49 protein-coding genes, 1 tRNA gene and 1 pseudogene (1 of these 51 running past the window's edge) are annotated in these 50,524 nt (G+C 66.6%); 43 read left to right on the top strand and 8 right to left on the bottom strand.

The window, feature by feature from the left end; translation table 11 throughout:
- Nucleotides 1-348: 348 nt before the first annotated feature.
- From VFW04_06555 to VFW04_06535, 5 genes are all read left to right on the top strand, one after another.
- Nucleotides 349-1,833: an amino acid permease gene (locus tag VFW04_06555; GenBank protein ID HEX5178970.1), complete on the top strand. Its 1,485-nt coding sequence runs from the start codon at nucleotides 349-351 to the stop codon at nucleotides 1,831-1,833.
- A 106-nt stretch (nucleotides 1,834-1,939) separates the two neighbouring features.
- Nucleotides 1,940-4,438, top strand: coding sequence for a sodium-translocating pyrophosphatase (locus VFW04_06550; GenBank protein HEX5178969.1), 2,499 nt, complete (start codon nucleotides 1,940-1,942; stop codon nucleotides 4,436-4,438).
- A gap of 61 nt (nucleotides 4,439-4,499) precedes the next feature.
- Entirely contained in the window at nucleotides 4,500-6,083 is a 1,584-nt protein-coding gene (locus VFW04_06545) for an amino acid permease (protein HEX5178968.1), read from the top strand.
- A complete protein-coding gene (locus tag VFW04_06540; GenBank protein HEX5178967.1) occupies nucleotides 6,080-7,378 on the top strand; it encodes a dicarboxylate/amino acid:cation symporter in 1,299 nt (432 codons plus the stop codon). The genes VFW04_06545 and VFW04_06540 overlap by 4 nt, the downstream gene beginning before the upstream one ends.
- 52 nt (nucleotides 7,379-7,430) lie before the next feature.
- Nucleotides 7,431-8,909 (top strand): APC family permease, encoded by a 1,479-nt coding sequence (locus VFW04_06535; protein HEX5178966.1) that lies wholly within the window; start codon nucleotides 7,431-7,433, stop codon nucleotides 8,907-8,909.
- 23 nt (nucleotides 8,910-8,932) lie between these two features.
- On the opposite strand, the gene VFW04_06530 is transcribed toward VFW04_06535, so the two are convergent.
- The 6 genes from VFW04_06530 to VFW04_06505 all read right to left on the bottom strand — a co-directional run bounded on the left by VFW04_06530 (nucleotide 8,933) and on the right by VFW04_06505 (nucleotide 17,661).
- Nucleotides 8,933-11,248, bottom strand: coding sequence for a TonB-dependent receptor (locus tag VFW04_06530; protein ID HEX5178965.1), 2,316 nt, complete (start codon nucleotides 11,246-11,248; stop codon nucleotides 8,933-8,935).
- Between the two features lie 225 nt (nucleotides 11,249-11,473).
- A complete protein-coding gene (locus VFW04_06525; GenBank protein HEX5178964.1) occupies nucleotides 11,474-12,400 on the bottom strand; it encodes a BadF/BadG/BcrA/BcrD ATPase family protein in 927 nt (308 codons plus the stop codon).
- The gene (locus tag VFW04_06520; protein HEX5178963.1) at nucleotides 12,397-13,914 is read right to left on the bottom strand and encodes a sodium:solute symporter; all 1,518 of its coding nucleotides are present in this window, start codon (nucleotides 13,912-13,914) and stop codon (nucleotides 12,397-12,399) included. The genes VFW04_06525 and VFW04_06520 overlap by 4 nt, the downstream gene beginning before the upstream one ends.
- Before the next feature lie 166 nt (nucleotides 13,915-14,080).
- Nucleotides 14,081-14,437 (bottom strand): iron-sulfur cluster insertion protein ErpA, encoded by a 357-nt coding sequence (gene erpA / locus VFW04_06515; protein HEX5178962.1) that lies wholly within the window; start codon nucleotides 14,435-14,437, stop codon nucleotides 14,081-14,083.
- A 99-nt stretch (nucleotides 14,438-14,536) separates the two neighbouring features.
- Nucleotides 14,537-16,414 carry a sodium:solute symporter family protein gene (locus VFW04_06510; GenBank protein HEX5178961.1) on the bottom strand — a complete coding sequence of 626 codons (1,878 nt, stop codon included), beginning with the start codon at nucleotides 16,412-16,414 and terminating at the stop codon, nucleotides 14,537-14,539.
- Nucleotides 16,411-17,661, bottom strand: coding sequence for a serine hydrolase domain-containing protein (locus VFW04_06505; GenBank protein HEX5178960.1), 1,251 nt, complete (start codon nucleotides 17,659-17,661; stop codon nucleotides 16,411-16,413). Before VFW04_06505 ends, VFW04_06510 begins: the two co-directional genes overlap by 4 nt.
- Nucleotides 17,662-17,751: 90 nt before the next feature.
- Here VFW04_06505 and VFW04_06500 point away from each other — a divergent pair, with 90 nt between their 5' ends.
- From VFW04_06500 to VFW04_06395, 22 genes and pseudogenes are all read left to right on the top strand, one after another.
- Entirely contained in the window at nucleotides 17,752-18,978 is a 1,227-nt protein-coding gene (locus VFW04_06500) for a DUF1343 domain-containing protein (protein HEX5178959.1), read from the top strand.
- A 123-nt stretch (nucleotides 18,979-19,101) separates the two neighbouring features.
- Nucleotides 19,102-19,437: a hypothetical protein gene (locus tag VFW04_06495; protein HEX5178958.1), complete on the top strand. Its 336-nt coding sequence runs from the start codon at nucleotides 19,102-19,104 to the stop codon at nucleotides 19,435-19,437.
- Nucleotides 19,438-19,583: 146 nt separating this feature from the next.
- Nucleotides 19,584-20,297, top strand: coding sequence for a CDP-alcohol phosphatidyltransferase family protein (locus VFW04_06490; protein ID HEX5178957.1), 714 nt, complete (start codon nucleotides 19,584-19,586; stop codon nucleotides 20,295-20,297).
- A 66-nt stretch (nucleotides 20,298-20,363) separates the two neighbouring features.
- The gene (locus VFW04_06485; GenBank protein HEX5178956.1) at nucleotides 20,364-21,635 is read left to right on the top strand and encodes an inositol-3-phosphate synthase; all 1,272 of its coding nucleotides are present in this window, start codon (nucleotides 20,364-20,366) and stop codon (nucleotides 21,633-21,635) included.
- Nucleotides 21,632-22,060: a hypothetical protein gene (locus VFW04_06480; protein HEX5178955.1), complete on the top strand. Its 429-nt coding sequence runs from the start codon at nucleotides 21,632-21,634 to the stop codon at nucleotides 22,058-22,060. Before VFW04_06485 ends, VFW04_06480 begins: the two co-directional genes overlap by 4 nt.
- Before the next feature lie 5 nt (nucleotides 22,061-22,065).
- Nucleotides 22,066-22,359: a hypothetical protein gene (locus VFW04_06475; GenBank protein ID HEX5178954.1), complete on the top strand. Its 294-nt coding sequence runs from the start codon at nucleotides 22,066-22,068 to the stop codon at nucleotides 22,357-22,359.
- On the top strand, nucleotides 22,359-23,507 hold the full coding sequence (locus VFW04_06470) for a thiamine pyrophosphate-dependent dehydrogenase E1 component subunit alpha (GenBank protein ID HEX5178953.1): 1,149 nt from the start codon (nucleotides 22,359-22,361) through the stop codon (nucleotides 23,505-23,507). The genes VFW04_06475 and VFW04_06470 overlap by 1 nt, the downstream gene beginning before the upstream one ends.
- Nucleotides 23,500-24,477, top strand: coding sequence for an alpha-ketoacid dehydrogenase subunit beta (locus VFW04_06465; protein ID HEX5178952.1), 978 nt, complete (start codon nucleotides 23,500-23,502; stop codon nucleotides 24,475-24,477). The genes VFW04_06470 and VFW04_06465 overlap by 8 nt, the downstream gene beginning before the upstream one ends.
- Nucleotide 24,478: 1 nt before the next feature.
- A complete protein-coding gene (locus VFW04_06460; GenBank protein HEX5178951.1) occupies nucleotides 24,479-24,763 on the top strand; it encodes a hypothetical protein in 285 nt (94 codons plus the stop codon).
- Nucleotides 24,764-24,767: 4 nt separating this feature from the next.
- Nucleotides 24,768-26,132: a dihydrolipoamide acetyltransferase family protein gene (locus VFW04_06455; GenBank protein HEX5178950.1), complete on the top strand. Its 1,365-nt coding sequence runs from the start codon at nucleotides 24,768-24,770 to the stop codon at nucleotides 26,130-26,132.
- A 2-nt stretch (nucleotides 26,133-26,134) separates the two neighbouring features.
- Nucleotides 26,135-26,395: a hypothetical protein gene (locus VFW04_06450; protein HEX5178949.1), complete on the top strand. Its 261-nt coding sequence runs from the start codon at nucleotides 26,135-26,137 to the stop codon at nucleotides 26,393-26,395.
- A gap of 3 nt (nucleotides 26,396-26,398) precedes the next feature.
- Complete coding sequence (locus tag VFW04_06445) at nucleotides 26,399-26,665, top strand: hypothetical protein (protein HEX5178948.1); 267 nt, start codon at nucleotides 26,399-26,401, stop codon at nucleotides 26,663-26,665.
- Entirely contained in the window at nucleotides 26,662-27,534 is an 873-nt protein-coding gene (locus VFW04_06440; protein HEX5178947.1) for a PHP domain-containing protein, read from the top strand. The genes VFW04_06445 and VFW04_06440 overlap by 4 nt, the downstream gene beginning before the upstream one ends.
- The gene (locus VFW04_06435; protein ID HEX5178946.1) at nucleotides 27,531-27,977 is read left to right on the top strand and encodes a peroxiredoxin; all 447 of its coding nucleotides are present in this window, start codon (nucleotides 27,531-27,533) and stop codon (nucleotides 27,975-27,977) included. Before VFW04_06440 ends, VFW04_06435 begins: the two co-directional genes overlap by 4 nt.
- On the top strand, nucleotides 27,978-28,706 hold the full coding sequence (locus VFW04_06430) for an SDR family oxidoreductase (GenBank protein ID HEX5178945.1): 729 nt from the start codon (nucleotides 27,978-27,980) through the stop codon (nucleotides 28,704-28,706).
- A gap of 81 nt (nucleotides 28,707-28,787) precedes the next feature.
- A pseudogene (locus VFW04_06425) lies at nucleotides 28,788-29,777 on the top strand (FAD-dependent oxidoreductase).
- 2 nt (nucleotides 29,778-29,779) lie between these two features.
- The gene (locus VFW04_06420; GenBank protein HEX5178944.1) at nucleotides 29,780-30,424 is read left to right on the top strand and encodes an MBL fold metallo-hydrolase; all 645 of its coding nucleotides are present in this window, start codon (nucleotides 29,780-29,782) and stop codon (nucleotides 30,422-30,424) included.
- Nucleotides 30,421-30,915, top strand: a complete 495-nt coding sequence (locus VFW04_06415) for a DUF4149 domain-containing protein (GenBank protein HEX5178943.1) — start codon at nucleotides 30,421-30,423, stop codon at nucleotides 30,913-30,915. The genes VFW04_06420 and VFW04_06415 overlap by 4 nt, the downstream gene beginning before the upstream one ends.
- A 60-nt stretch (nucleotides 30,916-30,975) precedes the next feature.
- The gene (locus VFW04_06410; GenBank protein ID HEX5178942.1) at nucleotides 30,976-31,803 is read left to right on the top strand and encodes a hypothetical protein; all 828 of its coding nucleotides are present in this window, start codon (nucleotides 30,976-30,978) and stop codon (nucleotides 31,801-31,803) included.
- A 76-nt stretch (nucleotides 31,804-31,879) separates the two neighbouring features.
- Nucleotides 31,880-33,283 carry an aspartate ammonia-lyase gene (locus VFW04_06405; protein HEX5178941.1) on the top strand — a complete coding sequence of 468 codons (1,404 nt, stop codon included), beginning with the start codon at nucleotides 31,880-31,882 and terminating at the stop codon, nucleotides 33,281-33,283.
- Between the two features lie 56 nt (nucleotides 33,284-33,339).
- Entirely contained in the window at nucleotides 33,340-33,795 is a 456-nt protein-coding gene (locus VFW04_06400; GenBank protein HEX5178940.1) for an Rrf2 family transcriptional regulator, read from the top strand.
- A 43-nt stretch (nucleotides 33,796-33,838) separates the two neighbouring features.
- Nucleotides 33,839-34,393: a hypothetical protein gene (locus tag VFW04_06395; protein ID HEX5178939.1), complete on the top strand. Its 555-nt coding sequence runs from the start codon at nucleotides 33,839-33,841 to the stop codon at nucleotides 34,391-34,393.
- A gap of 38 nt (nucleotides 34,394-34,431) precedes the next feature.
- Here VFW04_06395 and VFW04_06390 read toward each other — a convergent pair.
- Nucleotides 34,432-34,515 (bottom strand) — tRNA-Leu (locus tag VFW04_06390).
- Nucleotides 34,516-34,661: 146 nt separating this feature from the next.
- Between VFW04_06390 and VFW04_06385 the strand changes: the two genes are divergently transcribed.
- A complete protein-coding gene (locus VFW04_06385) occupies nucleotides 34,662-36,227 on the top strand; it encodes a hypothetical protein (protein HEX5178938.1) in 1,566 nt (521 codons plus the stop codon).
- On the opposite strand, the gene VFW04_06380 is transcribed toward VFW04_06385, so the two are convergent.
- Nucleotides 36,218-37,438, bottom strand: a complete 1,221-nt coding sequence (locus VFW04_06380; GenBank protein ID HEX5178937.1) for an ABC transporter permease — start codon at nucleotides 37,436-37,438, stop codon at nucleotides 36,218-36,220. The genes VFW04_06385 and VFW04_06380 overlap by 10 nt on opposite strands.
- A 142-nt stretch (nucleotides 37,439-37,580) precedes the next feature.
- On the opposite strand from VFW04_06380, the gene smpB reads away from it, so the two are divergent.
- The 15 genes from smpB to VFW04_06305 all read left to right on the top strand — a co-directional run.
- Entirely contained in the window at nucleotides 37,581-38,051 is a 471-nt protein-coding gene (smpB, locus tag VFW04_06375; protein HEX5178936.1) for an SsrA-binding protein SmpB, read from the top strand.
- Complete coding sequence (locus VFW04_06370; GenBank protein HEX5178935.1) at nucleotides 38,048-38,863, top strand: N-acetylmuramoyl-L-alanine amidase; 816 nt, start codon at nucleotides 38,048-38,050, stop codon at nucleotides 38,861-38,863. Before smpB ends, VFW04_06370 begins: the two co-directional genes overlap by 4 nt.
- A gap of 16 nt (nucleotides 38,864-38,879) precedes the next feature.
- Nucleotides 38,880-39,827 carry a dihydroorotate dehydrogenase gene (locus VFW04_06365; protein HEX5178934.1) on the top strand — a complete coding sequence of 316 codons (948 nt, stop codon included), beginning with the start codon at nucleotides 38,880-38,882 and terminating at the stop codon, nucleotides 39,825-39,827.
- Nucleotides 39,824-40,537, top strand: a complete 714-nt coding sequence (gene pyrF / locus VFW04_06360; GenBank protein ID HEX5178933.1) for an orotidine-5'-phosphate decarboxylase — start codon at nucleotides 39,824-39,826, stop codon at nucleotides 40,535-40,537. Before VFW04_06365 ends, pyrF begins: the two co-directional genes overlap by 4 nt.
- Before the next feature lie 54 nt (nucleotides 40,538-40,591).
- Nucleotides 40,592-40,708 (top strand): 50S ribosomal protein L36, encoded by a 117-nt coding sequence (gene rpmJ / locus VFW04_06355; protein HEX5178932.1) that lies wholly within the window; start codon nucleotides 40,592-40,594, stop codon nucleotides 40,706-40,708.
- A gap of 3 nt (nucleotides 40,709-40,711) precedes the next feature.
- On the top strand, nucleotides 40,712-41,089 hold the full coding sequence (gene rpsM, locus VFW04_06350; GenBank protein HEX5178931.1) for a 30S ribosomal protein S13: 378 nt from the start codon (nucleotides 40,712-40,714) through the stop codon (nucleotides 41,087-41,089).
- A 70-nt stretch (nucleotides 41,090-41,159) separates the two neighbouring features.
- A complete protein-coding gene (rpsK, locus tag VFW04_06345; GenBank protein HEX5178930.1) occupies nucleotides 41,160-41,552 on the top strand; it encodes a 30S ribosomal protein S11 in 393 nt (130 codons plus the stop codon).
- Between the two features lie 3 nt (nucleotides 41,553-41,555).
- Entirely contained in the window at nucleotides 41,556-42,188 is a 633-nt protein-coding gene (gene rpsD / locus VFW04_06340) for a 30S ribosomal protein S4 (protein HEX5178929.1), read from the top strand.
- 93 nt (nucleotides 42,189-42,281) lie between these two features.
- Nucleotides 42,282-43,358 (top strand): DNA-directed RNA polymerase subunit alpha, encoded by a 1,077-nt coding sequence (locus VFW04_06335; protein ID HEX5178928.1) that lies wholly within the window; start codon nucleotides 42,282-42,284, stop codon nucleotides 43,356-43,358.
- 6 nt (nucleotides 43,359-43,364) lie between these two features.
- Nucleotides 43,365-43,721, top strand: coding sequence for a 50S ribosomal protein L17 (gene rplQ / locus VFW04_06330; protein HEX5178927.1), 357 nt, complete (start codon nucleotides 43,365-43,367; stop codon nucleotides 43,719-43,721).
- A gap of 2 nt (nucleotides 43,722-43,723) precedes the next feature.
- Entirely contained in the window at nucleotides 43,724-43,933 is a 210-nt protein-coding gene (gene rpmB / locus VFW04_06325; protein ID HEX5178926.1) for a 50S ribosomal protein L28, read from the top strand.
- 461 nt (nucleotides 43,934-44,394) lie between these two features.
- Nucleotides 44,395-45,360 (top strand): GDP-mannose 4,6-dehydratase, encoded by a 966-nt coding sequence (locus VFW04_06320; protein HEX5178925.1) that lies wholly within the window; start codon nucleotides 44,395-44,397, stop codon nucleotides 45,358-45,360.
- Nucleotide 45,361: 1 nt separating this feature from the next.
- Nucleotides 45,362-46,324, top strand: coding sequence for a GDP-mannose 4,6-dehydratase (locus VFW04_06315; protein HEX5178924.1), 963 nt, complete (start codon nucleotides 45,362-45,364; stop codon nucleotides 46,322-46,324).
- Nucleotides 46,308-49,556, top strand: a complete 3,249-nt coding sequence (carB, locus tag VFW04_06310) for a carbamoyl-phosphate synthase large subunit (protein ID HEX5178923.1) — start codon at nucleotides 46,308-46,310, stop codon at nucleotides 49,554-49,556. The genes VFW04_06315 and carB overlap by 17 nt, the downstream gene beginning before the upstream one ends.
- 125 nt (nucleotides 49,557-49,681) lie before the next feature.
- A protein-coding gene (locus tag VFW04_06305; GenBank protein HEX5178922.1) for a DegT/DnrJ/EryC1/StrS family aminotransferase crosses the window boundary here: on the top strand, nucleotides 49,682-50,524 show its 5' portion. The gene runs 270 nt beyond the window's last position; 843 of the gene's 1,113 nt are visible here — the first part of the coding sequence; the start codon lies at nucleotides 49,682-49,684; its stop codon lies off the right edge, out of view.

Raw genomic sequence — 50,524 nt, 5'->3', positions numbered from 1 at the left:
TTGTCCGTGTTGTCCGCCTTCCGGCTCCGTCCGCGTTGTTCGCTTTCCGGCTTTGTCCGTGTTGTCCGCCTTCCGGCTCCGTCCGCGTTGTTCGCTTTCCGGCTTTGTCCGTGTTGTCCGCCTTTAGGTTTTGGCCGCGTTGTCCGCTTTAGAGGTCCGCTCCGGTCCGGCGTTGTCCGTGTTGTCCGCCTTTAGTTTTGTCCGCCTTACCGCTGGCTTGTAAATCTGCCGTTTGTTAGCTTCCTGCGGCTATCACTTTGGGCGCCTATCGCTTCGGTTCGTGGCGCTCATGGGGCGCGTCCGGCTTTGCCTGCCAGCCGGAGTTTGCCATTCCAATTGAGGAGCTGAATGACCACCGTCGTGGCCGATCGACCAGCGACCACCGAGACACCGCACGAGTTCGTCAAAGCGCTCACGCTCATGGACGCCACGATGCTCGTCGCGGGCGCGATGATCGGATCGGGCATTTTCATCGTCTCGGCGGATATCGCGCGGTCGGTCGGATCGCCGTTCTGGCTGTTGGTCGTCTGGATCGTCACGGGCGTCATGACGCTACTGGGCGCGCTGGCGTACGGCGAGCTGGCGGCGATGTTCCCGAAGGCCGGCGGGCAGTATTTGTTTTTGCGCGAGGCGATGGGCCCGCTCATGGGATTTCTCTATGGGTGGACGCTGTTCGTCGTGATTCAGACGGGAACGATCGCGGCGGTGTTGGTCGCGTTCGCGCGGTTCCTGGGCGAACTCGTCCCGTCGATATCGCCTGACCTGTACACGTGGTTTCCGCATCACTCGTTCGCGACGGCGGGCGGACCGATCGACGTCGGGCTCAGCCCGCAGCGTCTGGTCGCGCTGGTCATCGTGTGGTTTCTCACCTGGATCAACCTGCGCGGCGTGCGCGAGGGCAAGTTCATCCAGACGACGTTCACGATCGTGAAGACGGGGGCGCTGGCGCTGCTGGTGATCCTCTGCCTTACGTTAGGCAGGAATGCCACCGCCATGGCCGCCAACTTCAAGGGCGGCCATTTCTTCGGGCACGTCGACCTGGGGTCGGCGTTCGTGCTGGCGTTCGGTGCGGCGCTGGTCGGGTCGCTCTTCTCGAGCGACGCCTGGAACAACGTGACGTTTGCGGCGTCGGAGGTGCACAACCCGAAGCGCAACCTGCCGCTGGCCTTGGCGTTAGGCACCGGCCTCGTGACGCTGCTCTACGTGCTGACGAACGTCGGCTATCTGTTCACGCTGCCCATGGCCGGATCCGCGACCGCGACGACGGTGATGGGACAGGGGATCCAGTTCGCGACACAGGACCGCGTGGGCACGGCCGCCGCCACGGTGTTGTTCGGCGCGAGCGGCGGGACCGTGATGGCGATCGCGATCCTGATCAGTACGTTCGGCTGCAGCAACGGGCTCATTCTCGCCGGGCCGCGCGCGTACTATGCGATGGCGCGCGACGGCGTGTTCTTCAGGAAGGTCGGCGAACTGAATTTGCGGAGCGTGCCGGCGTCCGGTCTCGTGTACCAGGGGCTGTGGACGTCGCTCCTCTGCCTAACGGGCACGTACGGACAGCTGCTCAACTACGTGATCTTCGCCCAGCTCGTGTTCTACGCGCTCACCACGACGGGGCTGTTCATCCTGCGCCGGACGCGTCCCGACGCCGAGCGGCCGTACCGGGCCGTGGGGTATCCGTGGCTGCCGGGGTTGTACATCGTGCTGGCCGCGATCACGGCGATCATCCTGCTTATCGCCGACAAGACGCGCGCGCAGGCGCTGGCGGGTCTGGCGATCGTCATCGTCGGCGTGCCCGTGTTTCTGTTGTGGCGGCGCGCGGAATCGGCCTGAGCCGTTGCCTCGTGTCACCGAAGCATCGATCATTGTCGTGGCGGCTCACCCGGCCCCGCGCCGTTCGTCTCGTTGTATCGCTCGCACACTCTGGAGGCGTTTCCCGATGACCTGGTTGGCACCTGTCGTTCGACGCGCAGCGCGCGTGCTGTGGTATCCCCTGCTCGCGCTGGGCGCCCTGGCGCTTGCCGCACCCACGCTTGCCGCACAGGCAGCGCAGAGCGCCGGCGGCGAAGCGGACCTCCGTATTCCGGACTTGTCGACCGTGTCGTTCTTCGGCATCCCCGGGCACAAGCTGCTCATGGTCGGTCTCGTCTTCTGTGCGTTAGGCATGCTGTTCGGCCTCGTGATCTACAGCAAACTCAAGGGCCTCCCGGTCCACACGTCGATGCGCGAGGTCTCGGAGCTCATCTACGAGACCTGCAAGACATACCTGATCCAGCAGGGCAAGTTCCTGCTGCTGCTCGAGGTGTTCATCGGGATCGTCATCCTGCTCTACTTCGGCGTGCTGCAGCATTACGGCGCGGCGAAAGTGATCATCATCCTGCTGTTCAGCGTGTTGGGCATCGCCGGCAGCTACGGCGTCGCCTGGTTCGGCATTCGCGTGAATACGTTCGCGAACTCGCGCACGGCGTTCGCCAGCCTGCGCGGCAAGCCCTATCCGTGCTTCGCGATACCGTTGAGCGCGGGCATGAGCATCGGCATGCTGCTCATCAGCGTCGAGCTGGTGATGATGCTCTGCATTCTTCTCTTCATTCCGGGCGACTACGCCGGACCGTGCTTCATCGGATTCGCGATCGGCGAGTCGTTGGGCGCGGCCGCCCTGCGCATCGCGGGCGGCATCTTCACCAAGATCGCCGACATCGGGTCCGACTTGATGAAGATCGTGTTCAACATCAAGGAAGATGACGCGCGCAACCCCGGCGTGATCGCGGACTGCACCGGCGACAACGCCGGCGACTCCGTTGGGCCGAGCGCCGACGGCTTCGAGACGTACGGTGTGACGGGCGTCGCGCTGATCACGTTCATCGTGCTCGCGGTGAAAGAGCCGACGGTGCAGGTCCAGCTCCTGGTGTGGATCTTCGTGATGCGCGTCGTGATGATCGTCGCCAGCGGCGCGTCGTATCTCATCAATGGCTGGGTGGCGAAGGCGCGGTACGCGGCGGCCGACAACATGAACTTCGAGGCGCCGCTGACGTCGCTGGTGTGGTTGACGTCCATCGTCTCGATCGTGCTCACCTACGTGGTGTCGTATCTGCTGCTGCCGCGGTTGGGCGACGGCACGATGTGGTGGAAGATTTCGACGGTGATGACGTGCGGCACGCTGGCCGGCGCGTTGATCCCCGAGCTGGTGAAGGTGTTCACGTCGGTCGAGTCGATCCACACGCGCGAGATCGTGAGCTCCTCCAGGGAAGGCGGGGCGTCGCTCAACATTCTGTCCGGCCTGGTGGCGGGGAACTTCAGCGCCTACTGGTTGGGCATCGTGATCATGGGCCTCATGGCGATCGGCGCCTGGGTGGCGAGCTTCGGCATGGACGCGCTCATGGTGGCGCCGGCGGTGTTCGCGTTCGGCCTGGTCGCGTTTGGATTCCTCGGCATGGGTCCGGTGACGATCGCGGTCGACTCGTATGGTCCGGTGACCGACAACGCGCAGTCGATCTTCGAGTTGTCGCTGATCGAGCAGGAGCCGAACATCGCGGCCGAGCTGCAGCGCGAGTTTGGATTCACACCGCAGTTCGAGCGCTCGAAGGATCTGCTCGAGGAGAACGATGGCGCGGGCAACACGTTCAAGGCGACGGCCAAGCCGGTGCTCATCGGCACGGCGGTGGTCGGCGCGACCACGATGATTTTCTCGATCATCGTGGCGCTCACCAACGGCCTGACGGAAAATCTGGACAAGCTGTCGATGCTCCACCCGCCGTTTCTGCTCGGCCTGTTGACGGGCGGCGCGCTGATCTACTGGTTCACCGGCGCGTCCACACAGGCGGTGACCACCGGGGCGTACCGCGCGGTGGAGTTCATCAAGCGCAACATCCGGCTGGAGGGTGTGACCAAGGCGTCGGTGACGGACAGCAAGAAGGTGGTGGAGATCTGCACCGTGTACGCCCAACGGGGCATGCTCAACATCTTCCTCACCGTATTCTTCGCGGCGCTCGCGTTCGCGTTCGTGGAGCCGTATTTCTTCATCGGCTACCTGATCTCGATCGCCTTGTTCGGGTTGTATCAGGCGATCTTCATGGCGAACGCCGGCGGCGCCTGGGACAACGCGAAGAAAATCGTCGAGGTGGAGCTCAAGCTGAAGGGCACGGAGTTGCACGCGGCGACGGTGGTGGGCGACACGGTGGGCGATCCGTTCAAGGACACGTCGTCGGTTGCGCTCAACCCGGTGATCAAATTCACGACCTTGTTCGGGCTCCTGGCGGTGGAGTTGGCGGTGTCGTTGCGTGCGAGCCAGGGACCGGGATTGGTGCACGTGATTGCGGCCATCTTCTTCCTGATCTCGGTGTACTTCGTGTGGCGGTCGTTCTACGGGATGCGCATTCAGCGTGAGGAGCCCGCGGCCGCAGAAGTAGGCGGTGTGGCGGTGGGCGCGGTCAGCCGCTGACCGCGCCGCCGGACGGGAGGCGCGTGGCGCTGCGCGGCGACGAATCGCGGGGGGCGGTCTAGTGGCGTCGTCCCTCTTCCTGCGGAAGTCGCTCGCCGAGTGCGAGGCGGACGCCGAGCGGCGCGGCGGGCTCAAGCGATCGCTCAACAAGTGGCACCTCACGGCGTTAGGCGTGGGGGCCACGATCGGCGCCGGGATTTTCGCCACGACCGGCACCGCCATCGTCGGCGACCCGTCCCGTCCCGGGGCGGGTCCGGCGATCGTATTTTCGTTCCTGCTCACCGCGGTCGCGTGCGGATTCGCGGCGCTGTGCTACGCCGAGTTCGCGGCGATGGTGCCGATTTCGGGATCGGCGTACACGTACGCGTACGCTTCGATCGGCGAGTTCGTCGCCTGGATCATCGGCTGGGACCTCATCATCGAGTACGCGGTCGGCAACATCGGCGTCGCGATCGGGTGGGCGGGATATTTTCGCGAGCTGATCAACCACTTCGGCCTGGATCTGCCGGCGTGGCTGGCCACGGACTACCGGACGGCGCACGACGCGTTCCGGATGCTGTCGTCGATGCCTAACGACCCGGTGACGCGGTACATGGCCTCGGCGTGGACGAATGCGCCGCACCTGTTCGGGCTGCCGTTCATCGTCAATCTGCCCGCGGTCGCGGTCGTTGCGGTGATCACGGTGATTCTCGTGATCGGCATCAAGGAGTCGGCCGACACGAACAACGCGATGGTGCTGCTCAAGATCGGCATCATCCTCTTCTTCATCGCGGTCGGCCTTTTCCTGATCAAGCCGCACAACTGGACGGACAAGGCGAGCGGCGGCTTCGCGCCCAACGGATTCGCCGGCATCAGCGCGGCGGCGGCGATCATTTTCTTCAGCTACATCGGGTTCGACGCGGTCTCGACCGCGGCCGAGGAGGCGAAGAATCCCGCCAAGGACATGCCGTTCGGGATCGTGATGAGCCTCGTCGTGTGTACGGTGCTCTACATTGCGATTTCGATCGTGATGACGGGCGTGGCGCCCTGGAAGCTGTTAGGCACGCCCGAGCCGATGATCACCGCGCTGCAGTACGCGTCCGGGCCGCGGGGCTTGCTCAACGCGTCGCGCTTCATCATCGCGTTGGGCGCGGTGATCGCCATGGGCAGCGTGCTGCTGGTGTTCCAGCTCGGCCAGCCGCGCATTTTCTTCTCGATGGCGCGGGACGGCCTGCTGCCGCCGGTCATGGCGAAGGTGCATCCCAAATACAAGACGCCGTACGTCGGCACGATCCTGACCGGCGTGTTCGTGGCGACGTTCTCGGCGTTCGCGAACATTTCCGAGGTGGTCGATCTGACGAATATCGGAACGCTGTTCGCGTTCGTGCTCGTGTCGGCCGGCGTGGTTCTGCTGCGGCGTCTCGAGCCCGAGCGGCCGCGGCCGTTCCGCGTTCCCTGGGTGCCGATCACGCCTTTCATCTCGATCGCCGCGTGTGCGTACCTCATGTTCCAGCTGCCGGCCATTACGTGGGCGCGGTTCGTGGCGTGGCTGATCCTCGGCCTCGTGTTCTACTTCTTCTATGGGTATCGCCACTCGGCGCTGCGCCGCAGATCGTTAGGCATGGCGGCGGCGCCGGCCGGCGAGTCCACGACCACGGGCGCGTGACCGCACCGGGCACGATCTGGCGCCGATTGCGCCGCGTCTCGCTGACGCAATGGATCGTGTTCTCGATGGTCGCGGGCACGCTGCTCGGCTGGTTCACGCCCGGGTTTGCCGTCCACCTGCAGATTCTGTCGACCATTTTCCTGCGGATGATCAAGGCGCTCATCGCGCCCTTGATCTTCGGCATGCTGGTGGTCGGCATCGCAGGGCACGGCGACGATCTCAAGCGCGTCGGCCGCTTGGCGCTACGGTCGATCGTGTACTTCGAAGTCGTGACGACGCTGGCGCTCGTCGTCGGCCTCGTGTGCGTGAACGTGATCCGGCCAGGAGAGGGCGTGCCGATCGCCGGGGCGTCGGCGTCGCAGGGTGCTGCGCTCGCGGCCACGCACGTGAGCGCGGACACGGTGCTCGTGCACGTGGTGCCGCAGAGCATCGCCGAGTCGGCTGCCAGGAACGAAGTGCTGCAGATCGTGTTCTTTGCGGTGTTGTTCGGCGTGGCCGTCACCAAGGTGCGCTCGGGCCCCAAGCAGACGATGCTGGCGTTCTGCGAAAGCCTGTCCGAAGTGATGTTCAAATTCACCGGGCTGGTGATGGCGTTCGCGCCGTTCGGCATCGGCGGCGCCATCGCGTACACGGTGGGCAAGAATGGGTTAGGCGTGCTGCGCGGCCTCGGGCTGCTGGTCGGGACGCTGTACATCGCGCTGATCGTGTTCGCGGCCGGCGTCTTGTGGCCGGTAGCTGCGCTGGCGCGGGTGCCGATCAGGCGGTTCATCCGGGCAATCAAGGAGCCGTGGCTCATCGCGTTCTCGACGGCGTCGTCAGAGGCGGCGCTTCCGTTAGCCATGGAAGAGATGGAACGGTTCGGCGTGCCGCGGCGCATCGTCGCCTTCGTGATGCCGACGGGCTACTCGTTCAATCTCGATGGAAGCACGTTGTATCTCGCGGTGGCGTCGGTGTTCGTCGCCCAGGCCGCCGGCGTGCACATGGGCCTGGGCGGTCAGCTGCTCATGATGCTGACGCTGATGCTGACGAGCAAAGGCGTGGCCGGTGTGCCGCGGGCGGGGCTCGTGATTCTGTCCGGGGCGCTCACGCAATTCGGATTGCCGTTGCAAGGCGTCGCAGTGATCGTGGGCGTGGACGCGCTGATGGACATGGCGCGCACATCGATCAACGTGGTGGGGAACTGTCTCGCGTCCGCGGTGATGGCCAAATGGGAAGGCGAGGGAGAGCTTGGGGTACGCCGCGCGGGCGTGGCGAACCAGGGCGCGGGATCCGGGCTGGCCGGCGGCGAGGCATGAGGTGCCGCGGCACCCGGCGCGCCGGCGCCGCTCTCGTTAGGCAGCGCGATCGATGACGGCCGCAGCGCCTGTCGACACCCAGGCGGCGCACGCGCGGCCGCCGCGCGTGCTCGGCCTGCGCGACGTCGTGCTGTTCAACATGGTGGCCGTGATCGGCCTGCGGTGGCTCGCCACCGCGGCGAAGGCCGGACCGGGAACGCTCGCGCTCTGGATCCTCGCCGCCGCACTGTTCTTCATTCCGCAGGGACTCGCCGTGCTCGCCCTGTCGGCCCGATTCCCGAGCGAGGGCGGCATCTATACCTGGACGCGCGAGACGTTAGGCGAAGGTCATGGCTTTCTCTGCGGGTGGTGCTACTGGATCAACAACGTCCTGTACTATCCGAATCTCCTCATCTCGACGGCGGTGATCGCGACGTGGGTCATCGGCAAAGGTGAGAGCGGGCTGGCGGACAATCGTGCGTACGTCCTGACGGCGACGCTGCTCGCGCTGTGGGTGGCGGTCGGCGTGAACGTGATCGGCACGGGCCGCGGCAAATGGCTGCAGAATTTCGGTGCGCTGGGCACGTACATTCCGGCGACGATCCTCGTCATCGTCGGCGTGGCGGCGGCGATCACGAGCCCTCCGGCGAATCCCATCACGCGAGCGTCGCTGACGCCGCATCTCGACAATCTCGCGTCGCTGAATTTGTGGGCGTCGATCGCATTTGCGTTCACCGGGTTGGAGCTGTCGTCGGCCATGGGCGACGAGGTGCACGATCCGGCGCGCACGATGCCGCGCGCGGTTCTCATATCGGCGCCCCTCATTGCTGCCGCGTACGTGCTCGGCTCCGCGGCAATGCTGTGGCTGGTGCCCAGCGATCAGGTGAATCTGACGGCGGGCTTCATCCAGGGGATCGCGATCGGCGCCGGCCGCATCGGAACCGGGCTCGCGTGGGTCAGCGTGCTGTGCGCGGCGCTCTACACGATCGGGAACATTGGCGGCGTGGGCGCCTGGCTCGCCGGTCCTGCGCGCGTGGCGTTCGTGATCGGGCTCGACCGCTATTTCCCGCCGGCGTTCGGCAAACTGCATCCCAAGTACGGGACGCCCTACGTCGCGATGGTGGTGGCGGCCGTGCTGGCGAGCATTCTGTTAGGCGTCTCGCTTCTGGGCAAAGGCACGACGGTCGAGCGCGCCTACCTGATCCTGCTCGACACGCAGATTCTCCTCTACTTCATCCCTTACCTCTACCTGTTCGTGAGCTTCCTGATGCAGTTCGCCGGTGGGCGGCCGGCGACGGCGCCGACGGCGGACGGCAGGAAGCGCGTGGGCAGCCGCGTTCCGGGCGGGCGGCCGACTGCCCTCGTCTGCGGCGTGAGCGGATTGCTCATGACGGCATTCGCGATGGTCCTCGCCGGGATTCCGCCCGAGGGCGGCGTGCAGGCCGTATTGTTCCTCGCCAAGGTGTTAGGCGGCGCCGGCGTGTTCGTGCTGATCGGCGGGCTGCTGTACTGGCGCGGGCGGCGGGCCGCACGCGGCGTGAGGTTGCGTTAGGCGACGACCCGTCGCCCGACGCATCAGAACTTCGCGCCCACCGACAGCACGATGCGCCGCGGCAATCCCGGCGTGAAGAAGTTGGCCAGCGCACCCTCATCGCTGCCGGCGTTGGGCGCCGCCTGTCCGGGCGGCGGGCCGAGGCTGTTTTCGGCGATGGCGCCGAACGTCTGGTATCGGCGATCGAAGAGATTGTCGATCTCGAGTTGGATGGTGTAGCGCTGGTATTGCCCGTTCAAATTGAACCCGGATACGGCGTACCCCGGTACCGGTGCGTGCCGGTTGGCCTCGTCGCCGCGCAAGAACTGGCTCGAATACGCGCGAAGGTCGAGCTGCGCGTCGAAGGCGAGGGCACCAATCGTTCGCGTCATGCCGACGCCCACTCGACCGCGGTGCCTGGGCGACGATGGAATCTGGTCGCCCGGGCGTGCGGGGACGGGATTCGTGTCGGCGGTGGCAATCTGCACAGTGCTCTGATATGTCGATGCGACGTAGCTGTACGATCCAAACAGGCGTCCGCCGGCGGGCAGCGCGGTTTGCGCCGAGATCTCGACGCCGGCGCGGCGCGACTTCGGGATGTTCACGAAGTAGACCTGCGTCAGGTTCGGCGCCGCGAAGACGATATCGTTGTCGACCACGGTCCAGAAGCCATCGACGTCGAACGACGTATGGTTGGGCAAGTCCAGGTCGAATCCGGCCTCGTAGTCGTGCGTGGTCACGGGCGCGAGCGCCGGGTCGGCGCCTAACGCAGACGGGAGCGAGCATGGCGCGACCGGACTGGCGCAGGCCAGCTCGAGCGGGGCCGGCGCGCGGAAGGCGCTCTTGTAGGCCACGAATCCGCGCAACGCGGCCGAGGCCTTCCAGGTAAGTCCCAGGAACGGCGACAGGCGGTCGTACGTGTTGGTGCCATCGTTCGCCGCCTTGAGCTCGTCTCGAAATGGAATGCGCACATAGTCCAGCCGCAGCGCGGCCGTTGCCGACAGCCGCGGCGTGATGTCGAGGACCGCCTGGCTGTACGCGGCGGCGTCATCTTCGTGGACTACCGCGAGTGTTGCGACGGAATCGGGCTCGCCACCGCCCGTGTTGGTCAACCGGAATCGCACGTTCTGGCGTGCGTACTCGGCGCCAACGGTGAGCGCAATCGGCAGCGCGCCGAGCAGGAAAGGACGCGTCCATTCTCCCGTTGCGCCGAGCGACTTGTTGTCGATGAACGCATCGGTGCTCGGCGGCGGTACGTTCACGTTGAATTGCTCGATGTCGTTGCGGCGAAAGTAGAGGGTGCCTCGCAGCGTGCCGCCCCACGCGCCGCGGAATCCGCGGAGCGCGACGTGAATCAGGTCCGGATTGAAGAAATCGCCGGGGGTGTAGTTGAGCCGCGGATTCACGGCGATCCAGCTGTCGGGAAGGGAGCCAGCCTCTCTGATCCGATCGTGCGCATAGAGCAGGCTGAGTGCGATGTCGCTGGTGTCCGCGCCGCCGGCCGTCGAGCGGCGCCCGATGGTCACGAAAAGCTGTCGTGTTCGAGCGGCCGTCGCCTGGCGCCAGCCATCCTCGTTGGAGGCGGATCCCATTGCGAATGCATCGATACCGTTGATCATGCCGCCTGCCGTAATCGTGCCCACTCGTTCTCCGAACGAGCCTGTGCTGAGCTGGATGCCGGCCGACGGTGTCGGCGTGCCGCGCTGCGTGAAGAACAGCAGGGCGCCGCCTAACGAATTGCGCCCGAACAGCGCTTGCGATCCGCGCACGAGCTCCGAGTGGTCGATGGCCCCCATCGGGAGTAGATCGAAGTTGACCTCCTGCGCATCCGGTTCGTTGACGCGCACGCCATCGAGAAACACGCTCACGCCCTGCGGCGTGCCGACGATCGGCGAGATCTGAAACCCGCGCACTTCCAGCTCCGGCTGGAGTCTCGTTCCCTGATCGTCGTACAGCGTGACTCCAGGGAGCTGCTGCAGCGATCGAAACGCGGCATCAGGGCCCTGGGAGACGTGCTGCAGGTCCATCGATTCGACCTGCGATGGAATCCGCTCGTCGACATCGGTAAGTCGGGTGCCGGTGACGACGACGGTTGCCAGGCGCTTCGCCGTGCTATCGACTCTGACGGTGTCGCGCGCGGCGCGCGTCGTGTCGCGCGGTGCGCTCACGGGTTGCTGGGCGGCCACGGCTGTATGCCTAACGCAAAGCGCGGCGACGACACACAGCAGGACGCGCGTCACGACCCCCGCCACGCGGTTGGCGATGCCGCCTGCAGGTCCGCCCATACGTTCGGCGTGCATCCCGGCGCGGCGGCCAGTGCGACGCCCAGCGTTGCGCGGGTTGGCATCCAGCAGGCGCACGAATGCTTCCTGCGCAGCGTCTTCGGCGACGCCGCGATTTGCCGTGCGACGGCCGAGTGCGCGCCGGAGGCGCGGGTACCACGTATCGAACAATCTGTCGACGGTGTTCAGACGGGCGGCCTGTGTCGAGAGTGATGCAGCGACGTCCCTGATGCCGTATGCTCCAACAGGGGAGTGACGTTTGGAAGGGGGAAATCAGGACACGCGGCCGACTGCCGCGCGCGGTCAGGCGGTGGCGAGCGCCCGCAAGGCGGCACGCACGGCACCGCGCTCGGGTTTCACCTCATCGGCGCGGATCGAGGCGCCCGGTACCGCCGACTTGAGCCGATGCTCAACGCGCTTGCGCAGGAGCGCCCCGGGGGCGAGCAATCCGCCGCCTAACGCAACCGGCACGGCGGCGCGCTCGTCGGTGAACAGCACGCGCGACAGCGTGCGCACGTGCAGGGCGAGCTCCTCGCAGGCCAGCGCGAGCAGCGCGTTGGCGCGTCGGTCGCCCTGATCCGCCACGGCGACCACCACCGGCGCGAGCGCCGCTAGTTGTCCCGGTGAGGCGGATGCTGCCCACGCGATGAGGTCGGACGGGTCGTCGGTCTGCGCCGCGGTGAGCACTGCGCCGACGAGCGCGGTGTCTGGTTCGCGCCCATCGATGGCCGCGGTCACCACCGATAGTGCGCGACGACCGAGCCACGCGCCGCTGCCCTCGTCGCCGCAGACCGGACCCCAGCCTCCGCATCGCGACTCGTTGCCGGCCGGCCCTTTGCCGAACGCAATCGAGCCGGTCCCTGCCACGAGGAGAATACCCGGGCCGTCGCCGAACGCATCCTCGAGCGCCACGGCCGCATCGGGCTGCACGATCACCTCTTCGGCCAATGCGTGCGCCTCGAGCGCGCGGGCGAGCGCGTCGCGTGGGGCCGTGCGTCCCGCGCCCGCGACGCCGGCGCACAACACGCGGACGTTAGGCGCCTCGACCTCCACGAGCGCGAGGGCGTTCTGTGCCGTTTCGGCGATGATGGCGGCCGAACGCTCCTCCTGTCCCGGACGAATGGCACTCGCCGGGCCATCGGCCGTGCCTAACACTGTGCCCTCGTTGTCCGCCACGAGCGCGCGGGTCTTGGAGCCGCCGCCATCAACGCCGATTACGAGGGTCGTCATACGCGCCCAGAAGTGCCCGCGGGTGCGGGATGTGAGTACGAAGAGAGAATGCCGGCGGCCAGCGTGATCACGGTCCCGATGAACACGTACCAGGGCCACGCGATGCGCGCCAGCGGGCCGAGCGACTGCGCCACCGAAGGTATCGCATCGCCGATCTGCTTGGCGAACACCACGAACGCCATCGCGAAGATGCCCACCGACATCCCGATGATCGCGTCACGCTGCTCGGCGCGAGCCCAGAAGATACCGAGAAAAAACCCGCCGAGTAGTCCCCCGTACGTGAACGAGGCAATGCTCAGCGCGACGACCACGACCGGTGTGCCTTGCTCGCGAAACAGCAGCGCACCGACCGTGAGCACGACGCCCCACGCCAACGCGAAATATTTGCCGACGCGCAGCGTGCGCGCATCGTCGCTCGCGCGCTTGGTGAGCGGCAGATAAATGTCGTGGGTGGTCGATGCGGCAAGCGAATTGATCGCCGCCGAGTGCGTGCTCATGGTCGCCGCAATCACGGCGGCGAGAACGAGGCCCAACAAGCCCCGCGGCATGTACTGCACGATGAATGTCGGAAAAACTGCATCGGGCGTCGAGAACGTGCGTCCGCCATAGAGCTTCCACAGGCCGACGCCGATCACGAGGAACAATGCGAACTGGAAAAACACGGCGACGCCGCTGCCGATGATCGCCCGTTGGGCGTCGCGCAGGCTGCGCGCCGAGAGCAGCCGCTGCACGATCAATTGATCGGCGCCGTGCGAGGCCATGGAGAGAAACGCGCCGCCCACCAACCCGGCGAGCAGCGTGTTCGCGCGATCGATGCCGGTGTACGTGTCGATCAACTTCAGTTTGCCGGCCGCGCGCGCCGATCCGAGGATGTCGTGCCAACCGCCGGGGACCACGTGTCCGAGGAGTACGATTGCCGCAATGCCGCCGCCAACGTACACCGCCGCTTGCAGGAGCTCCGTCCACACCACGGCCTTCATGCCGCCGCGATACGTGTAAATGATGGTGAGCAATCCGAGCAGGAGCACCGCCGCCGGCATCGCTTGGCGCCGCGGCATCACCGAGCCGACGATGATCGCGATCGGGATCGCCGTGGCGAAAATGCGCACCGAGTCCGCGAGCGCGCGCGTGGCCATGAACACGATCGACGCGAAGCGGCGTGCGCCTAACCCAAACCGCTGCTCCAACAACCCGTACGCGGTGACGAGCTCGCCGTCGTAGTATCGCGGCAGCAGCGTGAACGCGATGACGATGCGGCCGAGAATGTAGCCGGCGACGATCTGCAGGAATCCGAAGTCGCCCAGATAGGAGAACGTCGGCGCGCCAATGAAGGTCAGCGCGCTCGTCTCGGTGGCAACGACCGAAAAGAGGACGACCCACCAGGCGATCGATCGATCGGCGACGAAGTAGTCTCTCGAATCGCGCTGTCGACGGCCCACCCAGATGCCGAGCGCCGTCGTTCCAGCGAGATAGGCAAGGAGAACGACGGCGTCGAGGGAGGAAAATCTGGTCAACGGGATCCGGTGGCGCGCGAATTAGGGATGGGAAATAGGAAATAGGGACGGAAGAACATCAACGTCTGCGAAGAGAGAGTTCAAGACCGTGGAACTCTCGCTTGCCGATCATTGATCGTTTTTCCGCCCCTATTACCGGTCCCAGTCCCGATGTCGCAGTGCCGGACTATGCGGTGAACGAACTCCCGCAGCCGCACCCGCCGGTGGCATTCGGATTCTTGAAGGTAAATCCCGAGCCCTGCATGGACGACACGTAATCGATCGTGATGCCGTTCAAGTACTGCGCCGAGAACGGGTCGACAAAGACCTTGAACCCATCTTGCTCGACAACGAGATCGTCTTCCGCGGACTGCTCTTCGATGAGCAGGCCATAGCGGAAGCCGCTGCAGCCGCCGGGCTGAACGCTCACCCGGAGCCCGCCCTGCTCGCTGGACACGCCTTCCTGCTCCATGAAGCGCTTGACCTCGACGGTCGCGCCCGGAGTGACGGTGATCGTGACTGCGGGTTGCTGAGTGGTGCTCATCGATACCTCTGTGAAAGTGCGGGAGAATCCCGCTGTCCTCGAAAACTATCTCCCTGTATACGACGATTCAATGGCGCAAGCACAAGGCCGGACAGCACTTCAGTCGTCACTTCCCGCGGCCACCGGGGACGCGGCGCCAATTGGTGCCGGCGTCGGCGTGTCCACACCCTCGGACCGGAACGATCGCGCGATCCATAGGAAGGCAGCCAGCGCGATGGCCAGGAGGATAACGCCCTGTCCCGGGTAGCCGAAGATGATCTTGCCCGTTCCGAACAGCGTACCATACACCGCAACGATGCCGGCGAGCCAATTGCCCCAGGCGCCCGAGCCTCCCGGAATCGGCTCCTGGCCCAACCCGAGTCCGCGCGAAACGCCGGCCCAGCCGGGGCCGCCCGGCCGCACCCGCAGATAGAACGACTCGAGCACCGCTTTCGGTTCCGGCGCCGTGGCAAACGTGACCGCGATCCAGACGACGGTGGTGATGCCGACGGTGATGACCATGACCCAGGCGTCTGCGTTAGGCCCGCCCTGCGCGACGACGGCGGGGACAAAAGCGTCGGGCCGCGCCACGAGTCCGATGGCGTGGAGCAGGCGGCCGGCGTAGCCCAGGACGACGATCGCGACGACGAACGACGTGATCATCGCGCTGATTTCCGACCAGGCGTTGATGCGCCACCAGTACCAGCGCAGGATGAGCACGAGGCCGGTACCGGCGCCTAACGCAAGCAGCAGGCGCCAGGCCTGTTCGACGGACGACAACTGCCACGTGACGACGATCGACGCCAGGAAGAGGAAGACCGTCGCCCACCGGGACACCTGCACGTAGTGCCGGTCGTCCGCATCGCGGTTCACGAATCGCTTGTAGAAGTCGTTCACCAGGTACGACGCGCCCCAGTTGAGCTGCGTGCCGATCGTCGACATGTAGGCGGCGGCGAACCCGGCCAGCATGAACCCGCGCCATCCCGTCGGCAGCAAGTCGACGAAGGCGTGCACGTAGCCGGATTCCTTGTCCTGCAGCGTCGGGTACAGGATGATCGTGGCCAGGCCGGTGATGATCCACGGCCACGGGCGGATGGCGTAGTGCGCCACCTGGAAAAAGAGCGTCGCCAGCACGCCGTCGCGCTCGGTGCGCGCCGAGAAGATCCGTTGGGCGATGTAGCCGCCGCCGCCGGGCTCGGCGCCCGGATACCAGGCGGCCCACCATTGCATGAACAGGAACACGCCTAACGAGAGCAGCGGCATCCAGGCGTAGGCGGCGATCGACCCGTGCTGCAGCGAGACCGGGAGCACCGACAACGCCGCGGTCTCGCTGCCGAAGTGCGCCGCCACGCCGCGCTTGAGCGCGTCCATGCCGCCCACGGCCTTCACGGCGAACACGGCCAGCACGATCACCGCGGTCATCTTGATGACGAACTGGATGAGGTCCGTCCACAGCACCGCCCACAACCCGGCGGCGACCGAGTAGAGCATCGTCACGCCGAAGCAGATGGCCACGGCGATGTACGGATTCACGCCTAACGAAATGGTGAGGATCTTGATCATCGCCCGCGTCACCCAGCCGAGGATGATCAGGTTCATCGGGATGGCGAGGTAGAGCGCGCGGAATCCCCGCAGCACCGCCGCCGGCTTTCCGCTGTACCGGATCTCGGCGAACTCGACGTCGGTCATCACGCGCGCGCGCCGCCAGAGGCGCGCGAAAAAGAACACGGTGAGCATGCCGCTCATCAGCATGTTCCACCACAGCCAGTTGCCGGCGACGCCGTTCGCGACGACGAGGCCCGTCACCACGAGGGGCGTGTCGGCGGCAAACGTCGCTGCCACCATCGACGTACCCGCCAGCCACCACGGCACGTCGCGTCCGGAGAGGAAATACTCGTTGAGGCTGGCGCCGCCTTTTTTCGTGTAGATGAAACCGATGCAGGTGGAGATGACGAAGTACGCGGCGACGAGCGACCAATCGAGCAGCGTCAGCTTCATGGAGCGGCTCCGGTGCCGGCCGCCGATGGCGGCGTGGGGCCGTGACCGTCGATCACCGAGACGACCGCGTCGGCGAGCTGCACACGGACGGGGCCGAGGCGCGGGTTGTCGCGCGTCGGGTCGACGCGGTTGGTGAGCAGGATGACGAAGAGATCGCGCGCCGGATCGATCCAGATCGAGGTGCCGGTGAATCCCGTGTGGCCGAACGCGCGGTTCGACATCCGGTGGCCGGCCGAGTTGCTTCCGTTAGGCACTTCCCATCCGAGGGCGCGGTTGGACAGGGTCGCATCCTGCACGCGGGTGAACGTGTCGATGGCCACCGGCGTGACGATGCGCGCCCCGTCGAGCTGGCCGCCCTCGAGGTACATGCGCGCGAACCGGGAAAGATCGGCGGCATCGCTGAACAACCCGGCGTGCCCCGAGACGCCGCCGAGGAAGTAGGCATTCTCGTCGTGCACCTCGCCGTGCACCAGGCGGCCGCGCCACGGATCGCGCTCGGTGGGCGCGATGCGCGGGAGCAGGCGCTTGGGCGGCTTGAACATCGTGGACGTCATGCCTAACGGAGCGAAGACGTGGCGCCTGAGATAGACGTCGAGCGGCTCGCCCGACACGCGCTCGACGATCTTGCCCAACAAGATCGCGCCCAGGTCGCTGTACACCATGCGCACGCCGGGCAGCGTGTCGAGCGGCGTCTGATAGAGCAGGCGCAGCGCCTCGGCAGGGGAGGTCGCTTCCTTGTACAGCGGGCGCCAGCCCGGCAGCCCGGAGCTGTGCGTGAGCAAATGCCGGACGGTGACCAGCTCCTTGTGCGGCCCAACGAACTCGGGCAGGTAGCGCTGCACCGGCGCGTCGAGATCCACGCGGTGGTCGGCCCAGAGTTGCATGAGCGCCGTGGTCGTCCCGATCACCTTGGTGAGCGACGCCAGGTCCCAGATCGTGTATTCGTCCACCTTGGGCGACGGCGCCCAGTCCTGATGCCCGACAGCGACCGTCGCGATCACCTCGTGTCGATCACCGACCATCGCAATCGCGCCCGGATACGCCCGGTCGGCCAGACCGCGCTCGAGCACCGCGCGCATCGAATCGCGTACCGGGTTGCGCGGTGCGTCGTCCGCAAGATGTGGCGTGGCCGTCTGCGCGCGCGCAGACGCGGCGACCATCGCCAGTGCGGCGACGGACCCGATCACCCAGGAGCGCGTGCGGCGCGGCGCTGCCATCACGCGCGATGTATCTTCCACCGTCGCCATTGGAGAATGAGCCGAGCCATGCATCGTCGGGTACGCGAAAGGTGTGTTGAAGCGGGCGCGATCGTGATGGCGCTCGCGTGCGTGAGTGGAATGGGGCAACCGCGTCACACACACGTCGAGCCGGGGATCACTGTGCTGCTGCGGGACAGCGCATCGCTGCTCGCCGGAAAACGCATCGGCTTACTGACCAACCAATCCGGTGTCGATGAACACGGGACGAGCGACATCGACCTCTTGTATCGGGCGTCGAAGTCGGGAACGGAGACCGCGCCCGCTCCGAAGCTCGTCGCGCTACTCTCACCCGAGCACGGGATCCGCGGCACCGAAGATCGCAGCAATCTGGCGAATGGTCGCGATGCGCGCACGGGGCTTCCGATTTATTCGCTGTACGGCCAGACCGTGCTCGCGCCTCCGGACTCGCTGCTCGACCGTCTCGACGCGCTCGTCATCGACCTGCAGGATCTGGGTGCACGAGACTGGACCTACGTCGCGTCGATGGTCTATGCGATGCGGGCGGCCGCCCAGCATCACGTGTCGGTGATCGTGCTCGATCGACCCAACCCGATTACCGGCATGCACGTCGAAGGTCCGGTGCTCGACAGCTCGGTTGCATTCGCGGGGACCGGATCGGCGGCCCGCCCGGCGCACCCCACGGCGCTCTTTCCGATTCCGATGCGCCATGGACTCACCATGGGCGAGCTCGCGCGCTTCTACGACGACACGCTCGGATTGCACGCGGATCTGCACGTGATCCCGATGTCCGGCTGGCATCGCGACGAGTGGTTCGATCAGACCGGACTCCCGTGGATCAAGCCGTCGCCCAACATGCCGTCCCTGGCCAGCGCAACGTTATATCCGGGCACCGTGTGGCTCGAGTCGACCAACCTTTCCGTTGGGCGGGGCACGCCTGACGCGTTTCAACAATTCGGCGCGCCGTGGTTGAACGCGAAGCGCGTCGTCGATCTGCTCGCGGATCGGAATCTGGACGGCGTCAAGTTCGAGGTGGCGCGATTTACTCCCGAGCACCCCACCGATCAGAAGTACGGCGGCAAAACGGTGAACGGGATCAAAATCGTGATCACTGACCGGGATCGGATCCAGACGTCGCGGCTGGGTGCGGCCATCATCTGGGCAGTGGCCCGGGTCGACCGGGATTCACTGCGAATTCGGCCGGAATCGTTCGATCTGCTCTTCGGGCAGCCGTCGGCGCGCGTCGCGCTGTTGTCGGGTGCCGACCCGGACAGTCTCATCGACGCATCGCTGGCGGCCACAATCCGGTTCGAGGAAGCCTCGAGGAAGTATCAGCTCTATCGCTAGCTCAACGATTGGGCCTCCATTGTGCATAGCGGGTGAAGCGGGATATTCTCCCGGACGCGGCGCGGGTCGTCGTCGGCTCGCGGCACGTCATCCGCCCTCGTTTCTATCGAGAGGAGATACGCAATGAAGAGAGCACTGGTGACGCTCATTCTGGGCGTCGCACTCGTTGGCTGTCATCGCAGTGTGAAGGTGAACACGGCGCCCGCGCCTGCGACGGCAACCGCCGTGACCTTCCACGTCACGAACAACCTGGCGCAGCCGGTGAACGTGTATGTCACGACCGGCGGATCGGACGTGCTTGCGGGACAGGTTGCGGGGAACAGCACGTCGGCGCTGAGCGTGCCCGCCGTGGTCAGCGGGGCCACCGTGTCACTCAAGGCACGCACGGCGGACGGGACGCACACGTACACGCGCGACGATGTGACGCTCACGTCTTCCTACACCTGGCAAGTGCCGTAAAGGTTGCTCGGCGCTTTTACGGCGGCTAATTTCCGGGCCGGAGCGAGACTCCGGCCCGTTGCGCATGTGCCTGTGTGCGACCGGGCGAGGCAACGGTTGGTGTTGGTTCGGCGCATGAAGGTACAGGCGGTGCGCACGGCCGCCGAATGAGACTACTGCCCGATTGGCTGACGCGCGGATATCTGGCCCTCATCAATCCCGTTGCTGAGTGGCTGGTCCGTCGTGGGGTTCGGCCGAACACCATTACCACGGTCGGAACGCTGTGCTCGGTAGCCGGAGGGATCATCTACGGCACGGGCCACATTCGGACTGGGGGTTGGTTTTTGGGTTTGACGGCGCTGTTCGACGTGCTCGACGGGATGGTGGCTCGACGCACCAACCAGAGCTCGCCGTTCGGCGCTTTCTATGATTCGACGCTGGACCGGGTAGCGGATGGGTTCGTGCTGGGGGGGTTGGCCGTGTTTTTCTCGACGCGGCCGGGCTGGGTGGGGACGGGCATGGTGGTGGTGTGCGTGCTCGGTTTGATCGGAACGTTCGTGACGTCGTACACACGCGCGCGGGCGGCGTCGTTGGGCGTCGATGTGCACGTCGGCTGGCTGCAGCGTCCGGAGCGCGTGGTGTTGTTGTCGGCGCCGCAGGCGTTCTTCGGGCTCGCGTTGGGCGGGCTCGTTCTCATTGCAATCATCGTTCTGTTGACTGTCACCTCGTGGATCACTGCCGCCCAGCGCATAGCCGCCGTACACGCGGCGGTGCGCCGTGACGAGTCGGATCCGCCTTCCGTTCGTGCGCTGAGCGAGGCAAGCGCTGCCAAGCGTCGCAGCGCGTCATCCGCACAGCGCGTCATCGCCAAAGGAGAATAGTTCGTGCAGGGTTCCGCATCGGCCGGGAACCGGCCAGTCCCTCGACCGGCAACCGGTCGTCTCGGAGTGCTCACGCCGGGCCTCGGCGCCGTTGCCACCACGTTCATGGCGGGGACCGAGAGCGTGCGGCGCGGGCTGTCGCAACCGATCGGCTCGCTGACGCAGATGGCGACGATCCGGTTAGGCAAGCGCACCGAAAATCGCGCGCCGCTCATCAAGGAGTTCGTGCCGCTGGCCGCGCTCGACGATCTCGTGTTCGGCGCCTGGGATCCGATCCCGGACGACGCGCTCACGGCGGCGCGCAAGGCCGGGGTGCTCGAGGAGCATCACATCGCGCCGATCGCCGACTTCCTGAGCGCGATCACCCCGATGCCGGCGGTGTTCGAGAACCGGTACGTGACGCGCATCAACGGCACGAACGTGAAGAAGGGCAAGACGAAGCGCGATCTCGCGGAGCAGCTGCGGCAGGACGTGCGTGACTTCAAAGCGAAGCACAAGCTCGACCGGCTGGTGATGGTCTGGTGTGCGTCGACCGAGACGTACATCAAGGCCGGCTCGCAGCACGCGACGCTGGAGCAGTTCGAGAAGGCGATGGAGCGCAACGACGATGCGATTTCGCCCGCGATGCTGTACGCGTGGGCCTCGATCATGGAAGGCGTCCCGTTCGCGAACGGCGCGCCCAACCTGGCCGTCGATGCGCCGGCGTTGATGCAGCTGGCGAACGAGCGCGGCGTGCCGATCTCGGGCAAGGACTTCAAGACCGGCCAGACGTGGCTGAAAACGGTGATCGCGCCGGCGCTCAAGGCGCGCATGTTAGGCCTGTTAGGCTGGTACTCCACCAACATCCTCGGCAATCGCGATGGAGAGGTGCTCGACGATCCCGCGTCGTTCAAGACGAAGGAGGAGTCGAAGCTCAGCGTGCTGCACACCATCCTGCAGCCGGAGCAGTATCCGGAGTTGTACAAGGATTTCTCGCACGTGGTGCGGATCAACTACTACCCGCCGCGCGGCGACAACAAGGAAGGCTGGGACAACATCGACATCAAGGGGTGGCTGGGCTACCCCATGCAGATCAAAGTGAACTTCCTGTGCCGCGACTCGATTCTCGCGGCGCCGATCGTGCTCGACCTCGCCCTGTTCATGGACTTTGCGCAGCGGGCGGGGTTGAAGGGGATTCAGGAATGGCTGTCATTCTATTTCAAGAGTCCGATGGCCGCGCCGGGCCTGCAGCCGGAGCACGATCTGTTCATCCAGCAAACGAAGCTCAAGAACACGCTGCGTCACCTGATGGGCGAAGAGCAGATCACGCATTTAGGCATGGAGTACTACGCGTCGTGAAGCGTCTGGCGGCGGTGTTCGCGGGCGCGGTTGCCGCAGCGGCCGTCGCCGCGTGCGGTCCAACGCAGCGGCCCACGGACTATCGCGCATTCACGCAGCACTATGCGTTCGTGATCTCGAGCGATCCGATTCCGCCAATGGCGAGGGAGAAGGTTCGCTACAAGGTCGTCGTACGCGACAAGGAAACGAACCAACCGATTCAAGGCGGCGAGGGCATTCTGTACGCCGAGAACCGTGACGGCGTGAAGACGTGGGACAGCTTCACGGCCGGTCCTGAAGTGGGGACCTACTACGCCGAGCGCTTGAACTTTCTGACGTCGGGGGACTGGGCAATGGGCCTGCGATTCCGCCGCGACTCCGTGCATCCGCTCGAGCAGGCGGACTGGATGCAGGAAGTCGACGCCGACACTTCGAAGATTCCCTGATCGCCATGCGCCATTTTCATCGGACGCACATTCCGCCGGCCGACGTGCTCGCCCTGGCTGATGAGTACTTCCCCCGGTTGGGCCTGACGCGGGGTTCGGTGCAGGAGCGCGCGCGGTCGTACACCGGTGCGTTAGGCACGATGACGCTCAAGGTCAAACCGGAAGGCGGCCACTACACGTTCATCGACGCCGAGACGGACCAGCCGGGCGAGAGCCGGCTCGACCGCAACGTCAAACGGTACTTCGTGAAGGTGCACCGGAGCGCCGATCCCGCGCACCGGCTCGAGGCGGCGTACTGATGGCGTCGCGCACCTCGTCGCGCGGGCGGAGCGCGGCCCGATCGCGCGCGACCGCCGTGACCCCTGCGGCCCAGGCCCCGTCGGCCGCACTCGACCGGGCGCAGAAGCTGGAGCTCTACTACTATATGCGCCTCACGCGGTCGCTCGAGGAGCGGCTGGTGAATCTGTACCGGCAGACCAAGGTGATCGGCGGCCTGTTCCGCTCGTTAGGCCAGGAAGCGGACGCCGTGGGCAGCGCCTACGCGCTCGACCGCTCGAAGGGCGATTTCCTCTCGCCGCTCATCCGGAATCTCGGGTCGATGCTGGTGCAGGGCGCGCAGCCGCTCGAGATCATCCGACAGTACATGGCCAAGGGCGACTCGCCCACGCGCGGCCGCGAGCTCAACATCCACTTCGGCGATCTCGAGCGCGGGTTCATCGGCCAGATCTCGCACCTGGGCGACATGGTGCCGGTCATGGCCGGCGTCACACTGAGCTTCAAGATGCGAGGACAGGATCGTGTGGGTCTCGTGTACATCGGCGATGGGGCGACGTCCACCGGCGCGTTCCACGAAGGCATCAATTTCGCCGCGGTCCAACGGTGTCCGTTAGTCGTGGTCGTGGAGAACAACGGCTACGCGTACTCGACGCCGACGTCCAAGCAAACGGCGGCGGCGGAGTTCAAGGACAAGGCGCTTGCGTACGGCATTCCGGGCGAGCAGGCGGATGGCAACGACGTGCTGGCCACCTACGATGTGACCAAGCGCGCCGTCGACCGTGCGCGTCGCGGCGAGGGTGTGACGTTGATCGAACTGCTCACGTATCGCCGCAAAGGACACGCGGAGCACGACAACCAATCGTACGTCCCCGAGGGGGAGATCGCGCGGTGGGCGTCGACGAACGATCCGGTGGACCGGTACGTCGCGTACTTGGAGAGTGCGGAGGGCCTCTCGGCCGGCGAGCTGACGGAGATCGACGCGCGCGTGCAGCGCGAGATCGACACCGCCACCGACCTGGCCGAGCAGTCGCCGATGCCCGAACCGAGTGACGCGCTCGTCGGGGTATACGCGAATCCGCCGTCGGCCGAGGCGCCGTGGTACCGGCAGGGTGTGTCGAGTGCCGTGACGGCGAACGAACGGCCGGCTGCCTGGGGGACCTTCAATGGCTGAGACGACGTATCTCGAAGCGATCCGCCAGGCGCTGTTCGAGGAAATGGACCGCGACCCGAACGTCTTTGTGTTAGGCGAAGACATCGGCGCCTACGGCGGCGCGTTCAAGGTGACGGATGGGCTGCTCGCGAAGTACGGCGAGTCGCGGGTGATCGACACGCCGATTTCCGAAGCGGCCATCGTCGGCGCCGCGGCGGGAGCCGCGCACATGGGCATGCGCCCGGTGTGCGAGATGCAGTTCATCGACTTCATCTCGTGCGCGTACGACATGCTCACCAACTACGTGGCGACCGCGCGCTATCGCGCCTTCCTGCCGTGTCCGATCGTCGTCCGCGGTCCGAGCGGCGGATACGTGCGCGGCGGGCCGTTCCATTCGCAGAATCCCGAGGCGGCGTTCCTGCACACGCCGGGTCTCAAGATCGTGTATCCGTCCACGGCGAGCGACGCGTACGGGCTGCTCAAGGCGGCGATTCGCGACGACGACCCGGTGCTGTACTTCGAGCACAAGTATCTGTACCGCCGAATCAAGGAGGAGCTGCCTAACGGCGACCACGTGGTGCCGATCGGCAAGGCGCGCCTGGCGCGCGAGGGAAGGGATCTGTCGATCATCACGTACGCGGCTACGGTCTGGAAAGCGCTCGAGGCAGCCGAACAGTTGGAAAAGGAAGATGGGTTGTCGGTGGACGTGCTCGATCTGCGTTCGCTGTTGCCGATGGATGACGAAGCGATCATGGCGACGGTGAAGAAAACGAATCGCGTGATGATCGTGCACGAGGATACGCGCACCGGGGGCGTCGCGGGTGAAGTGACGGCGCGGATTACCGAGCGCGCGTTCGCGTGGCTGGATGCACCGATTCTTCGCGTGACCGCGGCGGACGTGCCGCTGCCGTATTCACCGCCGCTCGAGGATTTTGTGCTGCCACAGACGTCGGACATCGTGACGGTGGCGCGTCAACTCGCGGCATACTGAGGTGGGTCGGGAGCGCACGGGACCGCCGCGCCTGGCGATCGGATGTCTGTTGTTGCCGGGAAGCTTTTTTGGCGGTGGGATGATTGGCGTCGGGTTGGCGCAGATCGTCGATACCGTGACGGGGTGCAAAGCGGGGACGGACCTGCCGTCGTGCAACACGTTCACGTTTTTTCTGGGCGGCGGCATCGTCGGCGCAATCGTGATGATGGTCCTGGTCCAGTGGCGTATTCGGCGTCGCCCAGGCGGCGCCGTTCGGACGGGATTGAAACAATCGAAGAGGAGCTGAGCCAGTGTCACGCATCGATGTGATCATGCCGCAGATGGGCGAGTCGATCGCGGAGGGAACGCTTTCGAAGTGGTTGAAGAAGGTGGGCGACGAGGTGAAGCGCGACGAGCCGATCTTCGAGATCTCGACCGACAAGGTGGACGCGGAGATTCCGGCGCCATCGGCGGGGGTGTTGGCGGAGATCTTGGTGCAGGAGGGTCAGACGGTTCCGGTGCAGACGGTGGTGGCGCGTCTGGAGACGGAGAAGGGGGCGTTGGTTGGCGCGGGTGCGGCGCCATCGGCTGGTGCGGGTGCGGCCGCGGGGCCCCCCCCCGCTGTCGAATCTACGCCTGCGGCAGCCGAGTTGTCTCATCCGTCTGCGGCGACCCCAAGCGTTCCGGTGCACGCTGGCAACGGCGGCGGCAATTCCTTCGAGGACCGTCTGCGCACCAAGTCATCGCCGCTCGTGCGCAAGATCGCCGCGGAGCACGGCATCGAGCTCACCGGCATGCGAGGCTCGGGCATCGCCGGCCGCGTGACGAAGAAGGACATCATGCAATACCTGGATGCGGGCGGCGCCGCGCCGCGTCCCGCCGCACCGTCGGCCCCGAGCGCACCGATCGCGCCGCGCCAGGCCGCCGCCGCGTCGTTAGGCACCATGTGGCCCACACCCACCGCCGAAGCCGGCGATGTCGTCGAGCCCATGTCCAAGATGCGCGCGCTCATCAGCGAGCACATGGCCCTGTCGCGCCGCACCGCCGCCCACGTGACGTCGTTCATGGAGATCGACTTCACGCGCGTCGCGCGCTTGCGGGCCAAGCACCGCGCGAACTTCGAGGCCGCAACCGGTCAGAAGCTCACGTATCTGCCGTTCATCATCAAAGCCGTCGTCGATGGCATCAAAGCCTTCCCGGTGATGAACGCCTCTGTCGCCAACGACACGATCATCTACCGCAAGCAAGTGAACATCGGCGTCGCCGTCGCGCTCGACTGGGGGCTCATCGTGCCCGTCATCAAGCACGCGGACGACCTTTCGATCACCGGCATCACGCGCACGCTCAACGATCTTGCCGGACGCGCGCGCGCCAAGAAGCTGAATCCGGAAGAGGTGCAGGGCGGGACGTTCACGATCACGAATCCCGGCGTGTTTGGGTCCCTCATGGGCACGCCGATCATCAATCAGCCGCAGGTCGCGATCCTCGGTGTCGGCACGATCGAGAAGCGGCCGAAGGTGATGACCGGCCCGGACGGTGAAGACGTGATTGCGATTCGCACCTGTTCGTACTTCTCGATCTCGTTCGACCACCGCATCATCGACGGCGCCATTGCCGATCAGTTCCTGGCGCACGTCAAGAAAACCATCGAAACGTATCCCGAGTCGGGATTCTGACCGTGGCCAGAGCGCTCACCATGCGGCGTTCGATCGTTCCTCTCGCCGATCGAAAGAAGTTCTTGCAGAAGCTGAAGAGCCGGCAAAAATATTTCGTCGGCGCGGGCTGCAAGTTCTGGGTGTTCGAGGAAAGCGATCTCACCGGCGCGTTCGTCGAGTTCATCGAGGCGGACGATCCGAAAACGCTTGCCCAGGCGCTCGCCGACGCGTCGGAGCAGCCGGCCGAAGCCGTGCGCATCTACGAAGAAGTGGACGTGGACTAACCGATGCCCATTCGCACAATCACGATCGACGGCGCGCGCTGGGACGTGATGCCCTCGGGGCGCGTCACGCAGTATGACCGAGATGAATTTGCGCTCCTGTTCATCACCGGCGACGGGGCCGAGCGACGCGTGCGCACGGTGCGCTACTCGCCGCAGGGCGCCCGGTCGCGAGACAGCTCGTTGGCCGAGCTGTCGGACGCAGATCTGGCGCGACTCTTCGCGCACTCGCAGGAGAGCGCCACGTCGCCGGAGGCGGGGTACCGCCGGTGACCGGAACGCCGATCGCACCGGGCGCCGGCACGGGCGTCCGGTGTGTGGATCTGCACATGCATTCGACGGCGTCGGATGGCTCGCTCTCGCCTGAGGCCGTGGTCGGCGCGGCGGCCGCGGCCCATCTCGCGGCCATTGCGCTCACCGACCACGACAGCGTGGGAGGCATCGCGTCGGCGCGTGAGGCCGGCGCCCGGCTTGGCGTGCGCATCGTGACCGGCGTCGAGCTGAGCGCCATCGACGCCGACGGGGAAGCGCACCTGCTGGGCCTGCACCTGACGCGCCTCGAGGCGATCGAGCGGCACCTCGCCGTGTTCCGCGAATCCCGGCGCGCGCGGGCCGGACGCATCGTGGAACGCCTCCGTGCGTTAGGCATCCCCGTGACGGTGGATGCCGTGCTCGCCGAGGCCGGCGACGCCGCGATCGGCCGGCCGCACGTGGCGCGCGCGCTCGTCGCCGGCGGTTGGGCCAAAGATCTCCGCGACGCCTTCGACCGGTTGCTCGGCAACGGGCGTCCGGCGTTCGTGCCCAAATATCGGCTCACGTTAGGCGAAGCGATCGGCATCGTGCACGACGCGGGCGGCCTCGCCGTCCTGGCGCACCCCGGTCCAAGCGGCACGCGCGCCCGCCTCGAAGCGTTGCGCGGCGACGGCCTCGACGGAGTCGAGGTGCTGCACCCGGGTCATTCCAGCGAAGACATCGCCCGCCTCAGCGCGCTCACCGAGCACCTGGGATTGCTGCCCAGCGGCGGCTCGGATTGGCACGGCGCCAAGGCGGGGCCGCGTCTGATCGGCGTCATGCGCGTGCCCGAGATGTGGCTCGTGCGGCAGGATGACCGCTTGCGTGCCTCGGCGGCGAACGTCGCATGAGCACCGCGCTCCTCGCCGTCGGCGATGCGGCGCCGCCCTTCGAGGCGCCGGCCAGCGACGGGAAAACGTACACGCTGGCGCGGCTCATCGCCGCGCAGGCGGTGGTGCTCGTGTTCTACCCGGGCAACAACACCCCTGGCTGAAACAAACAACTCTCCGCCGTGCGCGATGAGTTGAACGCATTCCACAAGGCCGGTATCCAACCGTTAGGCGTGAATCCCGCCAGCGTGGACGCGCACGCGCGCTACGCGGCCAAGATGATGTTCAACTTCCCGTTGCTGAGCGACCCGACGCGCGAGATCGCCCGGGCGTACGGCGCCCTCAAACCCGATGGCCGGCTCATTCAGCGCACCGTGTACGGCATTGGCCGCGACGGACGCATCGCGTTTGCCGCTCGGGGCGCGCCCGCGCCGGGCGACGTGATCGCCGCGCTGGAGCGTTGAATGGATCCGAACGGACGCGTCGCGCTGGTCACCGGCGGTGCGCGACGAGTGGGTCGCGCGCTCGCTCTCGCCCTTGCCGATCGCGGCGCGCGCCTGGCCATCCATCACCACGAGTCGCCGGAGGATGCCGCGTCGCTGGTCGAGGAGCTGGCCGCGCGCGGCATCGAAGCGGCGGCGTTCTCGTCTGATCTGCGTAAGGCGGACGCGCCGGACCGCCTCATTGCCCAAGTCGTTCAGCGATTCGGCTCTCTCGACATCCTCATCAACTCGGCCGCGATCATGGCGCGGCGCTCGCTCGAGGAGCTGACGCCCGACGACTGGGACGACACGTTCGCGCTCAATCTGCGTGCCCCGTTTTTCTGTGCCCGTGCCGCGGCGCGCGCGATGGCGGATCGCGGCGGCGTGATCGTGAATCTCGCCGATCTCGCGGGGATCGAGACGTGGCCTGCGTACGCCGCGCACGGCATCTCGAAGGCCGGCGTGATTCACATGACGCGCGTGCTCGCGCGGATCCTCGCGCCGCGCGTGCGCGTGAACGCGATCGCGCCGGGCGCCGTGTTGCTACCCGAGAGCTGGAGCGCCGACGACGCGGCGCATCTCGAGCAGTCCACACCGTTGCGCCGTCTGGGGTCTCCGACCGATGTCGCGCAGGCGATGCTGTACTTGATCGAGGCCGACTACGTGACTGGTGACCTGCTCATCGTCGACGGCGGACGGCACATTCGCTAGGAACGGGGTGATCTTCCTGGCGCTTTATCTTTCGGAGTGCAGAGGACCAACGGCGGTCTCTCAACCCGTGATCGAAGGAGCATGGCGGTGGGTCAGACACACGACTACGATGTGGTGATCGTTGGGGCCGGACCGGCGGGTCTGACGGCGGGGTTGTACGCGGGACGGGCGATGCTGCGCACGGCGATTCTGGAGCGCGGCGCGGCCGGCGGCGAGCTGCTCAACACGGAGCTCATCGAAGACTATCCCGGCTTCGAGCGCATCGAGGGTTGGGAGCTGGCGCAGAAGCTCGAGGAGCACACCCGGAAATTCGGGGCGGAGCTTGTGTTAGGCGTGACGGTGGACGGCGTGCATCGGGCGGCCGACGGCACCTTCGAAACCGCCACCGATGCCGGCGACGTCTAGCGGTCGCCGGCGGTGATCGTCACCGCGGGCGGCACGCCGGTCAAGTTAGGCGTGCCCGGGGAAGCGGAGTATGCGGGGAAGGGCGTGTCGTACTGCGCCATCTGCGACGGCGCGTTCTTCAAGGGCCACACGATTGCCGTCGTGGGAGGCGGCGACGCCGCCGCGGAGGAAAGCGATTTCCTCACGCGGTACGCCGAGAAGGTCTACCTCATCCACCGGCGTCACGAGTTGCGCGCGTCCAAGATCATCCAGCAGCGCGTGTTCGAGAACCCGAAAATCGAAATCATCTGGGACACCGTGGTGGAGATCGTCGAGGGCGACACGCACGGCCTGGTCGATAACCTGGTGCTGCGCAACGTGCACACGAACGAGACGCGGGACCTGCCGGTGACCGGCCTGTTCGTGTTCGTGGGCTTTCGTCCCAATACGGGGATCATCGGCGAGCACTTCGCACACGACGCATCGGGCTACGTGGTGACGGACGGCAACATGCAGAGCTCCATCCCGGGCCTGTTCGTGGCGGGCGACCTGCGCTCGCAGCTCACGCGGCAGGTCACGACGGCAGCGGGCGACGCGACGACCGCGGCCATCGCGGCGGAGAAGTATCTCGCGGCCCTGCGCGACGGGGGAGCCGCCGCGCCGGCAGCCGCCGTCGGAGCCCGTTAGGCGTGCGCGTCGAGACGATCCGCGTCGGACCGTTCCAGGAAAATACGTATCTCGTCGTGTGCACCGGAGCGCGCGAATGCGTGCTCGTCGATCCCGGCGCCGAGCCCGATCGGCTTCTGCACGCGGTCCGCCAATCCGGCGCCACGCTGCGCGCAATCTGGGTGACGCATCCGCACGTGGATCACATCGGTGCGATCGCCGGTATCAAGCGCGTGATGGACGTCCCGGTGTACGCGCACCCCGATGGCGCGCCGCTCTACGACGAGGCGGCCGAACAGGGGCGCGCATTCGGCCTCGAGGTCGAACAGCCGCCGCCTCCAGATGTGGCCCTCCGAGAGGGCGACACGGTCCGCGTGGGGAAGCACGAGTTTGCCGTCATCGACACGCCGGGGCACGCGCCCGGACACGTCGTGATCCACGGCCACGGCATGGCGTTCGTGGGCGACTGCCTGTTCGCGGGCTCCGTCGGGCGCACCGACCTTCCGTTAGCAAACGCCGCCGACCTCGTGCGGTCGCTCGACCGCATCTGCGCCCTGGATGATTCCACCATCTTGTATTCCGGACACGGCCCCGCGACGACGCTCGGGCGCGAGAAGCAATCGAATCCGTTCCTCAACGGCACGGTGCGCATCCTGGGCGGCGCATGAGTCGCTCGAACACGCCGGTGACCATCGCGGCGCTCGTGCTCGCGGCGTGGCTCGGCACATCGCTCTTCTTTTCGGCGATCGTGGCGCCCGCGGCGTTTCGCGCGCTGCCCGATGTATCGATGGCCGGCGCTCTCGTTCGCGCGACACTGCCGGCCGTTTTCTACTGGGGAATGATCGCTGGGCTCATCGCGCTGTGGCTCGGCGGCACGAGCGCCGCGGATCGGGGGCGCCTCGCGCGCAATCTGTGTTCCGCGGGTGTCGTGGTGTGCTGCGCCGTGGGGCAATTCGTCGCCGTACAGCGCATCGATCGGCTCAGCGCACGGCTCGCCGCGCCGATCGAGTCGCTCGCCCCAACCGACCCCTCCCGCCTGACGTTCGATCGACTCCATTCGCTGTCCGTCGGCGCGCTTGGCGTCGCCATGCTGCTCGCGCTGGCATCCATCGTACTGTTGTGGCGGGCTGGTCTGGCGTCAACGGTTAGTCGTGAGTAACCATTCAGTCGAGCACCTCTTCCCGCTTCCATTCTGACGAAGGCTTTCGGAGGACCACCCATGCAACTTTCTCGTCTGCTTGTCCTTTGCGGCGTGGCCGTGCTCGGCGCCTGTTCGTTGTCCACCGACTTGCCCACGACGAGACCGCTCGGCGTCGTGGTGTTGACGGATACCGTGGATGCGGATAGCAACACGGTCCTGTTCCCGGTCGCACACTTTTTCAACGGCACCGGCGTGGTCGTACCGGACAGCAGGAACGTCGCGGACTCGTGCGTCGTAATTCCCTATCTTGCCGACACGGGAGCGTTCCCCTACGACCGGTTTCAGGCGCTGAACGCCGGCGACTCCATTATCGTGCAGACAGGCGGCGCAACGGCGAGCTTGTTCCCCCAATTCATCGGAACCTCCCAGGTCGCGACAGGGCAGTACGATTTGGGGACGGCGTCGCCGATGCCGTTCACGCCCGGGAACGAAGTGTCGGTGACGGTGCCGGGGGCAACCGGCCCCTCGTCGTTCCCACCCGTGGCAGCGTCCGCCGCCACAGCCGCGCCGTACACGGTGAATCCGATCAATCGGAATCCGCCGGTCGACTCGTTCAACATCTCGTGGCAGCCGGCAGCCGGCCCGGGATCGGCGGTAGTATTCATCGTGCAGTTCGATACCGCGGCGACGGCCACCGGCAATCCGATTCCGATCGAGATGTATTGCTCCGACGAAGACACCGGCGTCCTCACGGTTCCGCAATCGGTTGCGCGGCTCTGGCTCAAGGCGCTGCCGGGACCGCGGAATCTGCGCTCCTATCGGTGGCAGAGCACGGTGCAGAACAACGGCGCGGCCGGACTGATCATCATTTCGCAGCACAACGAATACCGGCCTGACGCGCCGTAACCGCGCGTCGCGCCGGCGCCGCTCCGTTAGGCCGGCGCCGGCGCGGTGTGTGTCTCCATTCACCATTGTCCCAACCATGACCCAGCACACCCGCGCCGAGAAGGACCCGCTCGGCGAGCTGTCCGTCCCCGAGAGCGCGCTCTACGGCGTACAGACCGTGCGCGCGATGCAGAACTTTCCGATCAGCGGCCTGCGGCCCCTGGCGATGTTCGTGGACGCCGTCGTGTGGATCAAGCGATCGGCGGCGCTCACGCACAGGGAGACCGGCCGGCTCGACGGGCGGTTGGCGGACGCGATCGTCGCCGCCGCGGATGAGGTGCTGGCCGGACAGCACCGCGACCAGTTCGTCGTCGACGTCTATCAGGCCGGCGCCGGCACGTCGCACAACATGAACGTGAACGAAGTGCTGGCCAACCGCGCCAACGAGCTGCTCGGCGGACGGCGCGGCGCCTACACGCCCGTGCACCCGAACGACCACGTCAACATGGCGCAGTCGACCAACGACGTGATCCCGACCGCCATTCGGTTAGGCGCGCTCGCGCTCCTGAAGGATCTGGCGCCCGCGCTCGCGGGCTTGCGCGACCGCTTCCTGGAGAAAGGACGCGCGCTCGACGATGTGATCAAGAGCGGCCGCACGCATCTCCAGGATGCGATGCCGATTCGGTTAGGCCAGGAATTCCGCGCCTACGGCCTGACCATCGAGCGCAACGCGCGCCGCCTGCGCGACATCGGCGACTTCCTGCGCGATCTCGGGATCGGGGGCAGCGCGGTCGGCACCGGCGTGAACGTCGAGCCGCAATATCCCGCGCTCATGATCCGGCATCTGCGCAAGGTCACCGGCCTGGATTTGCGGGAAGGCGAGGATCGCATCCAGCTCATGCAGAGCATGGGCGACGTCGCGGCGTTCAGCGCGCAGCTCCGGACGTTCGCCGTCGACCTCAGCAAGATCGCGAGCGACCTGCGGCTGCTGGCGTCCGGTCCGCGCACCGGCTTCGACGAGATCGTGATGCCGGCCGTGCAGCCGGGATCGTCGATCATGCCCGGCAAGGTCAATCCGTCCATCGCCGAGATGGTGAATCAGGTGTGCTTTCAGGTGATCGGCAACGACACCTGCGTGAGCGCGGCGGCCGAGCACGGGCAGCTCGAGCTCAACGTGATGATGCCGGTGATCGCACACAACCTGTTCTTCTCGATGATCATTTTGACTAACGCGACGACGGCCTTCGCCGAGCGGTGCGTGTCCGGCATCATGGCGAACGAGGAGCAGTGCGCGTTCTGGGTGGAGCGCTCGGCGGCGCTGGCAACGGCGCTGGCGCCGCAGATCGGCTACGCGCGCGCGGCCGAGCTGAGCAAGCGATCGGTGAAAGAAAACACGCTCATTCGGGACCTCGTGCGCAAGGAAGGCGTGCTCCCGGAAGCGGAAATCGATCGCGTTCTGGATCTGCGGCGCATGACGGAGATCGGCGTGCCCGGCAAGTGACATAGCGGCGAGAAATCGGGCTTGCCGCGCTCGCACTCGAACCCTATCCTGAGATCATGCGGATCACGACGTGGGCGGAGTACGGTCTGATCTGTTCGCTGCACCTGGCACAACGGGCGCACGACGGTCCGGTCACCGGTCGTGACATAGCCACCCGCGAGCGGCTTCCGGTCGATTACGTCGAGCAGATCCTGCTGCGGCTGCGCCGGGCCGACATCGTCAAGAGCACGCGCGGCGCACACGGCGGCTATTCGCTCGCGCGCGCGGCCGATCAGATCTCCGTCCGCGATGTGATCGCGGCCTCGGAGCTCACTACATTCGATCTGCACTGCGTCTCGCACCCGGTCGACGACGAGCGGTGCGCCGCCTCGCACGCGTGCAGCATCCGGCCCGTGTGGGTGCTGCTCCAGCAAAAGATCGATGCGGTCCTCGATGGCGTGCACCTCTCCGATCTGATGCACGACGAACCCGCCGTTCGCGAACGAGTCGGACTTCCCGTCCTGCAGGTCTAACCGCCTCGCAACCTGCTCGCCGCCCAACGGATCGATTGAGCCAATGTGGCGCAACTGGCGTCGGGATCGTGATCTCCGAGAAAAGGCTAACGCGTACGTCGCGACCCTCGGCCTCGAGCCGGCAGAAGACGACGTGTCCTGGCTCGCTGAGCACGGAACTGGCGGAGACGTCGACCACGCGCGTTGGGAGCTTCGATACGCGCGGCGCGCGCTCGGGTTGTTGACGGCGCAGCGCGACGCATTGGACGACCGCACGGCGTCGGTCGTCGCCCGAGCACTGGCTGGCGCGCTGGCGCGCGACAAGGCCGTGGCGCCGGGCAAACTCCGGATTGCGGAGCATCAGTTGAACGAGCGCCTTCGGGCGTATAGCGAAGCGCTATCCAATCGTCAGGGAGAGGGCAGCGGCTGGCATCTGGGACGCGCACTTCTGGAGTTCGCGGGGCGCAGGGAAGCGGTGAGTGCGGAGGACGTGGCGCACGCGTCCGAAATTCTGACTCGCTACTTGGCAGACGGGAACGCGGCGCTGCGCGAGCGCTTCGGATCCGTCGACCTTCCCGAAGACGTCGCTCCTTCGGCGGTCCGAAACGGGCCCCGATGATGCAAAACGGGCGACGAAAGTCGCCCGTTTGCTGGTGATGCCGAAGGGGGGACTCGAACCCCCACGGGCTTACGCCCACTGCGCCCTGAACGCAGCGCGTCTACCAGTTCCACCACTTCGGCGTGGACGCGTAACCTATTGAGCCACTTTGACAAAGTCAAACAGCAGCACCGGCATTTCGCGTTGGGCGACGACTGACGTTCGTCGGTCGAGTGCATCACCGGAGCGGCGCACGCCGCCGGCCGGCGTCACTGCACTGCGGACGAACGTGCGCCGTCTGCGCGCGCCCGATCGAACTGCGTTAGACGCGAGCCGGGTGCTCGACGCGCCGTGTCTCATCGTCGAATCGAGACGCGGGTCGTCGATTGCGCGCGGCGACGTCGCGTGGTCCGCGGCCGAGCAGCCGTGCGGGGTCGGCGCCGCCGGCTGGCAGTGGGACGGCGAGCGCCTGCGCGCCCACACCGGGCGGTATGGGTTCCGGCCGCTGTTCGTGCGCCGGCTTCGCGACGGCGTCGCGCTCTCGCCCTCGTTAGTCAGGCTCATGTCGATCGGCGGGTCGCTGCCGATCGATGACGCGGCCATGGCGGTGTTTCTCCGCATCGGCTTTTTTGTGGGCGAGGACACGCCGTTCCGAGACATCCGCGTCTTGCCGCCGGGCGGCCGCCTCGAGTGGCACGACGGCATCCTGTCGATCGAGGCGACGTATCCGCGGGTCCACGCCGCCGACCTGACGCGCTCAGCCGCGATCGATGCGTTCATCGACGTTTTTCGCGACGCGGTGCGGCGCGCGGATCCCGGCGTGCATCGCAACGTGGTGCCGCTCAGCGGCGGCCGGGACTCGCGCCACATCCTGTTCGAGCTGTGTGCGGCGGGGCATCCGCCCGAGCGCTGCCTAACGCTGCGCAACTACCCGCCGCGCGGCACGCGCGACGTGGTCGTGGCAACGGAGATCGCGCGCGCCGTGGGCGTCACCCACGAGCTGATCGACGAAACGCCCTCGCGCATCTCGGCGGAGCTGCGCAAGAATCTGCTCACACACTTCTGCGCCGACGAGCACGCGTGGTTCATGGCGTTGGCCGACCGCCTGTCCGAGCAGGACGTCGCGATCTGGGATGGCATCGCCGGCGACGTGCTGTCCAACGGCCACCGCCTGGAGGCGTCCCACCTGGCGTTGGCGCGCGAGGGCCGCGTCGAAGAATTGGCCCAGCTGATGCTGGACGAGGGCGCGCTGCGCATGGTGCCGCCCGCGATGGCGGCGCGGTGGACACGCGACCTTGCAATAACGCGCGTGTCCCGGGAGCTGCGCCTGCACCTCGATGCGCCGAACCCGATCGGCTCGTACATCTTCTGGAATCGGACGCGCCGGGAGATCGCGCTCGTGCCGTTCGGCCTCTGGAACGCGGCTGGGCGCGTGATGACGCCCTACCTGGATCCCGCGGTGTTCGAGCTCCTGGCCTCGCTGCCGGCTGAGATGTTCCTCGACAAGCGATTCCATCCCGATGTGATCCGCCGCGCGTATCCGGCGCACGCGTACCTGCGGTTCGATACCGAGACGGGGCTGCGTCCCGTGCGTGCGCCTAACGGAACGCCCGCCGACGCCCCGTACTACCGCCGCCTGCTCCGTGAGGCCGGGGCCTACGTGGCCGGCCTGCGGCGGCCGCGGTTGATGCGCCGCGGGTGGCTCGTGTCGCGCTCCGCCTACTGGTACGTGCGCGGGGACTTCAGCGACACCCAGCTCGTGCCGTTTGCCCTCTACCTGGCGCAGTTGGACAGCGTGAGCCAGTGGTGCGAGAACCGCGACCCGGAGTTCGGCGTGGCCGCCGATCACTCGTAGCGCAGCGCGATGATCGGATCGAGGCGCGACGCGCGGCGCGCCGGCCAGACGCCGAAGATGATGCCGACCAGCGCGGCGAACACGAACGCGACGCCGACGGTCGCCGGCACCACCTGCTCGTTCCACCGCATCACATCCTTCAGCGCCGATGCGCCGCCGACACCGACGAGGATGCCGATGACGCCGCCGAGCGCGCACAGCGTGACCGCCTCGATCAGGAACTGCAGCAGGATCTGATGCTGCGTTGCGCCTAACGCCTTGCGGATGCCGATCTCGCGGGTTCGCTCGGTGACCGAGACGAGCATGATGTTCATGATGCCCACGCCGCCCACGAGCAGGCTCACGCTCGCGATCGCCGCGAGCAGCAAGCTGAAGATCTTCGTCGTGTCGCTGAGCGCGCTCAGAAAATCCATCTGGCTGTGGATGCGGAAATCATCGGATTCGCCCGGGCGAAGCCGATGGGCCCGTCGCATGATCCGCTGCAATTCCGCCATCGTCTGCGGAATGGCCGCTTCGCTCGGCGCCAACACGTCGATGTCGTTCAGGTACGGCGTGTCGAACACGATGAAGCGCCCGGTGTTGAAAGGGATCAGCACCTGATCATCGGGGTCGAAGAAACCGCCGGCCGCTTCTCCCTTCGAGGCGAGCACACCGATCACCGTGAAGCCGATCCCCGAGATCCGGATCTCTTTTCCCAGGACGTCGCTGGCGTTGGGAAAGTTGAGATCGCGCAGGACGGTCGTGCCGACCACGGCGACGCGGCGGCGCGCATGGCCGTCATCGTCGCTGAACATGCGTCCGAGCGCGATGTGGTAGTTCTGCACCTGGAGAAAGTTGGGCGTGGCGCCGGTGATCTGCACGTACGTGTTGGCGCCATGATACTCGACCTGGAGATCGCGATGCTGTTGCGGCTGGATGGCCGTGATCAGCCGCGAGCGGCGCTTGAGAAAGTCCACATCCTGCATCGTGATGTGGTGGATGTCGCTCGTTTCGACGCCGCCATGCACGACGCGGGTGGGATTCACCGACAGACGAGTGGTGCCGAGCGATGCGATGCGCGTCTGGATGGCTCGTCGCGCACCCGTGCCAAGTGCCAACATGGCGATGACGGCAGCCACACCAATGACGATGCCGAGCATCGTGAGGACGGATCGAAGCTTGTTTGCCGCCAGCGCGCGCAACGCGACGGCGACGATCTCTCCAATGATCATGTTCCGATGATATCAAACGGACCGGAGTTCGTGTGTTGCCTGCGTCTCCCGAGGGGTCTAACTTGCCTCTCGTACGATCGTCCATTACCTGGCTGTTCCGCGCCGCCTGCAGGCGGTGTGTGAACGCCGCGATTCCCCGTCCTTGCCCACAGCCGACGACACCAACGCGCAAGCGCCCGTCGCGCGGAACAAGCGCGCCCGGCACGACTATCATCTCCTCGACACGTGGGAGGCTGGTATCGTGCTTACGGGTACGGAGATCAAATCGCTGCGCGCCGGACAGGCGAACATCGCCGACGCGTACGCGATCGTCACCGGCGGCGAGGTGTTTCTGCTCAATGCGCACATCGCACCCTACGAGCAAGGCAATCAATTCAATCACGAGCCGCGCCGCACGCGAAAGCTGCTGCTCCATCGGCGCGAGATTCGAAAGCTCATTGGCGCGGTCGAGCGGCAAGGGCTGACGCTGGTGCCGCTCGATGTGCACTTCACGCGGGGGAAGGCGAAGGTGACGCTCGCGTTGGGCAAGGGGAAGAAACTCCACGACAAGCGCGACGATGCGCGGCGGCGTGAGGACGAGCGCGAAATGGCGCGGGCGGCGCGCGTCCGATGATTGCCGCGCTGTTGCTGGCCTTTCAGGTGGCTGTAGCGCCCGCGGTACGCGGCGGCGATGCGCCCGTGCGCATGCCCTCCAGCGCCGCTCATCGGACGGTGGTCGTCGACGCCGGCCATGGCGGTCCGGACAATGGCATGTCGGGGCCCATCGGTACGCGCTGGAAAGTCTATGAAAAGAACATCACGCTCGAGGTCGCAAAGAAATTGGCGAGCGCGCTCCGCGCGCGCGGTCTTCGGGTGGTGATGACGCGCACGACCGATACGCTGATCGCGCTCTCCGATCGCGGCCGGATTGCGAACGAGCATCACGGCGATCTTTTCGTGTCGATCCACGTCAACGCGGCCAATCCCGCGTGGAAGGATCCCGGTGCGGCGCGCGGCTTCGAGACGTACTTTCTCGCCGAGGCGAAGACCGAGGACGCGAAGCGCGTGGAAGAAATGGAGAACGCGTCGGTGCGATTCGAGACGGACGTGTCTGCCAAGAAAGGCGATCCGCTGAGCTACATCATGAACGACATGGCGCAGAACGAGCACCTGCGCGAGTCGAGCGAGCTGGCGGACCTGATCCAGGAACACCTGGGCTCGATCGAGCCCGGCCCGAGCCGGGGCGTGAAGCAGGCGGGATTCCGCGTGCTCGTAACGGCATACATGCCGGCGGTCCTGGTCGAGATCGGGTTCGGCACCAATCCCGCCGACGCGCGGTTCATCACCAATCCGGCGCGGCAGCGGCAGATCGCGTCGGCGATCGCGGATGCGACGGTCGAATATCTCGACCACTATCAGCGCCGGTTAGGCGTGGCCACGCCGTGAGCCGGATGGCGCAAACGTGAGCGCTCGCCCGCTTCGCGCGGATGCGCTCGCCGCGACCGTGGCGGGCGTCAGTTTTCAGAATCCCATCGTGCTCGCGCCGGGCACCGCGGCGTACGGGCGCGAGTTGCGCGGCGTCATCGCGCTCGACGCGTTAGGCGGCGTCGGCACCAAGGCGGTGAGTCCCAGGCCGCGGGCGGGCGCGCCCGCGCCGCGGGTGGCCGAAGCGCCCGACGGCATGATGCTCAACGCGGTCGGGCTGGCTAACCCGGGGCTCGACGAGGTGAAACGCGTCGAGCTGCCGTGGCTGGCGCAGCACGCGGGTCGCGCTCGCGTCATCGTAAACGTCGTCGGCGACACGACCGACGATTACGCAGCCGTGGTCGCGGCGCTCACCGACGAAGCCGGCGTGGATGTGTTCGAGCTCAACGTGAGTTGCCCGAACGTGCGGGCGGGCGGCATGGAGTTCGGCGCCGACCCGGCGACACTGGCCGCGGTGGTGCGCGGCGCTCGGGCCGCCACTGCGCGTCCGCTCTTCGTCAAGCTGAGCCCGGCGTCGCCGGACATCGCCGCCAGCGCCTGCGTGGCAGTGGATGCGGGCGCCGACGGGATCACGCTCGTGAACACGATGCCGGGCCTCATGGTGGACGTCGAGCGCCGGCGGCCTGCGTTAGGCTTCGGGTCGGGCGGCGTGAGCGGCGCGCCGCTGCTGCCCGTCGGCGTGCTCGCCACGTGGAAAGTGCGACAGGCGGTGCGCGTTCCGCTGCTCGGCGTGGGCGGTGTGTCGTCCGCATCCGACGCCTTGCAGTACATCATTGCCGGGGCGTCGCTGGTCGGTATCGGGACCGCGGCACTGCGCGACCCACGACTTCCCGAGCGCGTGGTGCGCGATCTCGCGCGGTGGTGCGACACGCACGGCGTGCGGTCGGTGGGCGAGCTCGTCGGCACGCTCGAGTGGCCGTCGTGAGCGCTGCACGAGCCATCGTCGCGCTGGATGTGCCCGGCGCGCGCGAGGCGGCAGCGCTCGTGGAGCGGCTCGGCCAGGCGTGCGATTTCGTGAAGGTGGGGAGCGAGCTCTTCACTGCGGCCGGGCCGCAGGTGGTGAGCGAGATGCGCCATGGCGGAGGCGCACGAGACCGCGACGTGTTCCTCGACCTCAAGTACCACGACATCCCGAACACGGTTCGCTCGGCCGCTAAGCGAGCGGCAGCGCTTGGCGCGCGCCTGATCACGGTGCATGCGTCCGGTGGACGGACGATGATGGAAGCGGCCGTCGAGGGCGCGGGAGAACGCTGCGGCGTGTTCGCTGTCACCGTGCTTACGTCGCTCGATGCGACCGCCCTCGGCGAAGCCTGGGGCCGGGAGGTCGAGGACGTCGAAGGCGAGGTGCTCCGGCTCGCCGAGCTCGCGAGGTCGGCGGGAGTGCGAGGCATCGTTTGCAGCGGCGTCGAAGCCGCTGCGGTGCGCGCTCGGCACAGCAGAGCGCTGGAGATTCTCGTCCCCGGGGTGCGCCTCGCCGGGAGCGGCGCACACGACCAGAAGCGCGTCGTCACCCCGGGCGGAGCGGCGTCGGCGGGTGCGACCTATGTGGTAGTTGGACGCACGGTGACGGAGGACGCGGATCCGCGTGGTGCGCTCGAGCGGGTGCGAGCCGAGCTCCTTGCATCGCCCTCGTAAGTCGGTTATCCTATAAGACTTGACTGGATTTTCCCGCTTACGAGGTGTGGTTCTGTGAAAGTACGCAGCAGCGTGAAGCCGATCTGCGAGCATTGCAAGGTGGTCAAGCGCAAAGGCGTGACGCGGATCATCTGCAAGCGCAGCCCAAAACACAAGCAGCGGCAGGGCTAACCGATGGCACGAATTGCCGGCGTGGACCTGCCACGCGAGAAGAAGGTCGAGATCGGCCTTACATACATTTTCGGCATCGGCCGCGCGGTGGCGCGGAGGATCGTGGCGGAGACGGGCGTGAACGCCGATCTCCGCATCAAGGATCTGAGCGACACGGACGTGAACCGGCTGCGCCAGGTGATCGAGCGCGACTATCGCGTCGAGGGCGCGCTGCGCACCGAAGTGGCGATGAACATCAAGCGCTTGATGGACATCGGCTCGTATCGGGGCATTCGGCATCGCCGCGGGCTGCCGGTGCGGGGACAGCGCACGCACACGAATGCGCGCACGAAGAAGGGGCCGCGCCGCGCGATCGCCGGCAAGAAGAAAGTCACCAAGTAACGTACGCCGCGCCCGCTCTGCCTAACGCAGAGGCGGGCGCGGCGTCGATCTACCTCACTGTCTCGGTATCATGGCCACAGCGAAAACCGGAACGAGCAAGAAGAGCAAGCGCGTCGTGGAAGCGGAAGGCATCGCGCACGTGAACGCGACCTTCAACAACACGATCGTCACGATCACCGACATGCACGGCAATGCGGTGGCCTGGGCGTCGTCGGGGAAGGCGAACTTCAAGGGCTCCAAGAAGTCGACGCCGTTTGCCGCGACCGTGGCCGCCGAGATGTGCGCCAAGGAAGCGTTAGGCATGGGGGTCAAGCGCGTGCACGTGCGCGTGCAGGGGCCGGGCTCCGGCCGCGAATCCGCCATCCAGGCGCTCGCCGCCGCCGGCCTGCAGATCCGCTCCATCAAGGATGTGACGCCGATTCCGCACAACGGCTGCCGTCCGCCCAAGCGCCGGAGGGTCTGAGCCATGCGCTACACCGGACCCAGCTGCCGCCAGTGCCGTCGCGAAGGAACCAAGTTGTTCTTGAAGGGCACCAAGTGCTTCACTGAGAAGTGCCCCGTCGAACGCCGTCCGTATGCGCCGGGCCAGCACGGACAGGCCACCGCTCGCCGCCGCAAGGCGTCGGAATACGCCAAGCAGCTGCGCGAGAAGCAGAAGGTGAAGCGCATCTACGGCGTCAGCGAGCGCCAGTTCCGCAACACGTTCGAGCGCGTCACCAAGCTGCCGGGCGTCACGGGACACAACCTCCTCGCCGCGCTCGAGAGCCGCTTGGACAACATGGTCTACCGCATGGGGTTCGCGGCCAGCCGGAAAGCGGCGCGCCAGTTGATCCGCCACCGGCACATCCATGTGAACGGCAAGCAGGTCGACATCCCGAGCTACCTGGTGCGGCCGGGCGAAGAAGTGGCAGTGCGCGGCAAGTCGCGCGAGCAGGTGTCGGTGATCTCCGCGCTCGATTACTCCTCGCGCGGCGCGCCGCTGTCCTGGATCGCGGTCGACAAGGACACATTCAGCGGGCGCATGCTCGAGCGCCCGGGCCGCGGCGACATTCCGATCGCGGCGCAGGAGCAGTTGATCGTCGAGCTGTACTCGAAGTAGCAGGGGTCGGGACCCTAACTCCCATACGAGCCCACCGCGCGTTAGGGGCGGGGTGGGGCGTCGCCGGGTCGACTCCCGGTTGGACCAACGAGGATGACAACATCAATGGTAACGGCAATCGATCTCACCGGGCTGGTTCGTCCGCAGCTCGTGGAAGCCACCAAGCGCGACGACAATCCGAACGTCGCCGAATTTCGCATGCAGCCGCTCGAGCGCGGCTTCGGCCACACGTTAGGCAACGCGATGCGGCGGATGCTGCTGTCGTCCCTGCGCGGGTCGGCGGTCTGGGCGTTCCGCATCGACGGCGTCGTGCACGAGCACCAAACGATCTCGGGCGTCGTCGAAGACGTCCATCAGATCATCGGCAACCTGAAAACGCTGACGCTGTCGCTCGCCGATGACGTGGACAGCGCCGTGCTCCGCATCCGCAAGAGCGAGGCGGGCCCGGTCACGTCGGCCGACATCGAGAGCTCGGGCGTCGTGCGCGTGATCGACGATCACCACCACCTGTTCACGCTGCAGGATGACCGCGAGCTCAACGTCGAGCTCTACGTCGACAAGGGACGCGGCTACGTCGAGGCGGATCAGCATCCGCTCGATCGCGGCCTGCCCGTCGACCTCGTGCGCATCGACTCGATTTACAACCCGGTGCGCCGCGCCAACTTTGCGGTAGCCGAAACGCGCGTCGGACAGCGCACCGACTACGACCGGCTCACGCTGACGGTCGAGACCAACGGCACGATCACACCCGAAGAAGCGGTAAGCTACGCGGCCGCCCTCGCGCAGACGCACTTCCAGTTCTTCGCCAACTTCGGCTCGCACACGCAGGGCGCCGTGCCGGTGGCCGGCGAGCATTCGCCCGATGCCCAACGGCTCGTGCAGCTGTTCCACACGCCGATCGACGAGCTCGAGCTGTCGGTGCGGTCGGTGAATTCGCTCAAGAATTCCGACATCCGCACGTTAGGCGACCTGGTTCGCCAGACCGAGTCGCAGATGCTGCAGGTCAAGAACTTCGGCAAGAAGTCGCTCCAGGAGATCGCCGATCTGCTCGAGCGCCAAGGCTTGAATTTCGGGATGCGGTACGAAGAGACGACCGATGGCGTGCGGATCACCGATTGGGGCACCGCCCCCAGCCGGGCCGCCGCCGCCGCGCCCGACGACGAGGAGTAAGCACCCATGCGTCACCGGAAAGCGGGACGGCAGCTGCGCCGGACGAGCGAGCAGAAGCTGGCCCTCATGCGCAACCTCGCATCGTCGCTCATCGAGCACGGCGCGATCGAAACTACGGAAGCCAAGGCGAAGGAGCTGCGTCCGTTCGTCGAACGCCTCATCACCAAGGCCAAGTCCGGAACGCTGCACGACCGCCGGCTCGCCGTGCGGCACATCCACAAGCGCGAGACGGCCGACAAGCTGTTCCAGGAAGTCGGCCCCAAGTTCAAGTCGCGCGCCGGCGGCTATACCCGGATCCTCAAGACCGGACACCGCAAGGGCGATGGCGCCGACATGGCGCGCATCGAGCTCATCGAGGGTTGATCATGACGAAGAGAGGATGCTACGTGTGCGGCCGCGGGGTTGCGTTCGGCAACAACGTCTCGCACGCCAACAACAAAGTGCGCCGCGTCTGGAAGCCGAATCTCCAGGTCGCGCGCATCCTCGTGGACGGCAAGCCCACGAAGATTCGCGTCTGCACGCGCTGCCTCAACGCAGGCAAAATTCAACGTGCTCCCCGCGGCCAGGTTGCGTGATCGCCGCTCGGCCGCACGAGACGGTGGTCGAAGGGAGCTTCTCGTGAGGCTCCCTTTTTTTCGGGCTCTTCGGGAATTTCCGGGAACATGGGAGGTACGGTGTAAGGAAGGTTACGCCTCTTGGATCGTGAGGCGGGACGCAGCCGAGGAGAGTGATACGCTCATGAAGACGCGGACCCGGCGCGGACACGACGGACACGGCAGGACAATACACATTCTTTGATTTTTATCCGGGCTGTGCCCGTTGTGCCCGTTGTGCCCGTTGTGCCCGTTGTGTCCGGCTTTGTCAGCGTCTTCATGAGCGGAGCGCTCTGCCCGTTGGGGCCTGCCTCGCGATCCTTGGTCTGCTTTCGTTGGACGTTCCACGCTGCGTTTCCCGAAAATTCCGGAAGAACTTTTTTCGTTCGTCGCATTCGATTGCGTTTCCCGATGATACGAATCACCGACCAACCCCAGCACGCATGCCCACCGCGCTGATCACCGGAATCACGGGACAGGACGGCTCCTACCTCGCCGAGCACCTGCTGGACAAGGGCTACCGGGTCGTCGGTATCGTTAGGCGAAGCTCCACCACGCCGTACGAGCGCATCGCCCACCTCGTCGACAAGGTCGAGCTGCTGTCCGCCGACCTGCTCGACCAGCACTCGCTGGTCGATGCGATGGCTGCCTGCACGCCGGATGAGGTCTACAACCTGGCCGCCCAGAGCTTCGTGCAGACGTCGTGGAGCCAACCCGTGCTCACGGGCGAGTTCACCGGGTTAGGCGTGACCCGCGCGCTCGAGGCGGTGCGCAAAGCGGCACCCCGCGCACGATTCTACCAGGCCAGCTCCAGCGAAATGTTCGGCAAGGTCGTCGAATCGCCGCAGAGCGAGAGCACATCGTTCTACCCGCGGAGCCCCTACGGCGTCGCCAAGGTGTATGGCCACTGGATCACCGTGAACTACCGCGAGAGCTACGACCTCTTCGCCGTGTCCGGCATCCTGTTCAATCACGAGAGCCCGCGCCGCGGTCTCGAGTTCGTGACCCGCAAGGTGACCGACGCCGTGGCGCGCATCAAACTCGGCTTGGCGCGCGAGGTGCGGCTCGGCAACCTCGACGCGCGGCGGGATTGGGGATTCGCCGGCGACTACGTCAATGCGATGTGGCGCATGCTGCAGCAGGATCGCGCCGAGGACTACGTGATCGGCACGGGGCGCACACATTCGGTGCGGCAGCTGTGCGAGGTCGCCTTCGGCGTCGCCGACCTGGACTATCGCGACTTCGTGAAACAGGACGAGCGCTTCTTCCGGCCGGCGGAAGTCGATCTGCTGGTGGCCGATCCGTCGAAAGCGAACACGCAGTTAGGCTGGCGGCCCCGTGTGTCGTTCGAGGAGCTCATCGCCATGATGGTGGACGCCGACCTGGCGCGTCATCGCGGCGCGCGCTGACGTGCGCGCGCTGGTGACCGGCGCCGCCGGCTTCGTTGGGCAATGGCTCTGCGAGGCGCTGCTGTCTCGCGGATGGGAGGTGTTTGGCACGCGTCTGGGAGATGACGTGCCGGCCGGCCGACTCGGCGCGCGCGAGCGAAACGCCGTCCGGTGGCTCGACTGCGATGTGACGGCCGCCGGCGCGCTCGCCACCGCGCTCGACGCCAGCATTCCGGACACCGTGTTTCATCTGGCCGGCATCGCGTTCGTGCCAGCCGCTACGGGCGATCCCGCGGGCACGCTCGAGGTGAACGTCGTCGCCGCGGCGCGGCTGCTGGCTGACATCGGCGCGCGTCGCCGCGCGGGAACGCTGGATCCCGTCGTGCTCCTCATCGGCAGCGGCGAGCAGTACGGCCGGCACGATGCGAGCGAACAGCCGCTCGCCGAATCTGCCGAACAGCGGCCGCTCAATCCGTACGCCGCGTCGAAAGCCGCGCAGGAAGTGGTCGCGCTCGCGTCGCACCGCGCGACAGGCGTCCGCGTGATAGTCACGCGCTCGTTCAACCACAGTGGAGCGGGGCAGGCCGACCGATTCCTGATTCCGGCGCTCGTCCGCCGCGTGCACGCGATGCGTGGCTCTGCCCCGGCGGGCGTTCTGGCCATGGGCAACACGTCCACAATCCGCGATTTTCTGCACGTGGACGACGTGGTTGCCGCATACATTGCACTCGCGGAACGCGGCGCTGCCGGCGAAGCCTACAACGTGGCGAGCGGAACCGGCGTCGCGGTCGACGCCGTCGCGCGCCGTGTGCTTGCCCTCATGGAGGTCGACGCGAAATTGGAGGTTGATCCCGCACTCGTCCGTCCGGTCGAGGTGCCCATGCTGGTTGGCGACGCGAGGAAGGTGCGCGCGGCCACCGGTTGGGCGCCGCGACGTTCACTCGACTCCATCATTGAAGACGTGATTCGTGCCGCGCCGCTCTGATCTCCACCGGATTCTGCTGATCGGCTCGGGGCCGATCATCATCGGCCAAGCCGCCGAGTTCGACTACTCGGGAACGCAAGCGGCGAAAGCGCTGCGCGAGGACGGGTACGAGGTAATCCTCGTGAACTCGAATCCGGCGACGATCATGACCGATCCCGAGATCGCGGACCGGACCTACATCGAGCCGGTGACGCCGGACATCGTCGAGCAGGTGATCGAGCGCGAACGGCCGGACGCGCTGCTGCCGACGATGGGTGGACAGACGGCGCTCAACGTGGCGATGGCGCTGTCGGAGCGCGGGGTGCTCGAGCGGTACAACGTGGAGCTGATCGGGGCCGACGCGCGCGCGATCCAGCTGGCGGAGGACCGCGAACTGTTCGCGAACGCGATGCGGCGCATCGGGCTGAGCGTGGCGCGCGGCGGGATCGCCCGCACGTGGGACGACGCGGAGGCGCTCATCCCGGTGGTCGATTTCCCGGCGATCATCCGGCCGTCGTTCACGTTAGGCGGCACGGGCGGCGGCGTGGCGTTCAATCGCGACGAGTACGAGGAGATCGTGCGCCGCGGGCTCGATCTCTCTCCCGTTAGGCAGGTGCTGATCGAGCGCTCGGTGCTCGGCTGGAAGGAGTTCGAGCTCGAGGTGATGCGCGACCACGCCGACAACGTGGTGATCGTCTGCTCGATCGAAAACCTCGATCCGATGGGCGTGCACACGGGCGACTCGATCACCGTGGCGCCGGCCATGACGCTCACCGATCGCGAGTATCAGACCATGCGCGACGCGGCGGTGGCGGTGATTCGCGAAATCGGGGTCGCCGCGGGCGGCTGCAACATCCAGTTCGCGGTCAATCCCGCCGACGGCGAGATGCTGGTGATCGAGATGAATCCGCGCGTGTCGCGGTCCTCGGCGCTCGCATCCAAGGCGACGGGATTTCCGATCGCGCGCATCGGCACCAAGCTCGCGGTCGGCTATCGGTTGGACGAGATCACGAACGACATCACGAAGACGACGCCGGCGTCGTTCGAGCCGGTGCTCGACTACGTGGTCGTGAAGTGTCCGCGGTTCGCCTTCGAGAAGTTCGCGGCGGCCGATCCCCGTCTCACGACGCAGATGAAGTCGGTGGGCGAGGCGATGGCGATCGGGCGCACGTTCAAGGAGGCGCTGCAGAAGGGACTGCGCGCGCTGGAGACGGGCCGGGCGGGCTGGGTGATCGGCGCCACGCTGCAGGACGACCGGCTGAGCGACGATTCGTTGGACACGCTGCGGGGCGCGCTGCGCCAGCCGACGCCGGAGCGGATTTTCCAGGTGAAGCGGGCGCTCGCCGCCGGCCTAACCGTGGCCGAAGTCGCCGAGCACTCGCGCATCGACCCGTGGTTCCTCAATCAAATGATGGAGCTTATCGAGGCCGAGCGTGATTACGCGGCGCTTCCGTCGGTGGATGCATCGGCCCTGCGCCGGATGAAGCGGCTCGGGTTCTCCGACCGGCAGCTCGGCGCGCTGCGCGGCGAGACCGAGCATGCCGTGCGCGCCCAACGGTGGGCGGCGGGCGTGCGGCCCGTCTACAAAATGGTCGACACGTGCGCCGGCGAGTTCCCATCCGCCACGCCCTACCTCTATTCGAGCTACGACGAAGAGAGCGAAGCGCCGCCCACCGGCCGCCGGTCGGTGGTGATTCTGGGCAGCGGGCCCAACCGCATTGGCCAGGGCGTCGAGTTCGACTACTGCTGCGTGCGCGCGGTGATGGCGCTGCGCGAGCGGGGATTCGAGACGATCATGATCAACTCGAATCCGGAGACGGTGTCGACGGATTTCGACACGTCGGACAAGCTGTACTTCGAACCGTTGACGTTCGAGGACGTGCTCGAGATCGTGGATCGCGAACAGCCGGTGGGCGTGATCGTGCAGTTAGGCGGCCAGACGCCGCTCAAGCTCACGCGGGCGCTCGAAGCGGCCGGCGTCGCGATTCTCGGCACGTCACCCGATGCGATCGACATTGCGGAGGACCGGCGCCGCTTCGAGGCCATCGCGCGGGCGACGGGCGTCAACCAGCCGGAGAGCGGCACCGCCACGCGCCTCGGCGAGGCCGTCGCCATCGCCGCCCGCATCGGCTATCCGGTGCTCGTCCGGCCGTCGTACGTGTTAGGCGGACGCGCCATGCAGATCGTGTACGACGAAGCGACGCTGCGCGAATACTTCGACCGCGCCGCCCGCGCGTCCGAGGACCGGCCGGTGCTCATCGACCGGTTCCTCGAGGACGCATACGAAGTCGACGTCGACGCGATCTGCGACGGCGAGCGCGTCGTAATCGGCGGCGTGATGCAGCACATCGAGGATGCGGGCATCCATTCGGGCGACTCGGCGTGCGTGCTGCCGCCGTACATCATCGGCGAGGCCGACCTGGCCGCGATGCGCGAGCACACCGTTGCGTTAGCCAAGGCCCTCGGTGTCGTGGGACTGATCAACGTGCAGTTCGCAATCAAGGATCGCACGGTGTACGTGCTCGAGGTGAACCCGCGCGCCAGTCGCACGATTCCGTTCGTGTCGAAGGCCATCGGCGTCCCGCTCGCCTCGCTCGCCGCGCGCGTGATGCTCGGGGAGTCGCTGTCAGCGCTGGGATTCACGGACGAGGTCGTTCCGCCGTACGTGTCGGTGAAGGAAGCCGTATTCCCGTTCAGCAAATTCCGCGAGTCCGACCCGGTGCTCGGCCCCGAGATGCGATCGACCGGCGAAGTGATGGGCATCTCCGATTCGTTCGGCAGCGCATTTGCCAAGGCGCAGCTCGCCGCGGACAACGGCCTGCCGCTCGAGGGCTCGCTGCTGATCACGGTGAACAATTCGGACAAAGCGAACGTCATTCCGATCGCGCGCCGCTTTCAGGAAATGGGATTCCGTCTGCTCGCCACCACCGGCACCGCGAAATTTCTCCGCGCACGCGGCATTCCGGCCGAGCGCGTGTTCAAGGTGCACGAAGGGCGGCCGCACGGGATCGATCTCATCGTCAACCGGCAGGTGCAACTACTGATCAACACGCCGCTCGGAAAACATTCGCAGCGCGACGACTATTCCATGCGTCAGGCCGCCGTCGCGCACCGCGTGGCGTACACCACAACGCTCTCGGCGGCGTCCGCCGCGTGCGACGCGATTCTCTCGTTGCGGTTCCGCCCCCCGCGCGTCCGCTCCCTGCAGGAATGGCACGAGCTCGTGCGCGCTGACGCCGTGACGGCGGATTGACGCCGCGAGCGGGCGTCGACACGTTGTTAGACGTCGTCCGACGATGCGGTGGGCCGCCGCCGGCACGTCTCGACTTCGGCGCGACGCCTGCCAGACCCGCTCCTCGAACCTCCTGTTGAACCGACATGCCAGTCCCATTGCTCGACCTCCGGGCGCAGCACGCGCAGATCAAGGACGAAGTCGTGCGCGCCATGATGCAAGTCGTCGACGACCAGCTGTTCATCCTCGGGCAACCGGTCGAGCGTCTCGAGCGCGCGGTTGCCGCGCTGTCGCACACGAAGCATGCGATCGGATGCGCCAGCGGGACCGACGCGCTGCTGCTGGCCTTGCGCGCACTGGACATCGGTCGCGGCGACGAGGTGATCACGACGCCGTTCACGTTCTTCGCCACGGCCGGCACCATTCACAACGTGGGTGCGACGCCGGTGTTCGTGGACATCGATGCATCGACGTTCAACATCGCGACGCCCGATGCGGCCGCGGCGGTCACCAGCCGGACGAAAGCCGTGGTCCCGGTGGACCTGTTCGGCCAGATGTCGCGCATCGAAGAGCTGGCCGCAGCGATGCCTAACGTACCGCTCATCGAGGACGCGGCGCAGACGATCGGCGCGCGCCGCCGCATCAACGGCACGTGGGTGATGGCCGGCGAGCGGGCGACCATCGGCACGTTCAGCTTCTTCCCGTCCAAGAACCTCGGCGGCTACGGCGATGGCGGAATGATGGTCACGCAGGACGACGAGATCGCGACGCGCCTGCGGCGCTTGCGCGTCCACGGCGGCGCCACGCAGTACTTCCACGACGAAGTCGGCTACAACAGCCGCCTCGATGCGCTGCAAGCGGCGGTGCTCGAGGCGAAGCTCCCGCACCTGGCGGACTGGAGCAGCAAGCGGCGCGAGCACGCGGCATACTATGATCGCGCGTTCGCCGATGTTCCGGAGATCCGCACGCCGACCATCGACGCGGGCAAC

This window comes from Gemmatimonadaceae bacterium (assembly GCA_036273715.1).
GTDB lineage: Bacteria > Gemmatimonadota > Gemmatimonadetes > Gemmatimonadales > Gemmatimonadaceae > JADGGM01.
Note: the sequence above shows the minus strand (reverse complement) of the source record. Positions and strands in the feature narration are given on the sequence as shown.

What these genes read in the sequence shown, in the direction of transcription:
- VFW04_06555 (HEX5178970.1), top strand. Translation starts at nt 349, where the DNA reads ATGACCACCGTCGTGGCCGATCGACCAGCGACCACCGAGACACCGCAC.
- VFW04_06550 (HEX5178969.1), top strand. Translation starts at nt 1,940, where the DNA reads ATGACCTGGTTGGCACCTGTCGTTCGACGCGCAGCGCGCGTGCTGTGG.
- VFW04_06535 (HEX5178966.1), top strand. Translation starts at nt 7,431, where the DNA reads ATGACGGCCGCAGCGCCTGTCGACACCCAGGCGGCGCACGCGCGGCCG.
- VFW04_06525 (HEX5178964.1), bottom strand. Translation starts at nt 12,400, where the DNA reads ATGACGACCCTCGTAATCGGCGTTGATGGCGGCGGCTCCAAGACCCGC.
- erpA (HEX5178962.1), bottom strand. Translation starts at nt 14,437, where the DNA reads ATGAGCACCACTCAGCAACCCGCAGTCACGATCACCGTCACTCCGGGC.
- VFW04_06510 (HEX5178961.1), bottom strand. Translation starts at nt 16,414, where the DNA reads ATGAAGCTGACGCTGCTCGATTGGTCGCTCGTCGCCGCGTACTTCGTC.
- VFW04_06505 (HEX5178960.1), bottom strand. Translation starts at nt 17,661, where the DNA reads ATGGCGACGGTGGAAGATACATCGCGCGTGATGGCAGCGCCGCGCCGC.
- VFW04_06500 (HEX5178959.1), top strand. Translation starts at nt 17,752, where the DNA reads ATGGGGCAACCGCGTCACACACACGTCGAGCCGGGGATCACTGTGCTG.
- VFW04_06495 (HEX5178958.1), top strand. Translation starts at nt 19,102, where the DNA reads ATGAAGAGAGCACTGGTGACGCTCATTCTGGGCGTCGCACTCGTTGGC.
- VFW04_06490 (HEX5178957.1), top strand. Translation starts at nt 19,584, where the DNA reads ATGAGACTACTGCCCGATTGGCTGACGCGCGGATATCTGGCCCTCATC.
- VFW04_06475 (HEX5178954.1), top strand. Translation starts at nt 22,066, where the DNA reads ATGCGCCATTTTCATCGGACGCACATTCCGCCGGCCGACGTGCTCGCC.
- VFW04_06470 (HEX5178953.1), top strand. Translation starts at nt 22,359, where the DNA reads ATGGCGTCGCGCACCTCGTCGCGCGGGCGGAGCGCGGCCCGATCGCGC.
- VFW04_06465 (HEX5178952.1), top strand. Translation starts at nt 23,500, where the DNA reads ATGGCTGAGACGACGTATCTCGAAGCGATCCGCCAGGCGCTGTTCGAG.
- VFW04_06445 (HEX5178948.1), top strand. Translation starts at nt 26,399, where the DNA reads ATGCCCATTCGCACAATCACGATCGACGGCGCGCGCTGGGACGTGATG.
- VFW04_06430 (HEX5178945.1), top strand. Translation starts at nt 27,978, where the DNA reads ATGGATCCGAACGGACGCGTCGCGCTGGTCACCGGCGGTGCGCGACGA.
- VFW04_06415 (HEX5178943.1), top strand. Translation starts at nt 30,421, where the DNA reads ATGAGTCGCTCGAACACGCCGGTGACCATCGCGGCGCTCGTGCTCGCG.
- VFW04_06410 (HEX5178942.1), top strand. Translation starts at nt 30,976, where the DNA reads ATGCAACTTTCTCGTCTGCTTGTCCTTTGCGGCGTGGCCGTGCTCGGC.
- VFW04_06405 (HEX5178941.1), top strand. Translation starts at nt 31,880, where the DNA reads ATGACCCAGCACACCCGCGCCGAGAAGGACCCGCTCGGCGAGCTGTCC.
- VFW04_06400 (HEX5178940.1), top strand. Translation starts at nt 33,340, where the DNA reads ATGCGGATCACGACGTGGGCGGAGTACGGTCTGATCTGTTCGCTGCAC.
- VFW04_06395 (HEX5178939.1), top strand. Translation starts at nt 33,839, where the DNA reads ATGTGGCGCAACTGGCGTCGGGATCGTGATCTCCGAGAAAAGGCTAAC.
- VFW04_06380 (HEX5178937.1), bottom strand. Translation starts at nt 37,438, where the DNA reads ATGATCATTGGAGAGATCGTCGCCGTCGCGTTGCGCGCGCTGGCGGCA.
- VFW04_06370 (HEX5178935.1), top strand. Translation starts at nt 38,048, where the DNA reads ATGATTGCCGCGCTGTTGCTGGCCTTTCAGGTGGCTGTAGCGCCCGCG.
- rpsM (HEX5178931.1), top strand. Translation starts at nt 40,712, where the DNA reads ATGGCACGAATTGCCGGCGTGGACCTGCCACGCGAGAAGAAGGTCGAG.
- rpsK (HEX5178930.1), top strand. Translation starts at nt 41,160, where the DNA reads ATGGCCACAGCGAAAACCGGAACGAGCAAGAAGAGCAAGCGCGTCGTG.
- rpsD (HEX5178929.1), top strand. Translation starts at nt 41,556, where the DNA reads ATGCGCTACACCGGACCCAGCTGCCGCCAGTGCCGTCGCGAAGGAACC.
- VFW04_06335 (HEX5178928.1), top strand. Translation starts at nt 42,282, where the DNA reads ATGACAACATCAATGGTAACGGCAATCGATCTCACCGGGCTGGTTCGT.
- rplQ (HEX5178927.1), top strand. Translation starts at nt 43,365, where the DNA reads ATGCGTCACCGGAAAGCGGGACGGCAGCTGCGCCGGACGAGCGAGCAG.
- rpmB (HEX5178926.1), top strand. Translation starts at nt 43,724, where the DNA reads ATGACGAAGAGAGGATGCTACGTGTGCGGCCGCGGGGTTGCGTTCGGC.
- VFW04_06320 (HEX5178925.1), top strand. Translation starts at nt 44,395, where the DNA reads ATGCCCACCGCGCTGATCACCGGAATCACGGGACAGGACGGCTCCTAC.